This is a genomic window from Rickettsiales endosymbiont of Trichoplax sp. H2 (genome assembly GCF_009690945.1).
Lineage (GTDB): Bacteria > Pseudomonadota > Alphaproteobacteria > Rickettsiales > Midichloriaceae > Aquirickettsia > Aquirickettsia rohweri.
In genome coordinates this window covers 1-57,671 of record NZ_NPHZ01000002.1, presented here as the reverse complement: position 1 = coordinate 57,671, position 57,671 = coordinate 1, and the positions used below count along the sequence as shown (strand labels likewise).

The 57,671-nt window shown below is 26.9% G+C and carries 57 protein-coding genes and 3 tRNA genes (1 of these 60 running past the window's edge); 28 read left to right on the top strand and 32 right to left on the bottom strand.

Features of this window, described 5'->3' with window-relative positions; translation table 11 throughout:
- The 3 genes in view from rplM to h2es_RS02375 are tightly spaced (at most 56 nt apart) and all read right to left on the bottom strand, a layout consistent with a single transcriptional unit that may run on beyond the window.
- On the bottom strand, positions 1-304 hold the 5' portion of the coding sequence (gene rplM, locus h2es_RS02385; RefSeq protein ID WP_154511057.1) for a 50S ribosomal protein L13. 152 nt of this gene lie to the left of the window's left edge; 304 of the gene's 456 nt are visible here — the first part of the coding sequence; the start codon lies at positions 302-304; its stop codon lies beyond the left edge, outside the window.
- 56 nt (positions 305-360) lie between these two features.
- Positions 361-1,212: a pyridoxal kinase gene (gene pdxY / locus h2es_RS02380; RefSeq protein WP_154511055.1), complete on the bottom strand. Its 852-nt coding sequence runs from the start codon at positions 1,210-1,212 to the stop codon at positions 361-363.
- Positions 1,213-1,257: 45 nt separating this feature from the next.
- Positions 1,258-2,814, bottom strand: coding sequence for a lysine--tRNA ligase (locus tag h2es_RS02375; protein WP_154511053.1), 1,557 nt, complete (start codon positions 2,812-2,814; stop codon positions 1,258-1,260).
- A gap of 261 nt (positions 2,815-3,075) precedes the next feature.
- On the opposite strand from h2es_RS02375, the gene h2es_RS02370 reads away from it, so the two are divergent.
- From h2es_RS02370 to h2es_RS02350, 5 genes are all read left to right on the top strand, one after another.
- A tRNA-Ser gene (locus tag h2es_RS02370) sits at positions 3,076-3,165 on the top strand.
- A 9-nt stretch (positions 3,166-3,174) separates the two neighbouring features.
- The gene (gene priA / locus h2es_RS02365) at positions 3,175-5,184 is read left to right on the top strand and encodes a replication restart helicase PriA (RefSeq protein WP_154511051.1); all 2,010 of its coding nucleotides are present in this window, start codon (positions 3,175-3,177) and stop codon (positions 5,182-5,184) included.
- Between the two features lie 33 nt (positions 5,185-5,217).
- Positions 5,218-6,258 (top strand): hypothetical protein, encoded by a 1,041-nt coding sequence (locus tag h2es_RS02360; protein WP_154511049.1) that lies wholly within the window; start codon positions 5,218-5,220, stop codon positions 6,256-6,258.
- A 176-nt stretch (positions 6,259-6,434) separates the two neighbouring features.
- On the top strand, positions 6,435-6,941 hold the full coding sequence (locus h2es_RS02355; RefSeq protein ID WP_154511047.1) for a hypothetical protein: 507 nt from the start codon (positions 6,435-6,437) through the stop codon (positions 6,939-6,941).
- 30 nt (positions 6,942-6,971) lie between these two features.
- Positions 6,972-8,402 carry a hypothetical protein gene (locus h2es_RS02350; protein WP_154511045.1) on the top strand — a complete coding sequence of 477 codons (1,431 nt, stop codon included), beginning with the start codon at positions 6,972-6,974 and terminating at the stop codon, positions 8,400-8,402.
- A gap of 64 nt (positions 8,403-8,466) precedes the next feature.
- On the opposite strand, the gene htpG is transcribed toward h2es_RS02350, so the two are convergent.
- The 4 genes from htpG to h2es_RS02330 form a co-directional block, all read right to left on the bottom strand.
- Positions 8,467-10,353 carry a molecular chaperone HtpG gene (gene htpG, locus h2es_RS02345; protein ID WP_154511043.1) on the bottom strand — a complete coding sequence of 629 codons (1,887 nt, stop codon included), beginning with the start codon at positions 10,351-10,353 and terminating at the stop codon, positions 8,467-8,469.
- Positions 10,354-10,442: 89 nt separating this feature from the next.
- Positions 10,443-11,792 (bottom strand): diguanylate cyclase, encoded by a 1,350-nt coding sequence (locus h2es_RS02340; protein ID WP_154511041.1) that lies wholly within the window; start codon positions 11,790-11,792, stop codon positions 10,443-10,445.
- 68 nt (positions 11,793-11,860) lie between these two features.
- Positions 11,861-13,216, bottom strand: coding sequence for a ribosome biogenesis GTPase Der (gene der, locus h2es_RS02335; RefSeq protein WP_154511039.1), 1,356 nt, complete (start codon positions 13,214-13,216; stop codon positions 11,861-11,863).
- 9 nt (positions 13,217-13,225) lie between these two features.
- Positions 13,226-13,792, bottom strand: a complete 567-nt coding sequence (locus h2es_RS02330; protein ID WP_126044411.1) for a carboxymuconolactone decarboxylase family protein — start codon at positions 13,790-13,792, stop codon at positions 13,226-13,228.
- 324 nt (positions 13,793-14,116) lie between these two features.
- Here h2es_RS02330 and h2es_RS02325 point away from each other — a divergent pair, with 324 nt between their 5' ends.
- Positions 14,117-14,881 carry a hypothetical protein gene (locus h2es_RS02325; RefSeq protein WP_154511037.1) on the top strand — a complete coding sequence of 255 codons (765 nt, stop codon included), beginning with the start codon at positions 14,117-14,119 and terminating at the stop codon, positions 14,879-14,881.
- A 141-nt stretch (positions 14,882-15,022) separates the two neighbouring features.
- Here the strand turns inward: h2es_RS02325 and h2es_RS02320 are convergent, their stop codons facing one another.
- The 7 genes from h2es_RS02320 to h2es_RS02290 form a co-directional block, all read right to left on the bottom strand.
- Complete coding sequence (locus h2es_RS02320; protein WP_195909957.1) at positions 15,023-15,220, bottom strand: hypothetical protein; 198 nt, start codon at positions 15,218-15,220, stop codon at positions 15,023-15,025.
- A gap of 114 nt (positions 15,221-15,334) precedes the next feature.
- On the bottom strand, positions 15,335-15,808 hold the full coding sequence (locus tag h2es_RS02315) for a hypothetical protein (protein WP_154511033.1): 474 nt from the start codon (positions 15,806-15,808) through the stop codon (positions 15,335-15,337).
- The gene (locus h2es_RS02310) at positions 15,808-16,242 is read right to left on the bottom strand and encodes an ATP synthase subunit B family protein (protein WP_154511031.1); all 435 of its coding nucleotides are present in this window, start codon (positions 16,240-16,242) and stop codon (positions 15,808-15,810) included. The genes h2es_RS02315 and h2es_RS02310 overlap by 1 nt, the downstream gene beginning before the upstream one ends.
- 13 nt (positions 16,243-16,255) lie before the next feature.
- Positions 16,256-16,483, bottom strand: a complete 228-nt coding sequence (locus h2es_RS02305; RefSeq protein WP_126044416.1) for a F0F1 ATP synthase subunit C — start codon at positions 16,481-16,483, stop codon at positions 16,256-16,258.
- A gap of 30 nt (positions 16,484-16,513) precedes the next feature.
- Positions 16,514-17,236, bottom strand: coding sequence for a F0F1 ATP synthase subunit A (locus h2es_RS02300; RefSeq protein ID WP_126044417.1), 723 nt, complete (start codon positions 17,234-17,236; stop codon positions 16,514-16,516).
- A gap of 61 nt (positions 17,237-17,297) precedes the next feature.
- Complete coding sequence (tgt, locus tag h2es_RS02295; RefSeq protein ID WP_154511029.1) at positions 17,298-18,392, bottom strand: tRNA guanosine(34) transglycosylase Tgt; 1,095 nt, start codon at positions 18,390-18,392, stop codon at positions 17,298-17,300.
- Between the two features lie 21 nt (positions 18,393-18,413).
- Positions 18,414-19,112 (bottom strand): alpha/beta fold hydrolase, encoded by a 699-nt coding sequence (locus h2es_RS02290; RefSeq protein WP_154511027.1) that lies wholly within the window; start codon positions 19,110-19,112, stop codon positions 18,414-18,416.
- Between the two features lie 75 nt (positions 19,113-19,187).
- On the opposite strand from h2es_RS02290, the gene h2es_RS02285 reads away from it, so the two are divergent.
- Positions 19,188-20,282: a cysteine desulfurase family protein gene (locus tag h2es_RS02285; protein WP_154511025.1), complete on the top strand. Its 1,095-nt coding sequence runs from the start codon at positions 19,188-19,190 to the stop codon at positions 20,280-20,282.
- A gap of 46 nt (positions 20,283-20,328) precedes the next feature.
- On the opposite strand, the gene h2es_RS02280 is transcribed toward h2es_RS02285, so the two are convergent.
- Positions 20,329-20,895: a cell cycle transcriptional regulator TrcR gene (locus tag h2es_RS02280; protein WP_410519456.1), complete on the bottom strand. Its 567-nt coding sequence runs from the start codon at positions 20,893-20,895 to the stop codon at positions 20,329-20,331.
- Between the two features lie 78 nt (positions 20,896-20,973).
- A protein-coding gene (prfB, locus tag h2es_RS02275; protein WP_154511023.1) for a peptide chain release factor 2 occupies positions 20,974-22,096 on the bottom strand; the annotation gives its coding sequence in 2 pieces (ribosomal slippage) (positions 20,974-22,026 and positions 22,028-22,096; 1,122 coding nt in all).
- A 17-nt stretch (positions 22,097-22,113) separates the two neighbouring features.
- On the opposite strand from prfB, the gene murB reads away from it, so the two are divergent.
- Complete coding sequence (murB, locus tag h2es_RS02270) at positions 22,114-23,007, top strand: UDP-N-acetylmuramate dehydrogenase (RefSeq protein ID WP_154511021.1); 894 nt, start codon at positions 22,114-22,116, stop codon at positions 23,005-23,007.
- Positions 23,008-23,427: 420 nt separating this feature from the next.
- On the opposite strand, the gene h2es_RS02265 is transcribed toward murB, so the two are convergent.
- Entirely contained in the window at positions 23,428-23,643 is a 216-nt protein-coding gene (locus h2es_RS02265) for a hypothetical protein (RefSeq protein ID WP_154511019.1), read from the bottom strand.
- Positions 23,644-23,883: 240 nt separating this feature from the next.
- Between h2es_RS02265 and h2es_RS02260 the strand changes: the two genes are divergently transcribed.
- On the top strand, positions 23,884-25,572 hold the full coding sequence (locus h2es_RS02260; RefSeq protein ID WP_195909956.1) for an ABC transporter ATP-binding protein: 1,689 nt from the start codon (positions 23,884-23,886) through the stop codon (positions 25,570-25,572).
- Between the two features lie 271 nt (positions 25,573-25,843).
- Entirely contained in the window at positions 25,844-26,575 is a 732-nt protein-coding gene (locus h2es_RS02255) for a hypothetical protein (protein ID WP_154511015.1), read from the top strand.
- 82 nt (positions 26,576-26,657) lie between these two features.
- Here h2es_RS02255 and h2es_RS02250 read toward each other — a convergent pair whose 3' ends face one another.
- The 6 genes from h2es_RS02250 to h2es_RS02225 are packed head-to-tail and all read right to left on the bottom strand — an operon-like array spanning position 26,658 to position 32,042.
- Positions 26,658-27,050 carry an iron-sulfur cluster assembly protein gene (locus h2es_RS02250; protein ID WP_154511013.1) on the bottom strand — a complete coding sequence of 131 codons (393 nt, stop codon included), beginning with the start codon at positions 27,048-27,050 and terminating at the stop codon, positions 26,658-26,660.
- 4 nt (positions 27,051-27,054) lie between these two features.
- Positions 27,055-28,251 carry an aminotransferase class V-fold PLP-dependent enzyme gene (locus h2es_RS02245; protein WP_154511011.1) on the bottom strand — a complete coding sequence of 399 codons (1,197 nt, stop codon included), beginning with the start codon at positions 28,249-28,251 and terminating at the stop codon, positions 27,055-27,057.
- A complete protein-coding gene (locus h2es_RS02240) occupies positions 28,251-29,393 on the bottom strand; it encodes a SufD family Fe-S cluster assembly protein (RefSeq protein WP_195909955.1) in 1,143 nt (380 codons plus the stop codon). The genes h2es_RS02245 and h2es_RS02240 overlap by 1 nt, the downstream gene beginning before the upstream one ends.
- Position 29,394: 1 nt before the next feature.
- On the bottom strand, positions 29,395-30,135 hold the full coding sequence (sufC, locus tag h2es_RS02235; RefSeq protein WP_154511007.1) for a Fe-S cluster assembly ATPase SufC: 741 nt from the start codon (positions 30,133-30,135) through the stop codon (positions 29,395-29,397).
- Positions 30,136-30,159: 24 nt separating this feature from the next.
- Positions 30,160-31,605 (bottom strand): Fe-S cluster assembly protein SufB, encoded by a 1,446-nt coding sequence (gene sufB, locus h2es_RS02230; protein WP_154511005.1) that lies wholly within the window; start codon positions 31,603-31,605, stop codon positions 30,160-30,162.
- 2 nt (positions 31,606-31,607) lie between these two features.
- Positions 31,608-32,042, bottom strand: coding sequence for an SUF system Fe-S cluster assembly regulator (locus tag h2es_RS02225; protein ID WP_154511003.1), 435 nt, complete (start codon positions 32,040-32,042; stop codon positions 31,608-31,610).
- Positions 32,043-32,121: 79 nt separating this feature from the next.
- On the opposite strand from h2es_RS02225, the gene h2es_RS02220 reads away from it, so the two are divergent.
- Positions 32,122-32,520 (top strand): SufE family protein, encoded by a 399-nt coding sequence (locus h2es_RS02220; RefSeq protein ID WP_154511001.1) that lies wholly within the window; start codon positions 32,122-32,124, stop codon positions 32,518-32,520.
- Between the two features lie 102 nt (positions 32,521-32,622).
- On the top strand, positions 32,623-33,432 hold the full coding sequence (locus h2es_RS02215) for a hypothetical protein (RefSeq protein WP_154510999.1): 810 nt from the start codon (positions 32,623-32,625) through the stop codon (positions 33,430-33,432).
- 24 nt (positions 33,433-33,456) lie between these two features.
- Here h2es_RS02215 and h2es_RS02210 read toward each other — a convergent pair whose 3' ends face one another.
- Positions 33,457-35,076 carry an NAD+ synthase gene (locus h2es_RS02210; protein ID WP_154510997.1) on the bottom strand — a complete coding sequence of 540 codons (1,620 nt, stop codon included), beginning with the start codon at positions 35,074-35,076 and terminating at the stop codon, positions 33,457-33,459.
- Between the two features lie 126 nt (positions 35,077-35,202).
- Between h2es_RS02210 and h2es_RS02205 the strand changes: the two genes are divergently transcribed.
- The 3 genes from h2es_RS02205 to tpiA are packed head-to-tail and all read left to right on the top strand — an operon-like array spanning position 35,203 to position 36,915.
- On the top strand, positions 35,203-35,835 hold the full coding sequence (locus h2es_RS02205) for a dioxygenase family protein (protein ID WP_154510995.1): 633 nt from the start codon (positions 35,203-35,205) through the stop codon (positions 35,833-35,835).
- Between the two features lie 20 nt (positions 35,836-35,855).
- Entirely contained in the window at positions 35,856-36,194 is a 339-nt protein-coding gene (locus h2es_RS02200) for a hypothetical protein (RefSeq protein ID WP_126044730.1), read from the top strand.
- The gene (gene tpiA / locus h2es_RS02195; protein WP_154510993.1) at positions 36,166-36,915 is read left to right on the top strand and encodes a triose-phosphate isomerase; all 750 of its coding nucleotides are present in this window, start codon (positions 36,166-36,168) and stop codon (positions 36,913-36,915) included. Before h2es_RS02200 ends, tpiA begins: the two co-directional genes overlap by 29 nt.
- A 114-nt stretch (positions 36,916-37,029) precedes the next feature.
- Here tpiA and bioD read toward each other — a convergent pair whose 3' ends face one another.
- The 4 genes from bioD to bioB are packed head-to-tail and all read right to left on the bottom strand — an operon-like array spanning position 37,030 to position 40,480.
- A complete protein-coding gene (gene bioD, locus h2es_RS02190; RefSeq protein ID WP_154510991.1) occupies positions 37,030-37,650 on the bottom strand; it encodes a dethiobiotin synthase in 621 nt (206 codons plus the stop codon).
- A complete protein-coding gene (locus h2es_RS02185) occupies positions 37,644-38,381 on the bottom strand; it encodes a methyltransferase (protein WP_154510989.1) in 738 nt (245 codons plus the stop codon). Before h2es_RS02185 ends, bioD begins: the two co-directional genes overlap by 7 nt.
- Positions 38,374-39,531, bottom strand: a complete 1,158-nt coding sequence (locus h2es_RS02180) for an aminotransferase class I/II-fold pyridoxal phosphate-dependent enzyme (RefSeq protein WP_154510987.1) — start codon at positions 39,529-39,531, stop codon at positions 38,374-38,376. The genes h2es_RS02185 and h2es_RS02180 overlap by 8 nt, the downstream gene beginning before the upstream one ends.
- Positions 39,521-40,480 (bottom strand): biotin synthase BioB, encoded by a 960-nt coding sequence (bioB, locus tag h2es_RS02175; RefSeq protein WP_154510985.1) that lies wholly within the window; start codon positions 40,478-40,480, stop codon positions 39,521-39,523. The genes h2es_RS02180 and bioB overlap by 11 nt, the downstream gene beginning before the upstream one ends.
- A gap of 82 nt (positions 40,481-40,562) precedes the next feature.
- On the opposite strand from bioB, the gene bioA reads away from it, so the two are divergent.
- The 11 genes from bioA to h2es_RS02120 all read left to right on the top strand — a co-directional run bounded on the left by bioA (position 40,563) and on the right by h2es_RS02120 (position 52,386).
- A complete protein-coding gene (gene bioA / locus h2es_RS02170) occupies positions 40,563-41,903 on the top strand; it encodes an adenosylmethionine--8-amino-7-oxononanoate transaminase (RefSeq protein ID WP_154510982.1) in 1,341 nt (446 codons plus the stop codon).
- A gap of 196 nt (positions 41,904-42,099) precedes the next feature.
- A complete protein-coding gene (locus h2es_RS02165) occupies positions 42,100-42,492 on the top strand; it encodes a response regulator (RefSeq protein ID WP_126044986.1) in 393 nt (130 codons plus the stop codon).
- 40 nt (positions 42,493-42,532) lie between these two features.
- Positions 42,533-45,262, top strand: coding sequence for a sodium:solute symporter family transporter (locus h2es_RS02160; protein ID WP_154510980.1), 2,730 nt, complete (start codon positions 42,533-42,535; stop codon positions 45,260-45,262).
- Between the two features lie 716 nt (positions 45,263-45,978).
- On the top strand, positions 45,979-47,016 hold the full coding sequence (locus tag h2es_RS02155) for a patatin-like phospholipase family protein (RefSeq protein ID WP_154510978.1): 1,038 nt from the start codon (positions 45,979-45,981) through the stop codon (positions 47,014-47,016).
- A gap of 59 nt (positions 47,017-47,075) precedes the next feature.
- Positions 47,076-47,147: transfer RNA gene (locus h2es_RS02150), tRNA-Cys, on the top strand.
- A 24-nt stretch (positions 47,148-47,171) separates the two neighbouring features.
- Positions 47,172-48,440, top strand: a complete 1,269-nt coding sequence (eno, locus tag h2es_RS02145; protein ID WP_326844996.1) for a phosphopyruvate hydratase — start codon at positions 47,172-47,174, stop codon at positions 48,438-48,440.
- A 42-nt stretch (positions 48,441-48,482) separates the two neighbouring features.
- Entirely contained in the window at positions 48,483-48,845 is a 363-nt protein-coding gene (locus h2es_RS02140) for an NADH-ubiquinone oxidoreductase subunit NDUFA12 family protein (RefSeq protein ID WP_154510976.1), read from the top strand.
- Positions 48,846-48,862: 17 nt separating this feature from the next.
- Complete coding sequence (gene mlaD, locus h2es_RS02135; RefSeq protein WP_126045219.1) at positions 48,863-49,414, top strand: outer membrane lipid asymmetry maintenance protein MlaD; 552 nt, start codon at positions 48,863-48,865, stop codon at positions 49,412-49,414.
- Positions 49,362-49,919 (top strand): DUF2155 domain-containing protein, encoded by a 558-nt coding sequence (locus h2es_RS02130; protein ID WP_195909954.1) that lies wholly within the window; start codon positions 49,362-49,364, stop codon positions 49,917-49,919. The genes mlaD and h2es_RS02130 overlap by 53 nt, the downstream gene beginning before the upstream one ends.
- Before the next feature lie 34 nt (positions 49,920-49,953).
- The gene (locus h2es_RS02125; RefSeq protein WP_195909953.1) at positions 49,954-50,655 is read left to right on the top strand and encodes an SDR family oxidoreductase; all 702 of its coding nucleotides are present in this window, start codon (positions 49,954-49,956) and stop codon (positions 50,653-50,655) included.
- A gap of 69 nt (positions 50,656-50,724) precedes the next feature.
- Entirely contained in the window at positions 50,725-52,386 is a 1,662-nt protein-coding gene (locus tag h2es_RS02120) for a hypothetical protein (protein ID WP_154510970.1), read from the top strand.
- 55 nt (positions 52,387-52,441) lie between these two features.
- On the opposite strand, the gene h2es_RS02115 is transcribed toward h2es_RS02120, so the two are convergent.
- From h2es_RS02115 to map, 4 genes are read right to left on the bottom strand one after another with little or no spacing between them, the layout of a single operon-like run.
- Entirely contained in the window at positions 52,442-53,815 is a 1,374-nt protein-coding gene (locus h2es_RS02115) for an aldehyde dehydrogenase family protein (RefSeq protein ID WP_154510968.1), read from the bottom strand.
- A gap of 5 nt (positions 53,816-53,820) precedes the next feature.
- Positions 53,821-54,909 carry a phospho-N-acetylmuramoyl-pentapeptide-transferase gene (mraY, locus tag h2es_RS02110; protein WP_154510966.1) on the bottom strand — a complete coding sequence of 363 codons (1,089 nt, stop codon included), beginning with the start codon at positions 54,907-54,909 and terminating at the stop codon, positions 53,821-53,823.
- 1 nt (position 54,910) lies between these two features.
- Complete coding sequence (gene holA / locus h2es_RS02105; protein ID WP_154510964.1) at positions 54,911-55,912, bottom strand: DNA polymerase III subunit delta; 1,002 nt, start codon at positions 55,910-55,912, stop codon at positions 54,911-54,913.
- Position 55,913: 1 nt separating this feature from the next.
- Positions 55,914-56,708 carry a type I methionyl aminopeptidase gene (gene map / locus h2es_RS02100; RefSeq protein ID WP_126045274.1) on the bottom strand — a complete coding sequence of 265 codons (795 nt, stop codon included), beginning with the start codon at positions 56,706-56,708 and terminating at the stop codon, positions 55,914-55,916.
- A gap of 43 nt (positions 56,709-56,751) precedes the next feature.
- Here map and h2es_RS02095 point away from each other — a divergent pair, with 43 nt between their 5' ends.
- Both h2es_RS02095 and h2es_RS02090 read left to right on the top strand, forming a co-directional pair.
- A complete protein-coding gene (locus tag h2es_RS02095; RefSeq protein WP_154510962.1) occupies positions 56,752-57,336 on the top strand; it encodes a COQ9 family protein in 585 nt (194 codons plus the stop codon).
- 165 nt (positions 57,337-57,501) lie between these two features.
- Positions 57,502-57,575 (top strand) — tRNA-Gly (locus h2es_RS02090).
- Positions 57,576-57,671 lie beyond the last annotated feature (96 nt).

Genomic DNA, 57,671 nt, shown 5'->3' with positions numbered 1-57,671 from the left:
ATTTTCCTGATAATAAATCAGCTGCTTTGACTTCTTTGATTCCGCCAGGATAACCAGTATGTCTATAATATGTTTTTTGTTGAAGCTTTTTACCAGTTAATTTTACTTTATCAGCATTAATAACAATTATATTATCTCCACAGTTTATATGGGGAGTATAATATGGCTTATGTTTCCCACGTAAAAGTTTGGCAATTTGCGCTGCAAGTCTGCCTAAAATTTGCTCTTTAGCATCAATTAGTAGCCATTTTTTTTCTACATCTTGGGGTTTTGCAAAAAAAGTACTTGATAGCTTAACACTCATAAAATATGTTTATCTCAAATTAAATAGTAATAGAATAATACATAAAACAAAAATTATTACAACTTATTAATTACAAAATTAGTTTCTGGGTTACTAATTTTTTCTTGTCCCTGTATAATTTCTAATTCCTTACTTTTTGTTTTATGATTTATTTCTAATATATTATTAATAGTAGCTATAGTATTTGAAAACGATTTTAAAATATTATTTGTATGCAAGTAATTTCCTAAGAATAATGCAGAAAGAAAATTGCCAAGCCCAGCAGGTTTTTGTTCAAAATTAATTAAAGGACTTTCTTGAATATAAAAATTATTACTATCAAATAATAATGTAGATATTGTTTTTGAATTAATTTTTAACCCTGAAATAATTATTATTCTAGATAATCCCATGTCAGCAAGTTTTTTAGCAACTAGTTTTGCATGGTTAATATTATTAATATTTTGCATAGTCAATATTTCAGCTTCAAAATGATTTACTACTAAGATATCTGATAATTTTAATGCGTAGTTCCTATAAAAATCAAGTAATTCTGGTTTAACATATAAGCCTCTTTCCTTATTTCCTAATTTTGCATTGCATAGATAAATTAAATCAGGAATATTATTTTTAATATTTTTGACAAAATTTAATGCCTCAAGACTAATTAATTCATTGCCCATATGACCTGTTAAAAAACCATTAATTTGATTATTAATTATATTGGTTTTTGAAAGGCCATTAATTACTTTTTTTACATGGCACACCTGAAAAATATCTACTAAAAATTCTTTGTATAAATTATGATTAGAAAATTGTGCTGTATTAATATTAATTACCTTATGTTTTAAACATTGTAATGCAAATGATGCAACTTTATTGCCAATGTATCCATGAGATACATGAAATTGAATTGATAAAATACTCATATTTACTTCCTATCTAATTTAATTGTTTAATTTATAAATTTTTAACTAACATATTTTTTCATAAATTAATTTTTCTATTTTTTTAACCCCATATAATTTTATAAATGTGCCAATTCTTGGGCCTTCTTTTGTTCCAAGAAGAATTTCATAAAGCGACTGAAACCATTCTTTTAAAGGAATATTATTATCTTTACTTATCTTATATACTGTATTTTGTATATCTTCTGCTGTATTATTAACTGTTTTTAAATTTTCAAGTAATAATTTCAGTAATTTAATTTCTTGTTCATTAGGTATTTTATATTTTTTCTTAGGTTTTATAAAATCTTGAAAGTAATTTATAGCATATCCTAGCATAGAATCTATATATTCATGTGTTTCTTTATTAATATTATCATGATCAATAAAATCTTTAATATACCCCCATAAAACATCTTTGTTGTCAGTATTACAAGCATTAACAAGATTTAATAATAAGCTGAAAGTAATTTTATCAAGATTAATATTAGGTATTTTATCTGTATGTATGTAGAATATGGGATTAGAAATTTTTTCTTTCTCGTCAGTAAGTTGATTAAATTTACTTAGATGATTTAAATATTCATCAAAAGTTTTAGGAATTATGCTAAAATACAATTTTTTAGCTTTTTTAGGTGATTGATACATAAAAAGCTTTAAACTTTCTTGGTTCCCATATTTTAACCAATCATCAATTGACAGGCCATTACCTTTAGATTTAGAAATTTTTTGACCATTTTCATCAAGAAATAGTTCATATGACATTTGTTGTGGTGGTGACTTTCCAAGCACTGTGCAAATTTTATCATAAATTTCTGCATTTGCTTGTATATCTTTGCCATAAATCTCATAATCTACATCAAGAGCTGCCCATCTCATTGCAAAGTCTGGTTTCCATTGTAGTTTACATTTACCATTTAAAATACTTGTTTCAACTTTATGTCCCGTATTGTCTAAATAAGTTATAGTTTTTGATTCAATATTTTTGTTTATTACTTTTGCCTGTAATACCTTGCCTGTTTTTTCACAAATAGGTAAAAAAGGACTGTAGCTTTCTCTTCTCTCTTTGCCAAGTGTTGGAATCAAGATATCAATTATGTTATCATATTTTTCTAAGACTTTGGTTAGGTAGTCATTAAATTTTCCAGATTTATAACACTTAGTTGCACTAATGAATTCATAGTCAAAATTAAAATGATCTAGGAATTCAATTAATTTAGAATTCATGTAATCACCATAATTTTGGTTTTTTCCAAAAGGATCTGGTATATTTGTTAAAGGTAAATCAATGTATTGGTAATAATTTTCTTTATTTGGAATATTATCAGGTACTTTCCTAAGACCATCCATATCATCTGACATACAAAATAATTTAGTAGGAATATCAGAAATATATTGAAAAGCTTTTCTGACCATGCTGGTCCTAACAATTTCACCAAATGTACCAATATGTGGTAATCCTGATGGGCCATATCCTGTTTCAAATAATACATAACCTTTTTTAGGAGTTTGATTATTAATTTTTTTTAATAATAAATTTGCTTCTTTAAAAGCCCATGAGTTAATATTATTTAAATCTAACATTAAAATACATTCATAAATTTGTAGAAGATATGGTATAGAAAATAAATGAAAACTCAAGCATCTCTTACAATTTAAGTAATTATCTTATATTATAATTTGTTAAATAAAGTTTATTTTTATAAATTAGTAGAGAATTTATTAATAATAGCGAAAGAAAAAAATCAATTATTATATTAATTTTAATTAGACTACAGTGTTTTATAAATACAATTTTTTATTGATATTTTGATTGAAAAAAACTAGATTATATCAAACCTCTTGGGAGAGGTGGCCGAGTGGCTGAAGGCGCTTCCCTGCTAAGGAAGTATACGATTATTCGTATCGAGGGTTCGAATCCCTCTCTCTCCGCCATTTTAATAAATGAAAATGCAAAAAAAATTAGAAGTTAAAATAGCTCATGTAATTTTAGCATTACCATTTAATCAAGAATTTTCTTATAAAATACCAGGCAATATCTATATAGAAATAGGTTCTATTGTAAAAGTTAATTTTAGAAAAAAAGTACAGATAGGAGTTGTTATAAATATCACCAATACTTGTAGTAATAGTTTAGATTTTGAGTTAAAAGATGTAATGGAGGCTTATAAGATCCCTACAATTCCTTTAAAATTATTAAATTTTGTAAAATGGGTTTCTCAATACAATAATACTTATTTAGGCAGTATTATAAAAATGATTTTATTAAGTAGGAGTAATATCGAATATAACGTTGTTAAATCTGAGTATAAAAAATTTAATATTAATCGTTATAATCATAATCCTGTTCAATTATCAGATCTTCAAAAACAAGTTGTTTTTGATATATGTAAATATGGCTTTAAAAAGTACTCATCTCATTTGATTTTAGGTGCAACAGGATCTGGAAAAACTGAAGTTTATTTGGAAATTGCTCAGCAAGTAATTAATAATAGTGAACAAGTCTTAATATTATTGCCAGAAATATTGCTTGCTACACAGCTTGTAGAAAGATTTAAGAAAAGATTGAAAAATTGCGTTATCGCTGAATGGAACTCATCTTTAACTCCTAAGAATAAAGCCATTATATGGCATGGAGTTATAAATGGGGAGATTAACGTGGTAGTAGGTGCAAGAAGTGCACTTTTTTTACCATTTCTAAAATTAAAGCTTGTAATTATAGATGAAGAACATGATGGTTCTTTTAAGCAAGAAGAAGGAATTGTTTATAATGCTAGAGATATGGCTATTGTTAAGGCAAATATTGAGAGATTTCCAATTTTACTATCAACTGCTACTCCATCTGTAGAAACATATTACAATACAAATCTTGATAAATGTATATTACACAGATTGCCTAATCGTTATACCGGTGTTTTATTGCCTAAAGTTGAGGTGGTAGATTTAAAACAAGAAAAATTATCTAATAGTAAATGGATATCTGAATCTCTGCAAAATGAAATAATTAACTGTCTTGCGAGAAAAAAGTTATCAATGATTTTTTTAAATAGAAGGGGATATGCTCCACTTACTATTTGTAATAGCTGTGGAGAGAAATTTTCTTGTCCTAATTGCCAATTCTTTTTGGTAGAACATAGAAAGAAAAATCAAATGTTATGTCATTATTGTGGTTACCTTGAGGATAAGTTAATAAAATGTGCGAAATGTGATTCTGATGAAAAATTAGTTGCTCTAGGAGCTGGTATTGAAAAAATAGAAGAAGAAATTTGTTCTTTGTTTCCCGCTGCGAAAGTAATTTCTATAACAAGTGATACAATATCTAATTTTAAAAAAGCATCAAAAATAATAGAAGAAATAGAAAATAAAAAATATGATATAATTATAGGAACTCAGATGCTTGCAAAAGGTTTGAATTTTCCAGATTTGCATTTAGTTGGTGTAATTGATTCAGATATATCATTTGCAGGTTGTGATTTGAAGATTTTAGAAAGGACATTTCAACTATTATATCAAGTAGCAGGACGAGCAGGTAGGCAAAAAGAGAAAGGTATTGTTATAATACAAACTTATTTTGCAGATAATCCTATATTACAGTATATTAAAAATTGGGAATATGAATCATTTATTAAAGCTGAGTTAATAAATAGGCAGGATTCATTTATGCCTCCTTTTTCAAAATTAGTCATGCTTAAAGGAAGTAGTTTTAATGAAGAAAGTTTAAATGCATTTATGCAGTATATTGTTACAAAAGCTCCTATAAATCAAAAAATTGAAATTTTAGGACCAGCACCTGCACCAATTTATAAAATTAGAAATAAATTTCGCTATAGAATTATTCTTAGAAGCTCAAAACAAATTAATATTCAGAAATATATTGAAACTTGGTTTAATGAATTTAGTATCCCTCATACAATTAAAATAAAAATTGATATTGACCCTTATAATTTTTCATAACAGCTTATTTTGATTAATTAAGTATTTTGAAGAATGGGTAATGTTGAAACTATAAGGATGAGTTATGATGAAGGTTATAACTTAGGAGGTAGTGGTGATAAAATATTTGATTCAGTGCCTCAAGCAGTCAATGAGCTTAAAGAAAAATTTACTTCAAGATCAAGAAGGGAAGCTGAAGAAGATGCTCAACAAGATTTAAACAGAGAAGGATTACATATTAGTAAAAATGGAGAAGAAGTTGAGGTTATTAAAAATGTTGAGCAAATAAAAAGTTTAGATTATCTAACTGGAGAGCAGAAAGATTTTATACTTATGCATTTTCAACTTTTTGAAGCATCTTTTATATCTAATTTAAGAAATAGTTGTAGTGAATCACAAAATTTTAATCTTAGTAAAGCAATTGGTAATAATGGCAGTCATAATTATTTAGATATTGAAACAGATGAAAATGGTAAGGTTAAAAAAATTACCTATAGTAAAAGAAGAATATATGGGTATGGAATAGATGAAAAAATAATGGAGGCACAAGTTGAAGGTAAGGTTTTGGATCAAATGTATTTATCTATGGATACAGATATTACATCACTTAGAGGTGAGAAAGTTGATCAAGACACAGTTTTACCAAAATTTCAACTTACAATTACCTCAATCGATCACACAAAATCAAGTAATTCTGCAATGATTTTTCCCAAAAAAGTTCCTGAAAAAGGTTTGGTTGATAATCAGCATGATTCTTTGAAATTCTTTCTAATTGATTCTTTTATAGAGAAGATTAGAAACAATGATGAAAATAAGTCTATATCAGATTTATTTTTAGAGACTTTTTCAGTTTTAGCTACTAATGAAAAGTCTATGAATGAACTAAAAAGAGAAGCATTAAAAATGGAAAGAGAAATTTTACTAAATAATGGTGAGCTAAAGGCCTTAGAGAAAATAAAATATTATCTTAATAAATTATTGGATATGATTTTTGCTAAAGAACAATTTTTAGATTCTACTCAAAATTCTAGAGTAAATTCTTTTTCTAAAAGATTGCTTCAAGATAATAGTCCAAGTAAAATAAAGGGCAGATAATTTAAATAGTTTATATGTCGCAAATTACTTGTAGTATCTTTGATAATTAAAAAAGCATAGGGTAATTATAGTGATTTAATATAATTTTTTTCTAATGCTTTTAGAAAAGTATTTTGAGATTTTGAATAAGGGATATAGTATAAATCTATGTTTAGTTTTGTAATTAGAGGATGGGGGTGCCAGAAAATTTCCTTAGCAATTTTAAAAAAAGTTTTCCTGAAGTCATACCTGATATAAATGAGAATTTAGTAAAAAAATATTTAAAAGAAGAAATTTATGATTTTGAAGATCCTGTTTATGAAGATGATAATCAATCCGAAATACAAATGCAAAAATTGATTAGAAAAGCTGAGGGATTAGGTTTAGGTAATTTTAGCTCATTATTAGGTTTTTCAAAAAATAAAAAAATAAAAGAATGTGCTGAGGTTATAATCTACAGTTTAAAAATTAATAATATAGATAGCTCACTTTACAGAGATAAAGTTTTTGCATGTGGAGAAGGTACACTCACTAATTTGCAAAATATTTTACTTGATATATATGGTTTTAGATCTTTTAAAGCTATTATTAGTAGGTTAAAAAAAGAAATGCTTGAGAATTTTGCTGGTGAAATATTAAGTGGTGCAAAAACACATGATAATCAGCTTGTGCTGCAAAAATTTAGACCTAGGGGTGATTTATAGCATATTCATGATATATCAGTAATATTAAATGTGTTGGCAAATGAATGGAAGTTAATAAAAAAAAGAAAAATTGAGGATAAATATTTGGATGTAATTGATAATATATTTGATATTAGAAGGATTAATACTTACATAAATTATAAAGTACAAAATTTATTAGAAAATTATGAAGAATTAGTAGATTTGATTCTGTATAAATTAGAATCAGATTTGCCTAAATTTAATATATTAAGCACCCTTGATGCAGGTTATATAAAACATTTTTCTGATAGATTAGATGAGTGGATAGAACAAAAAAGCGAAGATTTTAAATTTTTAGGAGGCAGTGCTTATAATAATTTATTTTGTGCACAAGCATTAAAACAAAATACAGATAAAATTGAGTTATTTAGGTATAAAGATCATTATAAAAAAATCCTTAGAATTTATATAATTTTATTTTTAGATAATAGTTCTATTATTCTATTAAACTCAGAGAAGAGACAAAAACTTATAGATAAATTGCTTATAAATTGTGGACTACCTTTAAATATAGAGATTATACCTGATGATTTGTTAGAGTATGCAATAGATAATGATTTATTTATTATCAATAATAAAAATCATATTATTGATCCTGTTAAATTATATTTAAATAGTAATAAAAGGGAATATGCTTTAGCGCATCTAAAGCAAAATTGTATTAAATATGGTGGTAACCTAAGAGAAATTTTAATTATTTTAAATAATCCATTCAAGTCTGATTTGACATATTCAGATATTATTTCAGAAATGAAATTTCAAAAACAATGTTTTGATATATTTCGTGAAGCTATTATAAATAAGCAAGAATCTTTAGTACAAGAATTATTTAAATCTGCAATGAGTTTAGGTGTTTTAGAGGAGTTATTAATAAAAAATGATAATTCTGGCTCTTTATTTGATTATGCTTTTAGAAACAAGAATAATTGGTTAGTTAATCAAATACTGGATATTGCAATCTATAATGTTGAAATATTTCAACAAATTTCTAGTAGAGATATTACAACTATGAATTTATATAAATATCCAGATATGTCTTTAGTAATAAACAATTATTCTAATGCAAGAAATGAGATAATTAATGAAATTAAAGATCAGATTATACCTGCTAAATGGAGCTATTATATGCCAAACTTTGTTTCAAATTTCACAGATAGGTTTAATTATAATGAAGAAAGAAATGCATTGATTTCACAAATAGTAGATGAGTATTTAAAAAAAGAGAAATATAGTTTGCAAGATATATGTGATAATAAAGAAATTATTAAATCTGAGTTGAAGTATATTATCAAAGATAGGAAGCAAGAAATTAATGAATTTTTAAATAGAGAAGGAAATTATAATTTATACAAAGATGTTCATCATAAAAGAAATTTATATGATACAAGCTTTGTAAGTAAAGTTGTTAGTGAAGGTATATCGAGAATCACTAGAATATAATGGTATATAGATTGCAAGAGCATAGAATGCTCTGCAATACATATTGAATTAAAAGTGAGTAAATTTATATTTTTTCAAGTAATGAATTTAGTTTATGAGCAAATTCACTAGGGTTATCTAATGAATCACCTTCTATAAGACATGCTTGTCCATACACAACCTCAATTAGATTTTTATTTAGTTCTGTATCTTTATTATTATTTAATAGTGAGCTCACAATTTTTTTAAAGATTGGATGATTAGGGTTAATTTCAAGTACTTTAGCTGATTTAGAGTGAAGCTGATTTTGTTCTATCAAAAATTTCTCCATACGTAAGTTCATACCCCCTTCTGCTGTTGAAATGCAAGCTGGGCTACTAACTAGTTTTGAAGAAATTATAACATCTTTTATCTTGTTTTTTAAAATTTCTTTTACAAAATTAATTAATTTTGTATTTTTTTCAGAATCTTTATCTATATTTTCTGTTTTATTTTCATCATCTATTTTTTTTATTTTATTTAAATCAATTTTTTCATTTGTAATAGATTTGAAATTTTTATCTTTATATTGATGTACAACGTTAATCCAGAAGTTGTCAACATAATCAGTTAGAAGTAATACTTCAATTCCCCTTTTCTTAAATCCTTCTAATTGAGGGTGAGTTCTTAAAGCATCAATATTATTGCCATTTAAAAAGTATATTTCATTTTGATTTGAACCCATTCGCTCAATATATTGGTCGAGGCTTATTAAATCATTATTCCCTGATAAAGTGGAGTTGAATTTACATATCTCTAATAATAATTTCTTTTCTTCAATAGTGCTTTCACATAATCCTTCTTTTAAAACTTCACTAAAATTTTTCCAAAAATTTAAATATTCTTTAGGTTCTTTTTCAGCTTTAGTTTTTAAATTGCTTAATATTTTTTTTATTATAGAAGTTTTAATTTTTTGTACTATTTTATTATGTTGTAAAGTTTCTCTACTTATATTTAAAGGAAGATCTTCGGAATCGACTACACCTCTTAAAAATCTTAGGTATGATGGAATTAGTTCGTTACCTTCTTCAGAAATAAAAACTCTTTTTATATAAAGTTTTACTCGTGTTTTTCTATCGGGGTGAAATAAGTCAAATGGCTTAGAATCTGGTATGAAGAGTAAATTAGTATATTCTACAGTCCCTTCGACTTTATTATGCAGTGTCATCCATGGTTTTCCAGGAAAATGAGAAACATGATTGAAAAATTCTTCATATTCTTTTTCAGTTATATCAGAAGCGTTTCTAGTCCAAATAGCAGAAGCCTTATTTATTATCTCTTCTTTGCCATCTTCTTGAATAAGTTCTATTGGAAATGCGACATGATCAGAATATGTGTTTATTATATGTCTTATTCTATGTGATTCTAAAAATTCAGATTCGGAATCTTTTATTTTTAATATTATTTTGGTGCCTCTTTTTAATTCTTCATTTGAATCTTCAATTGAGTACTCACCTTTGCCATCAGATATCCATTCATATACTTCTTTTTCACCTGCTTTTGATGTAATAACTTTAATTTTATCAGATACCATAAAAGCAGAATAAAATCCTACTCCAAATTGCCCAATTAGATTTAAATCAGGTTTTTTACTACTTAATTGCTCAATAAATTTCTGAGTTCCTGAATTTGCAATAGTACCTAGATTATTGATTAAATCTTTTTTATTCATTCCTATTCCATTATCTGAAATAATCAGTTCTTTTGTTTTGGAATCAATTTTTATTTTGATTTTAAATTCATTATCACTTTTATCAAGCAATTTTGGTTTATCTAATGATTCGTATCTTAATTTATCACATGCGTCAGACGCATTAGAAATAAGCTCTCTAAGAAATATTTCTTTATTAGTATATATGGAATTAATCATGAGGCTTAAAACTTTACCTACTTCGGCATCGAATTTTTTTATTTGTTTAGAAGATTTTGTCATAAATGAGCAAATTTTTAATTTAATTTTATAAAGATATATAATTATGAAATTGCTAAAATCAATGTCACTTTCATGATAATTTTAAAAATTTAGATAATAACTGTATTTTTGCCAGAAGATTTAGCTTTATATAAATTTTTATCAGCTCTATTTATAGCTTCTGCTAAAGTATCCTCTGGATTTATATCAGCAATTCCTGCGCTAATTGTGCATTTTACGGTCTTAATTTTAGAATAATCTGAAAATTTAGTTTCTAATATATTTTTACTTAACTTTTCAATAACTGATTTTGCCTCTAGTTTTGTTAAATGATGCAAAATTATAATAAATTCTTCTCCCCCAATACGTGCTATAAAATCTGAGCTTCTAATATTATTTTTTAATATACTTGCAATAGATTTTAAAATTTTATCTCCAGTAATATGACCCCATGTATCATTTAATTGTTTGAAGTTGTCAATATCAATAATGCAAATTATAGAAATTTTTTCGTTATTTTGGAGTTGTTTAATTAAACTCTTAAAGTATATTTCTAAATACCTTCTATTATATACTTGTGTTAATTCATCTATATTAGCATCTTTTAGATATGTTGATTTTAAATTTTGTATATAATGAAATTTTTTAACTTGTGCTATTGATTTTACTATTAATTCACGAATTTCTCCTGGAGTTATAAAATAGTCATTAATCCCTATTTCTAAATTTTTTATTAAAGTATCTTCATCATATTCATCTATTATCATTAAAATAGGTATATGCTTTAACTTCACCTGATTTCTAATTTTTACTGCTATATCTATAGCATTACAATCAACAATTTCAGAATTAATAATAATTAAGCTATAATTATTTTTTAAACATTTCTGCACAGCTTGATCAGGATTTTTGCAAATATCAACTATTATATTTTTTCTTTCTAATTTATCATATATTGAATGTATTAATTCACTATCGTCTACAAGTAAGATTTTTGAATTAGCTATTTCCACGTCTAATAGAGGTGCACATAATAAATTTTGCAAATTTTCACCTATTCCAGCTCTAAGAATGATCTCATCTATTGAAGATTTCATTCTTATTAATGATTTTATCCGTAATTTTAATAAAGAATAGTTTATAGGTTTATTCATGTAATCATCTGCGCCATAAACAAAACTATTAACTTTATCTTCTATAGATGATAAAGCTGTGACTATTATAATGGGTATATAAGAAATTTCAGGAGTTTTTCTTATAGCTTTAGTAGCGCCAAACCCATCCATTATAGGCATCATAATATCCATTAGTATAATGTCAGGTCTAATGCTTATAGCCTTAGATATAGCGTCCTGACCATTGTAAGCTCTATGTATTTCATAAAACTCTACTTGTAATTTTTCTTCTAATAGGTCTATATTAAATTTTAAGTCATCTACAATTAATATTTTAGCCGTCATTTATTCAAAATATAGTTAAAATTACAAATTTGTTTCAATGGCGTTTCGCATAATAATATAAGTATATATTATACTCTATAGTCAATATTTTTTTGTAAAATATATGGATTTTTACTTTCAACGAAGTAAATATTAATAGGTATTCCACTTAACATAAATTTAGTTCTTAATGAATTGGTTAAAAATCTCTCAAAATTTTTATTTATATGCATTTTATTAGTAATATTGACAAAAAACACAAAAGTTGGTGGGCAAATTAAATGTTGTTTTACGTACTTTATTTTAAGTTTAATATTATTTTTTATAATTGGCATACTATATGCCTCAAGCGTTTTATTTAGCCAGTCATTAAGTTTAGATGTTGGAATTCTAGTGTTATATAAATTCCATAAAGCAATTACCTTTTTAAACAGATTTTTTTTATTAATTTTTTTATTTGCACTGATAAAAATTGTTAAAATATCCTTAATTTGAGGTAATTTTTTTTTAATTAAATATCTAACTTCATCTTTAAATTCGTCAATATTTTGTATTAAATCTTGTTTATTGATTACAGGAATTATTAATTTATTATGGTTCAAAGCTAAATTAGCTAATATTAAATCTTGCTTTTCAAATGCATTTTCAGAATCCATAATTAGTAAAACAATATTAGATGCTTTAATGGCAGATATAGTTTTTTTGATAGATAATTCTTCAATTTTTTCATTAATCTTAGATTTTTTTCTCACTCCTGCAGTGTCAATTAAGTTTATTTTTGTCCCTAGCTCAGTTATTTTATAAATTAAATAATCTCTTGTTGTACCTGCAATATCAGATACCAAACTTCTTTCAAACCCTAAGATTGAATTAAATAATGTAGATTTTCCTACATTTGGTCTTCCAATTATAGCAATGGATAAACTTTCATCATTTTTATTTGATATGTTACTATCTTTATCTATATCATCTTTAATTAGTTGATAAATTTGATCAAATCCTAATTTATGTTCTGCAGAGATAAAAATTCCTAATCCTAATCCTAGTTTTTTTAAATCATTTTGAGATAAAAACACATTTGATTCTGATTTGTTTGCGAGTAGAATGATTTTTTTATGTAATTTATTAGCTGACCTAGCAAGAGTTAAATCTTCTTCTGAGAGAGATGATTTAGCATCTACAACAAAAAATATAATATCAACTTCATCAATTGCAATTTTAGTATTTTCTCTAACGTTAGGTATAACTTTTTTGTTCTTATTTAAATACCATCCTGCTGTATCAATAAGTTCAAACTCTGTATCAAATAATTTTCCTATATGTTTTATATAATCTCGAGTTACTCCTGGTTGATTATTGACAATTGATAATTCTTTTTGACAAAGTTTATTGAATAAAGTTGATTTACCAACATTCTCTCTACCTATAATTGCTATTTTTTTCACAGCAAATATTTAAAAGCTTTCTTCTCTAACAACAAAATCATAATTTCTCATTCTTTCAATTTCTAATACATCTCCAGCGGCTTTGATTACAGAAACTATCCTAGCTATATCACGTATTATTTCAGAAGAACAATTATGCTTTCTTAACTTGCTAATATGAACGTCCATGCAGTATTTACACCCGTTTATTATCGCTGAAACTAGACAATACATAGAAAAATCTTTTTGATCTATATTATGGCTCTTTAGATTACTTAGAGATAGCATAGATGGCAGTTGTTTTATTTTTTCATCATTGATTTGGTGCTTAAAATTATGATACATACTAGTCATAGATATGGTGCTAGCTGCAATTTTACAAGCATTAGCTTCATTATTATCAAGATACCTTTTTGCTTCAGGTCTAATGTAATTTAGTAAGCATTCATGCTTAAGTGCATAACCTGCCGTAAGAACTATACCAAAAATTTGGTACTTTTCTAAAGTTTGTAAATCTTGAAAAAATATCTCTCTAATGCTTTTGTCAATATCGTACGCATATTGAGGGAGCTGATTTAATATGCTCTGAATGCTCATTTGTTTTTGGCCCCAAAAATAGAATTTAATATTAATTTATCATAATTTTTGGCAATTTACCAAAAAATAGTGAAGAAGGGAAGAATATTTTATTAAATAAACGATTAATTATTATTTATTACTGGATTGCTGCACTTCATTTGCATTTCTCTCGCAATGAATATGGCATAAATGGAGTATCAATATTTTATTTTGCATTGTAACAACTAAATATAGCAATAAATAGAAATTTTTCTATTTATAGTTGCATATTGTTTTGATTATGCTACGCTTAAGTCATAGATTAAATAAGTAATTAATTAACAATAAAATTAGGAGGAGATTATGTTTGGAGCATTATTTGGTTATGGTGATGAAGAAGTTGGAGTGAATGCTGTAGTTGAAGCATTACCAGTAGTACAAGAAGCAGCAAGTGAATTTGATACTATAAATAGTACATTAGAAGTAGAAATTGCTAAATTATCAGCACAAAATCAACAGCAAACTGAAATGATGACAGAGATGATGGAAAGAATTGCTAAATTAGAAGAGCAAGTTAATAAAGGTGCATGGGATAAGTTTAAAGAAGGGCTTCAAGATTTTGGAAAAAAATTGCAAGAATTTGGTCAGGCAATTAAAAACTCAGCATTAGTACAATGGGTTTATGAAGGGCTATGTCAAATTGGATGTAAAATAGAAAGGGCGGTGGCAAATGTACAAGAGAAAGTTGCAGAATGGTCTAGAGGAAAAGAAATGGCATCTTTAGATAAAGCTTTTGAAAAAGCTGGAAATGCTATTGACAAGGTTGCAAATAAACGTGACTTAGATTTAGGTGGTGAAGCGCACGATGGTCTTGGTTCAGATCTTGCAGCTGCAAAAGCTGAACTTGAAGCAAGGCATGAGCAACAAAGAAGGGCGGCTCAAGAAAAATTAACGGAGATTAATAAAAGGCATGATGCTCATAAAGCAACAAGGCAAGAGCATGGAACTAAAATGCAAGTTGCAGTAAGGGAAGCTGGAAGAGCTGTACAAGCAAAGGCTGGGAGTTTTGTAGAAAAAGTGCAAAATGCAAGAAGTTCAGGGCAAGGTCAGAGCCAAGGAAGAGTATAATTAATAATAACCTCTCTCGTTATTACGAGGGAGGGATGCCAGTCCCGACTGTGGTGATCCAGTGGTGTTGCTATTATTTACGTTTTGTGGCTATTTCTCTGGATTGCCACAAGCACCTTTTGCTCTCACAATGATTTTTAATTAGTTATTAATTTCTTTAATTGTATCAAGTATAAATTTTTCTTTAAGAGATAATGATTTATATAAATCAAAATTCATAATTTTTTTAGAAAGCAATTTAAACTTTTGATATCTTAATTCCTTAAGCATGTTATTTAATTTTAGGTTCTTATTTTTTTCCAAAATTATACATAAATATTTTTTTGAACTAATTAACATATATTATAGATTTTATAAAGTTAATAAAAATCTAAATTTTTCTAATCATTGAGATTATAGTAAAATTATATATGGTAATTTAGAGAATATTTAATTTAAATTAAAAAAAAGAGTCTAATTTTTCATTTTAATTTCATCTAATTCACTTAAAGATTTATTCAAAAAAGAACTACTTTTTTTATTGCTATTTATCTCTTTTAATATTTTTTTTATATTTTTTGAGAGAAATTTAAGGGTTATCTCTTTCTTTACAGCTTCTTCATCTTTTTTTCTTTGTATCTCAGCAATTTCTAATTGCTTTTTAATTTCTTGTTCAATTTCTTTTTCGCTCTGTAATTTTATTGAATTCATAAGGTGTTTGCTTTGAGCTAGCTTTTCTGCATTTAATTTGTTCTGTTCTGTAATTTCAATTTCTAATTTTTGTAAATATTTTTGAGCTTCATCATGAGTTTTCTTCGCCTCATTAATAAGCTTTTGTGTATTAGATATATGGTTATCTGTAAATTTCTTTAAACGAATTTTAATGGGCTTGTAACTAAAAATTAAAACAATAAAAAAAGAGATAGTAAGCCAAATAATTTCATTCATTATTTTTCGAGTAAATATAAATTTATTTTTTCTTTAATATCATCTGAGTATTGATTGAAATCTTGAGCTAAATTTTCTTTTAGTTTATTTAAAAAAATTTTATGAGCTAAATTTTTGTTTTCAATATCCTTTTTTAAAGTAATCAATCTCTCATTTTTGATATTAAATATTTTTTTTCTTAAATTTTTTTCTTGCTCTTGTATATCATTAGATAATATTTTCTTTGATTTTTCTATCTGCTCTTCAATATATTTAGCCTTCTCTAAGATTTCTTTTGATTTATCAATATAATCATTAATTAAATCTTTTCTATTTTTTAATGTTTTAGTGTATATTAAAAAAAACTGCTTGCCTGCAGTAAAATAAACAAGCAAAAATATAAAAATACACCAAAAGCATTGATTTAAAAAATATGTTAAATCTAAGTGAGGCATATTTTATGTAAATTTAGACAAAAAAGAGTAATAATAGTGCTATTAAGAAAGCAAATAAACCCATTGCTTCAGCAAGACCTGCTCCTATGAAAGCTCCTTTCATTAATTTCTCTTCAGCTGAAGGATTTCTTGCAATACCATTGAGTAATGCTGAAAAAATATTACCTATCCCAACAGCAGCACCAAACATAGCTATAGAACTTAATCCAACTCCGATGTACTTTAAAGCTTCTAATTCCATTTTTTTCTCCTTATAATAATTAGTTATAGATTAATGTAAATTTAATGCATCACTTAAGTATGCACAAGTTAAAACTGAAAAAATATAAGCCTGCAAAATTGAAATAAATATCTCAAAACCAGTCAATATTGTCAACAAAATAAAAGGCATGACACCTAATAAACCTGATAAAACAACAAATGTTGCAAGAACTTTTAGAACTACATGACCTGCGGTCATATTAGCTGCCAGACGTATTGATAGGCTTACAGGGCGTGCAAGATAAGCAAATAATTCAATTAGAATAATTAGTGGTGCTAGAAAAATTGGTGTTCCTTTTGGTAATAACAGTGAAAAATAAGAGAATCCATTTTTAATAAAACCAACTATGGTTATTGTTATAAATACAAAAATAGCTAAAGTAAATGTTACAAATATATGACTTGTTGTAGTAAATCCAAAAGGTATCATTCCAATACTATTGCTGACTAAAATAAACATAAATAGTGAAAATATTAATGTGAAAAATTTTTGAGACTGTTTACCTGCAGTTGAAATAAGCATATTATCAATTAAAAGAAAAAGTGCTTCTCCGCATGCTTGAATTTTATTAGGAATTAATGATGAGTTCCTACATGCTATTTTTGTTAAAAGTAAAATAATTATATATGTTACAAAAAATGCTAATGTTGAATTAGTAAATGAAACAGTATGACTAAAAACTGTAAACGATACTATGGGTTTAACCAGAAATTGTTCTAATGGGTTTAACATTTATACAACTATTAACTTTATATTCTTAACGCTAAAGTAATATCATCAATTTATTGAAAATTCAAATAAGCTCTTCATTTTTATACTGATAAAGTGTATCATTATTTATTAATTTTCTTAATTTTCTCATTAAATTTTGATAGTAAGAAATATTATGCCATGTCATAAGTACAGAGCCTAATATTTCTTTGCTTCTTATTAAATGATTTAGATATGCCTTGCTGTAATTTTTGCATGTATAACAATTGCAATTTTTATCCAACGGAGAATTATCAGAGATAAATTGGTTATTTTTTATGTTTAAAGTGCCGCCTGTAATAAAGGCCTGGCCATTTCTACCTGATCTTGTTGGTAAAACGCAATCAAACATATCAATTCCTTTTTTTACAGATGCTACTATATCTATTGGTTTGCCAACACCCATTAAATATCTTGGTTTGTTATTTGGTGTATGTGGGATAGTAAAATCTAAAACTTTGAGCATTTCGTCATGCCCTTCTCCAACGGCGAGTCCTCCAATAGCATATCCATCAAATTCAATGTCTTTTAGCTTTGTTGTACTTTCTTTTCTTAAATCTTCAAATATACTTCCTTGAATAATTCCAAATATTCCATATCCTTCCCTATCTATGAAATTGTCCTTAGATTCTCTTGCCCATTTTAGTGATAGATGCATAGATTCTTTTGCATATTCATAATTCACTGGGTATGGAGTGCATTCATCAAATATCATTGTTATATTACTATCAAGTTTGTGTTGTATTTCTATAGACTTTTTTGGAGATAGAAAATACTTCTTACCATCTATATGTGAACGAAACTCAACTCCGTCATCAGAAATTTTTCTAAGTTTGGCTAATGACATAACTTGAAAGCCACCTGAATCAGTTAATATTGGTTTTTGCCAATTCATAAATTGATGAAGGCCACCTAAATTTGATATTACATCTTCTCCTGGGCGTAACATTAAATGATAAGTGTTTCCTAGTATTATATCAGCACCTGTTTTAATCAAAGACTCAGGAAGCATAGATTTAACTGTTGCTAAAGTTCCAACTGGCATGAAAGCAGGGGTATTAATTTGTCCATTAGCAGTATAAATAATTCCAGTTCTTGAATCATTGCAAGAATCTAATATTTTAAATTTGATGGACATATATAAAGAAAATTAGATATGCTAAATTTCAGAGACTTTTCTTTTTCTATCTCTTCTAATTTTTTTTGGCTGTGTGGGTCTAGTAGACCTAGGTTTAATATAAGTATCTATAGTATTTGTTAATTTATCCATATGATTAGTAAAGAAATGATTAGCTCCATCTATTGCAACATACTCAATTTCATTGTTTCTTTGTTTTGATAATTTTTCATATAAGGTATATGTATCTTCTTCTTTAGATATGTCATCCTCAGTACCTTGGATTATAAGTCCTGGAGCAGGACATGGTGATAAAAAATTAAAATCATAAGATGTAGTAGGAGGTGCAATTGTAATGAAACTATCTATTTCAGGTCTTCTCATTAATAATTGCATTGCAATCCATGCTCCAAAAGAGAATCCTATAACCCAGTAACTTGATGCTTCGGGATTTTTTGATTGCAACCAATCCATTGCAGTTGCTGTATCTATTAATTCACCATTTCCTTGATCAAAACTACCGAGAGATTTACCAACTCCTCTGAAATTAAATCTTAAAACGGAGAAATTATTTTTTACAAAAGTATGAAAAGTGTGATAAACAACTTTATTGTTCATTGTGCCACCATGGAGAGGATGAGGGTGTAATATAAGCGCAGCTGGAGCAAATTTTTCTTCACTTTGGCTATATTTACCTTCTAGCCTGCCAGCTTCACCATTAAAAATAACTTCTTTTATCATTTAAAAAATACTATTAATTGTTTTATAATTAAGTTAAATACTATGAAACTATAAAAAATCAAAATAAAAATAATAATGAAACAGATTTATTTTGATCATAATGCAACTTCTCCAATTAATGATAAAGTTTGGTTGGCTATTTCTGATATTTGTAAAATACCATTAAACCCCTCATCTTTACATAAAAATGGACGGATTGCTAGAAAATTTCTTGAAGAGTCTAGAGAAATAATAAAAGCGTGTCTTAATTTAAATAATAGTCATGAGTTAATTTTTACAAGTGGATGTACTGAGGCAAATAATATTGTACTGAAAAATTTTCCTGAACATAAAAAGATTTGTAGTTGTATTGAGCATCCTGCAGTATTAAATGTTATTGGAGAGGGTGTTATTCCTGTAGATATTCAAGGTATTGTTGATTTAAAATTTCTTAAAAATTATCTTGATAAAAATAAAGATAAAAAAATACTTTTATCTATAATGTATGCTAACAATGAAATTGGTACTATTCAACCTATTCAAGATATTGTAAATCTTATACAGCAGTATGATGTTACATTTCATTGCGATATTACGCAAGCTATTGGAAGAGTAGATGTTAATTTAGAGGGTATAGATTTAATAACATTTAGTTCACATAAATTTGGAGGTCCAGTTGGAGCAGGGGCATTAATTTATAATAAAAACCTAAGTTTAGCTCCAATATTTTTTGGGGGAGGTCAAGAATTTAGATTAAGATCAGGAACACAAAATTTATTTGCAATTTATGGTATGGCAACAGCATTTAAATCTTTAGACAAAATTAAAGAAGAATTTAGCCAAACTATTACATTAAGGAAATTTTTAGAAAAATCTTTAAAAGATATTTCAAATGATATAATTGTTTTTGGTGATGGAGCAAAGAGATTGCCAAATACATCTTCAATATATATGCCGAATGTAAATTCTGAAACACAATTAATTTATTTTGACTTAAATGGGATTTCAGTAAGTGCAGGTTCTGCTTGTTCTTCAGGTAAAATAGAATTGCCTAGGGTTCAATTATCAATGAGTTATCCTGATTATATAGCAAAAAATTCTATAAGGGTAAGTTTGGGACCATGTAACAACATGGAGGAAATTGAGAGGTTTTGTTGCTTATGGAAAGATCTATATAAACAGAATAATTAGCTCAAACTTAAATTAATAACAAATAACATTGAGAGTAACTGAGTGTTTAATTTTTTTCCTTTTTAAGTGCAGCTTTTTGTTTAGCAATTTCAGTAATATAGTTAAGATCAGCTTGAGTACATAGACCTAATAAAACTGGGTCTTTAGCACGTAAATTTGTATAATTCCAATGCGTTTTATTCTTAATTAAATTAATTGTATTTTTTGTTGTACCAATTAATTTTGATATCTGGGCATCAGTTAATTCAGGGCAATTTTTTAATAACCATAATATTGCATTTGGCTTGTCTTGTCTTCTAGCAACAGGAACATACTTACCTTTTTTATTACTAATTTCTTGTTCTTTCATTAATTTTATTGCAGAAGCTGAAAGAGTTAATTGAGCGTTTGAATCATCTTCACACTTGTGTAGTTCTTGAGACGTAATTTGACCGTGTGTAATAGGATCAACTCCTTTGATACCTTTAGCAACTTCTCCATCGGCTATACCCTGCACTTCAAGTACATGTAGTCCACAAAAATTAGCTATCTGATCAAAAGTAAGGCTTGTGTTTTCTACTAGCCATACTGCTGTAGCCTTAGGCATTAAAGGGTAATCCATCTTAATTTTTATAAAAAAATTTTAATTTACTAATAACAGAATAGGCAATTTTCTTCAAGTAATCATTTTTAAATTTATCAAAATCTATATTTAACCTTTGATTTTCATTCCTTGTCCAATTGTAGATGTGATTAATGCTTCATAAATAAATTGGTCGATGTTGCCATCAAGAACTGCTGTTGTATTTGAAGTCTGGAATTGAGTACGCAGATCCTTGACCATTTTATATGGATGCAGAACATATGAACGAATTTGATTACCCCATCCTATTTGAGTTTTTTCAGAGTCTTTTTTGTCATCTTTGGCTTCAATTTTTTTCAATTCTAATTCATATAATTTTGATTTAAGCATAGACATGCATTCTTCTTTGTTTTTATGTTGAGATCTGTTATTTTGGCATTGAACAACCGTTTTAGAAGGTATATGAGTGATTCTTACAGCACTATCTGTTGTATTGACGTGTTGCCCACCAGCACCAGATGAACGATATGTATCAATTCTTAAATCAGATTCATTAATATCTACAGATACATCATTATCTATTTTAGGATACACCCATACACTTGCAAAGCTAGTATGTCTTTTCCCAGCACTATTAAAAGGAGATATTCTAACAAGTCTATGTACTCCCCTTTCTGTTTTTAACCAGCCAAAAGCATTTTTACCTTGAATTTTAAAAGTTACTGATTTGATACCAGCTTCATCGCCAATTAAACTATCAACAATTTCATAATGAAACTTATGTCTCTCTATCCATCTTTGATACATTCTCATTAGCATAGATGCCCAATCATCACTTTCAGTTCCACCGGCACCAGAATGAATTTCAAGAAAGCAACCATTTTCATCTAGTTCATCACTTAATAAGCATTCTATTTCTTGATTTTTAACTGATTCACTTAATTTTTTAAGTTGCTCTAATGTTTCTTTAAATATTTCTTCATCACCCTCTATTTCTGCAAGTTCTATCATTTCAATATATGATTTTAGATCTTCTTCTATAGATATTATTTTTTCAATATTAGTTTCTAAGTATGTTTTTTCTTTTAGTATTGCTTTTGCTTTTGTTTGATTTGACCATAAATCAGGATCTTCAACTTCTATTGATAATTTTTTTAATCTTTCTTTTGCAACATTTAGGTCAAAGATAACCTCTTAGTAGCTCTAATGACTTTTCTATGCTATTCTTTATTTGTAAAATTTCCGTATCCATAGTTTATATAAATAATTATGTCTCATACTGACACATTACCAAAAATTAAAGGAAAGTACAGAGAAAATGCAGATATAGGAAAGATGTGTTGGTTTAAAACCAGTGGTATTGTTGATATTCTTTTTATACCAAAAGATATTGATGATTTAAGATATTTTTTATCTAATAGGCCGAATAATTTGTCTATCTATGTAATGGGTATAGGTTCTAATATGTTAATACGTGATGGAGGTGTGAGAGGTGTAATGATTAGGCTTGGAGCAGGGTTTAATTATATTAATCACAAAGAAAATATTATTACAGCAGGATGTGCAGTTTTGGATTTAAATGTAGCAAATTATGCTGCAAAAAATTCAATAGCAGGGCTTGAATTCTTTGCTGGTATTCCTGGTAGCATTGGTGGGGCTCTTGCTATGAATGCTGGTGCATATGGAAATGATACATCAAGCGTTTTAATTGAAGCAAAGGCAATTAATATGTTTACATCTGAAATAAAGACTTTTTTAACTTCTGAAATTGGTTATTATTATCGTGGAAAAAAGTTAAGTGCGGAATGGCTATTTTTTGAAGCAAAATTCAAAGGTTATTTTGGTGATAAAAACAAAATTCAAAAAGCAATTGATAATATTCAAGAGGCACGTTCTTCTACTCAACCTATAAAATCAAAAACAGGAGGGTCAACCTTTAAAAACCCACATAATCAAAAAGCCTGGCAATTAATTGATAAATGTGGGTTAAGAGGTGAAAAAATAGGTGGTGCAAAATTTTCAGAATTGCATTGTAATTTTCTCATAAATGAAGGAGGTGCAAAATCCTCAGATTTAGAAGATTTGATTATATTAGCGCGTCAGAAAGTTAAAGAAAAATTCAATATTAATTTAGAGGAAGAAATAAAGATTCTAGGTCATTAATTACTATCACAAGAGCATGGTTCAAAAAAGCTATCATTTTTTGAATAATTGTTATGAATTAAATTATTAATATTAACTCGATCTGGAGATAAGAATTGCTTTCTAAGAGGTAAGAAATATTGCATAAGACAACTTGAACACACGTTTAGTTAGCAATATAGTTATTGCGAGAGCATTTTATTGCTCGCGTCAATCCACAAAGGTTATCAACAAATGTAAATACGGCAACAATTCTGGATCACTATAGCTAAATTATAAGGAATTAGCTATACAGTATGAATTACATTACTAATTCGTGATGAATGATGAGAAATACTTCTCATCATTACCACAATATCTGGTATAAATTTCTAACTTCTTATATCCAATTCAGATTAGCATTAAATATTAAATAATTGAAGTTATAAGTTTTAGTTAATACTAACAACATGAATTAAAGAGCCAATTAAGAAAATAAGATTCAAAGTAAGAAACATGATTCTCATTAAAGGGATCATTGATATTATTAATATCCTCATTAGAGTGGCAGTATTTATCATTGTTGCAATCTACTTTATAATTCTTTTTATTTCGAAGTTTTTCAAAGTGATATATATCATTGTTATTATTAGTACAGTTATCAATTTCTTCTTGCATTGCCTTACAATCCTTAATAAAGTTGCTTTCCTTTTTCTTAATAGTTGCAGTACTAATTTGTTGGTTTATTGTTGTTTTTTTCTTCCTTCATTGTTAATTTTATTCACTTATGTACTTAAAAGTATATGATATAACCTACACACATTCAATAAAAACAAATTTATGTAAATGATAAATAATCATAAGCTATTCAATTTCTTTTGGGAATGTATAAAGCCATATTGGGGTTATTATTTACTTATGATGCTTGCTCCAATTTTAGGTGGTTTTTATATTAGTCTTAATAGTTATGTTGTTAAGATGTTAATAGATGAAATGGTGTCATATACAAGTTTGAACTTATATACAATAATAGCTCCAATAACTCTTTTTATATTTACACAAGCGTATATTGATGTAATTTGGAGGATATCTAATTGGGCTGAATGGAGAGCTGAACCATATGTGAGAAAAGAGATTCTTACTAAATCTTTTGCATATGTTCAAAAACACTCATATTCATATTTTCAAAATAATCATATTGGTGCAATCACAAGTAAAATAAAAGGTATTTTATCAGGTTATGATGACATATCAGGAACAATTCATCATAAATTATTAAGTCCTTTTGCCTCATTTATAATAACAACTTTTGCGTTGTCTATTGTGAATATTTGGCTTGGTATTTTCATATTTATTTGGTCTATATTTTTTATAATTTCTATGTATAAACTGACCGATAAACTTTCAGAATATTCTAATAAAGTAAGTGAATCTAAACATAATTTATTTGGCCTTATTGCAGATAATATATCAAATATTGTTACAACTAAAATATTTAATATAAGAAATAAAGAGCTAAGAAAATTAAAAACTGAATTAGATAAAGATACAATTCCAAAAGAAGTATCAATGTATAAATATGACTTTAAGGTTCAAATTATTGCTAGTTTATTTTATTGGGTTTTGCTTGCGTCAATTTTATGGGCAATGATTTATTTAAAAAATCAGGGATTGATAACAATTGGCGATTTTGCTTTTGTATTTGGTATTATTTTTGCTGCAAGTAATGAATTATGGCATGCAATTTTGAATTTTCGTGATTTACATGCATCTATTGGAGATTTAAAGCAATCTTTTACGATCCTAGAGGAAAAACATGATTTAATTAATAAATTGAGTTCTAAAAAAATTGCTATTAGAAATGGGAAGATTGAATTTAATAATGTTAAATTTGGATATATAAGAGAAAAATTGATTTTAAATAATTTTAATCTCATTATACAGTCAGGAGAAAAAGTTGGGTTGGTTGGAGTATCTGGAGTAGGCAAATCTACAATTGTGAATCTGCTACTAAGATTTTTTAAAGTTAATTCAGGTAAAATATTAATAGATGGACAAAATATAAATGATATTACAGAAGAGTGTTTATATGATTACATGTCTATTGTTCCACAAGATATAATGCTTTTTCATCGAAGTATTAAAGATAATATTATGCAAGGTAATAAAAAAGCAGCTGTGCAAGATATGATAATAGCAGCAAAACAGGCTAATGCAGATGAATTTATTCAAAATTTACCAAATAAATATGATACTATTATTGGAGAAAGAGGAATAAAAATTTCTGTTGGGCAAAGGCAAAGAATTGCAATTACACGGGCACTTTTAAAAGCTTCACCAATTTTAATTTTTGATGAAGCAACTTCAGCGCTTGATAGTATAATAGAAAAATGCATACAAGAAACAACACAAAATATAATTAAAAAATCTGATAAAACTTTAATAGTAATTGCACATCGCCTTTCAACTCTTAAAAATCTTGATAGAATTTTAGTAATTGATAATGGAAAAATTGTTGAAGAAGGTAGCCATAAAGATCTAATGTTAAAAGAAAATGGAAAGTATAGAAAATTATGGAATTTGCAAAGTGATTTTTTGATTTTTTAATGCTGTTGTAGTGATGTAGATATCTTTGGGTAATTTGCAATAACTAATGCCGCTTAATATATCTAATCATAACTTCTTCTGTAAAATGTCGATTCTTGAAACCTGTTACTAAATCTATAAACTTTGCTTCTTATATATTTTTTCCATTGTTGTTTTGCTTTATACTGTGTATTTAAGCTGGTTGCAACAAAGCCATGAATAAGTATATATAAATATATTGACTTTTTTCTCTTTCAAAGTATGATCACTACTTTGATTTTTAGTGTGAGCCATGGGAATAGCCGAAATTAATAAATGTGAAATTAGTTATGAGATAGTAAAAAAATATAACAATAATAATAAATTTGGTGTTGCGCCTATACAGTTTTCTTCAGATGATAATTTGTATGTGGAACAACTTTTAGTAATGAAGGATACTGTTTTAGATTTTTACTTCTCAGATATTAATGGTACAAATTTTGATAATTTTATAGGTTGTAGATTATTAACAGATAAAAATGAATGTACTAATAAATTTAAATTTCTTATTGAATATGCAATTAAATCTGTAATAGAACCATTAGGATTTTATGATGCATTTGTAGAGTTAATTGTAGAAAATAAAGTGGTTAGGAATAATGCTGATTCAGAATGGCATACAGATGGAAATGAAGTTATAAGAAAATGTTTAAGTGGAAAAATACCTAAGGATTTATGTGGTAAAGCAAGCGATCAGAGGTTTGTAGTCCCATTAATTGGAAATGGTACTATGATATATGGAGAAGTTATTAGTGATATTGAGCAAGCTGATAATTGGGATAGAGTCATTGAAGATAAGGATGGGATTGATTCTTTTGATAGAAAGAATATTGTTATTCCACATTATGGGCAGATAGGATATTTTTTTCTAGATAATAATCTAAAGGAGGGTATGTTTCACAGGGCACCTGATCTGCAAGGAGATAGAATTTTATTAAGCATAACACCTATTGATATTGAGCTCAAAGATTTAGTAGAAATGTAATAACTATCAAAAAGAAATTTTTGCTTGATACTTTTTATTATATTGCTTTATTAGTATGAGCTATATGTATATTTAGATGAAATTAAAATAAATCTAAAATAAATTTTGCCTCTTCAGTCATCATTGACTTATCCCATTTTGGCTTCCAAACAAGTTCTACATTTACTTCTTTAGCTTCGGTAATTATTGATTTAATTTTAGTTTTAATTTCTTGAGGTATAGCATCAGCGACAGGGCAGGTAGGTGATGTTAATGTCATTTTTATGTTTATGATATTTTTTTTAGAAATATCGATATTATAAATTAAACCTAGATCCCAAATGTTTACAGATATTTCAGGGTCATAAATTAGTTTAAGAATAGCTATAACTTTATCTCGTATATTATCTATTTTATTGATTGATGAGATTTGTTCTTTAGTAAAATCCTTAAATATTTCTCCTGAATTTTGTGGTATAAAATCTTTTAAATCCATAGCATTATGAAAACAGTTTATTGAATTTATTTAAAGCTGTAATTAACGTTTCAGCATCTTCATAATTATTATATATTCCTAATGATATTCTTGCTGTACCAGGAATTTTAAGATAATCCATAAGTGGTTTTGCACAGTGATGACCAGTTCGAATTGCAACATTACATTTGTTAAGAATTTCTCCTATATCTGAGTGATGCGCTTTTTTATGAGTTATAGAAATTATACTTGTATCTTGGTTAGCTTCAAAAATATTAAAATTGTCTAATTTCTTTATTTCTGTTTTTATATATTTTGCAATCTCTTCTTCTTCTTTCCAGTATTTTTCTAGGTTAATAGAGTTAAGATAGTCAATAGCCTCGCCAAAAGCTATAACTTCTGCAATTTGTGGAGTTCCTGCTTCAAATTTATGTGGAGATTTTAAAAATGTGGTTTTTTCAAATGATACATCTTCTATCATTGAACCACCTGTTTGATAAACATCCATATAATCTAATAAATCATATTTTCCATATAAAATCCCAACACCAGTTGGCCCATATAATTTATGAGAAGAAAAAACTAAAAAATCACAATCTAAATCTGTCACATCTATTTTCATATGTGCTATTGACTGACAAGCATCTATCAAAACCTTTGCTCCATATTTTTTAGCAATTTTTACTACCTTTTTAATATCAACAACTGAGCCAAAAACATTTGACATTTGTGTAACAGCAATAATTTTAACTTTTGTGGAAATGATTTTTTCAAGTTCAATGAAATCTAGATCGCCAGTTTTTTTTATTGGAATAACAGTTAGTTTAGCTTTTTTTTCTTTACACAATTGTTGCCAAGGAACAATATTGGAATGATGTTCCATAGTAGAAATTAGGATTTCATCTCCCTTATTAATGAATTTTTTACCAAATGAGTGTGCAACAAGATTAATTCCCTCGGTTGCACTTTTTGTAAATACTATTTTTTTATCTGAGCTAGAGTTGATGAATTTGGCAACATTTGTTCTTACTTTTTCAAAATTTTCTGTAGCTTTTGAACTTAAGTTATATATTCCTCTGTGAATATTGGCATAATTATATGAGTAAAATTCTAAGAGTTTATCAATAACACATTTTGGTTTTTGGCTACTTGCAGCAGAATCTAGAAAAGTTATGCAATCTTTTTGATTAAAAAAGGGAAAATCTTTACGAATAATGTTCATTAGCTAATTAACTTAATTGAATTATAAACTTGCGAGTATAAATCATCAATTTCAGATTCTTTTAAATTGCTATTAGAAAAAACAGACTTGAGTAATCCTATAATAATTAATTGTTTAGCATATAGAAGTTTAATTCCTCTTGTTGCAAGATAGTTGAGTGCTTCCTCATCTATATTACCAGTTGTTGAGCCATGTGAGCAAATAACATCATCAGAGTGTATATCAAGCATTGGTCTTGAGTAAGCTTTAGATTTTTCATCTAATATTAGGTTTTTATTTAATTGATGAGCTTCAAGATTATTTAAAGATTTTGCTATATAAACATTGCTATAAAAAGAGCCAGATGAATTATAATTTAATACTTGATTGTAATGTTGATTGCTCAAAGTATCTGAAGCATTGTGTTTGATATCTACTACAATATCATATATTTGATTGTTACTTGCTATATTAACACCATAAAAATTTGCCTGTGCCTTTTCACCATTTAGATGTGCTTCAGATTCAAATCTATAAGATTTGTCAATTGCATTCACCGAATAATTTTCATAAATAGAATTAGAATCACAAGCAAGTTCAGTAGTGTTAATGAACCTAACTTCTCCCTCGAAATTTTTCTGAATAAAGTGTTTGCAACTTGCATAATCACTCAAACTGATTCTTGTGACATTATTTATAAAATTGTTATGTTTTCCTTGTTGAATAAAATTTTCATAAAATTTTACATTACAATTTTTTTCTATATTTATGAAAGTTGTAAAAAAAGTAGAATTCGATGAAGTTAACTTTATTAATTTTATTGGTTTATCGATATTTTCGGTAATGTTAATAAAAACAATATCATCATTATTATCTAAATTTTGTAATACTTGATATTTATCCTCAAATTTTAATCCCTTATTAAAGTTGGTAATATCATCTTTTGAGCATGATATTTCTATCCCTTCTTTAGGTAAGATTGATTTTTCTTTGGAAAACTTGCCTTCCAAAATCACAATATAGTAAAACCCTTTATCTTGAGTAAAAAAATGGTCTTTTTTTATTAATTCACTATCTTTATAATCAGGTATCTCTAATAAATTTAAATCTGAATACCTCCATTTTTCATTTTTTCTTGATGGAAGATTTAGCTTTTTAGACATATTATTTGAAGCTATCATAGCCTTTCATTTCTATTTCTTTTGCTAATTTTTTATCACCAGATTTAATAATTGTTCCACTGGAAAAAATATGAACAAAATCTGGAACGACATAATCTAAAAGTCTATTATAATGTGTTATAACTATAATAGAAGTATCTTTGTTTTTGTATTCATTTATGTTTTTGGAAATCACTTTAAGTGCATCAACATCAAGCCCTGAATCAATCTCATCTAATATAATAAGTTTAGGTTTTAACATAAGCATTTGTAAGATTTCAAATTTCTTTTTTTCACCCCCTGAAAACCCATAATTAACATCTCTTTTTAGTAATTTAAAATCAATATCAAGCAAATTTGCTTTTTCTTTTAACTCTTTTAAAAAATCAACAGGGTTTATATCATCTTTGCCTTGATCTTTTCTAATTGAATTTATAGATGCCTTCAAAAAACTATTCCAGCTCACCCCAGGTATTTCTATTGGATGTTGAAAAGACATAAATATACCCATTCTAGCTCTTTCATCTGAAGGAATTTGAGATAAATCTTTGGAAGATAGCTTTATGCTTCCATTAGTTATATCATAACCATCTTTTCCTGAAATGACATTTGCAAGAGTACTTTTGCCAGTGCCATTAGGCCCCATTATAGCATGCACTTCTCCCTTCTTAATACTTAAATTTAAATTATTAAGAATTTTTTTATTATCTGCACTAGCGCTTAAATTTGATATTTCAAGTAACATTTCTATATATAATAATTATTAATTTTATCCAACAGCTCCTTCAAGATTAACACTAAGCAATGCTTTTGCTTCTACTGCAAATTCCATAGGTAATTCTTTTAGAACATTTTTGCAAAAACCATTTACAATTAATGATATTGCACTTTCATTGCTAATTCCTCTAAGCTTGCAATATTGTAATTGATCTTCATTTACCTTCGAGGTAGTTGCTTCATGCTCTATAGTTGATGAATTATCTTTTGCTTCAATATAGGGAACAGTTGATGCTGAGCAATTTTTACCAATCAACAATGAATCACATTGAGTATAATTTCGTGAATGCTTGGCTGATGGTAAAATATTAACTAAACCTCTGTATACATTACTACTTTTTCCTGCTGATATTCCTTTTGAAATTATAGTACTAGATGTGTTTTTACCAATGTGTATCATTTTGGTACCAGTATCGGCTTGTTGATGATTATTTGTAAGTGCAACAGAATAAAATTCTCCTACTGAATTATTTCCTTTTAGTATACAACTTGGGTATTTCCAAGTAATAGAAGAACCTGTTTCAAGTTGTGTCCAAGAAATTTTGGAACCACTACCTTTGCATAGCCCTCTTTTTGTTACAAAGTTATATATACCACCTTTTCCATTTTTATCTCCAGGATACCAATTTTGTACAGTTGAATATTTTATTGTTGCATCTTTAAGAGCTATAAGTTCTACTACTGCTGCATGCAATTGGTTTTCATCTCTTTGTGGAGCTGTGCAGCCTTCAAGATAGCTTACTTCACTTCCTTCATCAGCGATAATTAAGGTTCGTTCAAATTGTCCTGTTTTTGCTTCATTAATTCTAAAATATGTAGATAACTCCATAGGGCATTTTGTATTTTTAGGAATATATACAAAAGTTCCATCACTAAAAACAGCAGAATTTAATGCTACAAAAAAGTTATCTGAATGTGGAACAACTGACCCAAAATATTTTTTTACTAACTCAGGATGTTCTCTGATAGCTTCAGAGATGGAGCAAAATATTACTCCATGCTTTTGCAGTTCATCCTTGTATGTGGTGGCTACAGAAACGCTATCAAAAACAGCATCTACAGCAACGCCTGCCAGTGCTTTTTGCTCATGAATTGGAATTCCTAATTTTTGATATGTTTTTAAAATATCTGGATCAACCTCATCCAAGCTATTTAACTTCTTTTTAATCTTTGGTTCTGAATAATAATATATATCTTGAAAATCAATCTTTGGATGCTTTATCATTGCCCAATTTGGTTCTTTCATATTCATCCATATTTTATAAGCCAGCAACCTTTTTTCAAGCATCCACTTTGGCTCTTCCTTTTTATTTGAAATATATTCAATTACATCTTTATTTAGCCCTTTTTGAGATTTTATAGATTCAATATTAGTTATAAAACCATGTTTATAATCCTGATTTAAAAATTCTTCATGTACAGTTGTATTATTGCTCATTTTTAACTAATTTTTTTAAGTTCAAAATATGTGCTATCATTGATAAAATCTTTTATTGTAAAGCTTTGAAGTGCAAGCATAAATAAGTTATTAATTTTATTCCACCCATGTTTGACTTTACAATCAGTATTATATTCGCAAGTTTCTAAACTATTTTTGCCACATAAAGTTAGAGATATATCTCCTTCAATTGCCTCTACAACATTTAGAATATTAATTTCATCAATTTTCTTTATTAATTCATATCCGCCTGAAATTCCCCTATGAGATGCTAATAGTCCTTTTTTGCAGAGCATTTTTAACAATTTTATTACTGTAGCTTCACTTATTTTAGTTTTTTCACTAAGTGATTTAGCACTAATAATACTATTTTTATCTTCTGCCATTTCACAAATTATCAATGTCGCATAGTCGGTTAATCTATTAACTTTTATCATAACTTTATTGCAATTAATTTAAAATAGTACTATTTTTGTCCCAATTATATATGTTGCTTAATAACTGGTCAATAGCAAAATGAATGATGAAATAAATCAGCTAATAGAAGAATTTGAATTATTTGATGATTGGGAAGAAAAATATTCATATATTATTGAACTAGGAAAAAAATTACCAAAATTAGATGAAGCTGAAAAAGTTGAGTCAAATAAAGTAAATGGCTGTGTGAGTCAAGTTTGGTTGGTTATAAAGCAAAATCACGAAAAGTTATATTTTTATGCAGATAGTGATGCAATGATTGTAAAAGGTTTGCTTGCAATTGTGCTTCGTATTTATTCTGGTAAGACTAAAGATCAGATTAATAAGATTAATTTTGAACAGGTGTTTAATAAACTTGATTTGAAAAATCACTTAAGTCCAAGCAGAAGCAATGGTTTATTTTCTGTTATAAGGAAAGTTCAAGAAATTTCAAATTAACACTAGACTTAAATCCTGATTTTATATATACTACTGTCCTGTTAAAAAGTTATTTTTATCAAGTCAATACAGTTATATAACAGTTTTTAGTAATATTAAGTTATGTCTTTTGGACAAGAAAAATTTGGAGTATTTGCTGGAACTATTGCTTCATGGGTTATGGTTCCATTTATTGGACCAAATATAGAAACTAAAATAAATAATGAGTTTGGTAATAATAGTATCATATCTAAACTTAATCCTACTTATTTAACATCTAAACTTAATCCTATTTATTTCACTTTTACAGTATTTTTTATTGATTTCTTATTTGTTTATAAATATTGGGTAATACATTTGCCTTTAGATATTATCTCTAAACTTATGTCTTTTGGTTTTAATACCTATAATTTTGATAATAATGATATATTTAATTTTGTTAAGTTGCATGGAGAAAGCGTTGTAGATATTCTTAAAGAAGGAGGTGCAGATTTTTCAGATTTACCTATTAAAATGGTAGTAGAACTATTATGCAAAGTTGGACCACAGCTAATTAAGCCTCTAATTAAAGCAGAGACAGATTTTTCAAAAATAACTTATCATCAGATGAGTAATATAATTAAGTGTAATGAAAAAACAGCGTTGCAAACATTCGAAGAACTTAATTTAGATTTTTCTAACTTACAGCCTTTATATGTAACTTTTTTTGTTAAGTTACATGGAGTGAGAATTATAGAATTTCTAAAAGAATTGAATGTAAATTTCTCCAATTTTAATTATGATAGCTCTTATTCATATGAATTAATTCAAGAATTTGGAGAAGAAATTGTTCAACCATTAAAAGAAGTTAATGTAGATTTTTCTTTACTAGATGAAACAACATTATATTTATTAATAGCTGGAGACACTAATATAATATTGAATGAAATATAATTTCTGGCCTAGAATCTAAAATACTTAATAACTAACAGGATAAATTCTATCGTAGTTAAAGCTTTTGGTTGAGATTTTTGGTCCAACAGGAGCTTGACTACGTTTATATTCACTATTCTTAATCATATTCGCTACAGATTTTACTAAATCTAAGTCAACATTATTTTTTTCTGAAACTTTTTTCTGGGGTAAGTCTAACTCAATCAAGTTATATAAAATTTTATCAAGAATTTCATAGGGTGGAAGTTGATCTGAATCTTTTTGATTGTGGCTGAGTTCTGCAGAAGGTTCTCTTTCAATAATGAAATTTGGTATTATATTTAATTTTGAGCATAAACTACCTGTTGGGACATTTTTGTTTCGACACTTTGCAAGTTTATAAACTTGAGTTTTATATACATCCTTAATAGGTGCAAATCCACCACACATATCTCCATAAATTGTTGTATAACCCACAGCTGATTCTGATTTATTAGAGGTTGCAAGTAACAGTGAATTTTCTTCATTTGAAATACCCATCAGTAACACAGCTCTAATTCTTGCTTGTAGATTTTGAACAGTTATTTCTTTTAAGTTTTTAGAGTTGAATGAAATTTTTACAGCATTGGTGAAATTATTAAAAATATTATCAATTGGTATAGTCAATTTTTCACAACCTATATTCTTTATTAATTCTAAAGCGTATTTCATACTTTCTTCAGAATTAAATTTAGATGGTAGAATAACACATTTCAAATTACCTGGACCTAGTGCATCTGCACAGATGCTTGCAATTGATGCAGAATCTATGCCTCCAGAAAGTCCAATAACTGCTTTTGTAAAATTGTTCTTTTTAAAATAATCTCTTACAGATAAAACTAAAGCTTGATAGATATTTTCTTCTTCAGAAATAGGTTTTATATTTGAGCAAGGAGTATTATTGGAGGTATTTAACCTTATTACACCTTCTTTCCAAAAATATGGTTCATTGATAAAATACTCCTCTTTATCAACTATAAAACTTCCTCCATCAAATACTAATTCATCATATCCACCAAAAGTATTTAAATATGCCACAGGCTTGTTATATTTTTTTGCTATATTATTTGCAATTTCCATTCTATTTTTATGCTTACCAAGGTCGTATGGCGAAGCATTAACGATAATAAAAAGTGTTGCTCCTTTTTTTGCTAAAACATTTGGTATATGATCGTGCCAGGCATCTTCACAAATTAAAATTCCTATCTTCTCTCCTTTGAATTCAAATACCCTAGACTCCTTTTCTGACTCTGAAAAATTTCTTGGTTCATTAAAAACTTCATAATTTGGTAAAATATGTTTGTCTACACTGAATATTTCCTCTCCATCATATGCTATAATTACCGAATTAAATATTTTATCATTCTTTAAAATTGGACATCCAAATAGCAGGGCACATTTTTTTTCTTTTGTAAATTCAACTACTTTTGCTTTAAATTTTAAAACTTCATTTAAAAAATCATGATTTTTAACCAAATCCTTTAGTAGGTATCCTGTTAAAGATAGCTCTGGGAAGGCAACTATATCAGAATAAGGTTGTTCTTTTTCAAAATAATTTTTTATTTTTTGAAAATTATATTTTAAATTTCCATTTTCTAAATTAATCTGGCATAATGAAATTTTCATAAATAATAAAAATATTTTATGAATTAAAGATTATTGAGAAATAATATAACTTTTATTTATAATCTAGTTTTAAATTTATGTTCGTGAATATATACTACGTCAATATAGTTATGTATAAATCTTTAGATGATTAAAAAATTTATAGTTTTTACAGTTATTGTTGCATTTATATTAGGTGAAAGTTTAGCAGGTGAGACTATGTCGTGTCCTGTAACTCCTGAGTTGTGGAGTGTAGGTGTGTTGCCTCAAGCTAAAAATTCCAATGATTTAACTAAAAATTATAATTCTTTTGAAGTAGCTAAAGGAAAAAAAATAATAATTAAAGGCAAGGTTTTAGATAAAGATTGTGTTCCAATTTCAGGTGCTAAAGTGAGTATTTGGCAATCAAATTTTATGGGATATTATCAATTTAATTATGATAAATATAGCGAACATTATGATGAAAATTTTGCAGGATCAGGAAATATTATTAGCAATAATTTAGGAGAATTTGAGTTTATTACAGTGTATCCAGGTAAAGTGAATTCTGTAAATCCAAATGTTATATTTAAGATAGAACATCAGAGTTTTCAACCAATGGAGACAAAGATGTTTTTTCCAGAAAATAATAATGTTAAAGATATTAAAATTTTAGCTCCATATTTAATTAAAGAACAAATTCCTCTTATAACTGCAAAAATGAATGGAAAAATTGATGACAAAGTAATATATTATTTTACAATTACTTTAGATCAACTAAATTTATACAAAGAATATTAAACAATTAAAGGTATAGAAATATGAATAAACATTTAAGAAGTCTACTTATATCATCAAGTTTATGTTTAACACTTATTGTTACTTCTATTGCTTGTGATAAACATAATTCCAGCAATTTAGAAAATCATAAAAAATCTGCAGACAATCATAAGAATAAAAAATTTGATTATAGTAAGGTAACCAAGAATTTATCAGAATCAGTAAAAAAAGAAGTTGATGATTATTACTCTAAAATTGATTCAGAATATGATAAGTTAAGTGGCGAAGCAAAAAAAGCTGTTGCAAAAATTTCGCAATATAAGAAAAATACTTTTGCTAAAAAAGGTAAAAATGCAAAAAAGAAAAATTCTAATAGCTAATTGGAAAACATATATAAAGAATTTTTCGGATGTAAATAAAAAGATTGATGAAATAAAGGATCAAGTTTTTCTAAAAGATTTAGATATAGTTATTTGCCCATCATATATACATCTTCAAAGCGTTGCTAACAAATTAAAGGATTTTGAGGTCTCTATTGGATCTCAAAATCTCTGTTCATCTGAATCTAATGCAAATACTGGCGAAGTTTTAGCTTCAATGCTTACAGATGTTGGTTGTCAGTATTGTATTTTAGGTCATTCAGAGGTTAGAGAAAGAAATAATGAATCTAGCAATATAGTTGCATCTAAAGTTCAAATTGCTTTAAAAAATAGTATTATTCCTATTGTATGTGTAGGAGAGACATTAGAGTTAAGAGAGAAATCTGACTATATTAAATTTTTAATAAACCAAACCATAGAATCACTACCACAAGTAAATGGTATAGAAGATAAAGATATAATTATAGCCTATGAACCTATTTGGTCGATAGGAAGTGGTAAAGTGCCATCTATAGAACAAATTGAAGAGGTTCTCAGCGCATTAAAATCAATACCTGGATTAAGTTCTGCTAAATTTGTTTATGGTGGCTCTGTTAATGAAAAAAATATAGATGAAATATGTAAGGTAAAGTCTTTAGATGGTGTATTAGTAGGTGGAGCAAGCACTGATGTTGCTAAGCTAAAAATTATATCTCAAGCTCTTCAAGATAATTGTATATAGCTTATTAGCATTATTGCTTGTCCTTTTATTATGCTTAAATAATTAATAAAATAAATAAACATAATAATTAACATTAAAATAGATAAAATATATAACTCAGCCAAAAATTTTAAATTATATAATATCTAATAGTTTAAATTTAAGTTTACTTTTTAGTGTATTAATATTTTCGTTTATCTCAAACTCATCTTTGGAAATGCGATTTGCAATCCATCCTATAGCAGTAACATTATCATTCATAATAGCTTTTGATGTAAGTATAGCATGGTTTAGGCATCCTAATTTAATTGAAATGACTAAAATTACAGGTATATTTAGTTTTTTTACTAAATCTGACATATTTTCATTTGAGTTAATAGGTACATCCCAGCCACCAACCCCTTCAATTATTTGTATGTCAGAATTATATTTATCAAGCTTATTTAATTCTTGAATAATTTTTTCTACACTTAAATCTACATTTTCTTTTTTAGCTGCAATATTTGGAGATATTGGCTCTTTAAATGAAAATGGATTAACTTCATTTATTGGAATTTTAATACTAGAAGCGTCATAAAGCTTTTTTGCATCATCATTAATTTTGCTTTTTGTATCATAGCCTGTTGAAATAGGTTTAACTCCAATTGTTGAGAAACCTTTTGCATTAAATTCTCTTAGTAACTTTACACTGTAATAAGTTTTGCCAACATTTGTATCTGTACCAGTGATGAATATTTTTTTATATTTATCTAACATTTTTGTAAAATAAAAAATCCTATATTGTAATTTAAAGTAAATTTATTTTTAGCTAATTTCTTATTGAAAAAATTATTTTTATTAGAGTTTATTAATATGTTTGCTCCAGTGTTTTTTATTGATCTAATAGCATCAATGAAAGATGGGAATTGTTGTTCATAGTTTATATCTTTTATAAAAATTATCTTATATCCAATATTTTGAATTAATTTTTTCAAATACTCTAAATTATAAAAATTATTTTTAGATTGGCTTGGTATATTTTGGAATGTACCTTTTATAGGCATTGAAAAACTCAAAATGCCATAGTATTTTAAATTTGTATATATTAGTTTTAATAAATGTTTAATATCTAAACACCATTGAAATGACATATTGGAAAAAACTAAATCATATTTTAAATTCTTATTTAAAATAATATAGTAGTCAGAGTTTAATATTTTTGTAGAAAATTTTTTTAATCTATTTTGAGCAAGATTTAATAAATTAGGTGCAAAGTCACAAGCATATGATTTATTAAATTTTATTTTTTCAAATAACATACTTGTTGTAATGCCTGTTCCACAACCTAAATCTATAACATTTTGATACTCTTTTTTATAAAAAATTAATAAGTTTTTTATTAATTCTTTGCCACATAATTTTTGCACTTTCGAACGATCATCATATGTAGAATGTACTAAATCAAACGAATCTTTTATCTCTCTTTTAATTCTGCAAAAATTATTCATTCATTGCCTCAGTTAAAGTATTTATTAAGAAGTTAATTTGTTCTTCAGTATGATTTGAATTAAGGGATATTCTTACTCTTTCTTTATTTTTTGGGACAGTAGGATATCTTATTGCAGAAACTAAGATTCCTTTTTTGTATAAAAAATCTTTGATATTTAATAATTGTTTTACTTTATTAATGAGTATTGATTTTATAGGTGTTAAATCATGTGAGATTAATGGGATTTTTTTTTCAATTGCTTTTGCAATAAAATATTCGATTATATTTGATAGTTTATGGAAGCTTATTTGATCACTTACAATTTTATTTAAGTTCTGTAATGCAAAATAGGTAATAATAGGAGGAATGTTTGTAGTGTAAATATAGCTTCTAGCAAATTGATTTAATATGTTGCACACGAGTTTTTTTGCCAATACTATTGCTCCCATACTTGCGCATGATTTTCCAAGAGGTATTATTACACAATCTATACCACTTGGATTTTTGGCATAATCAAGTATTCCCATTCCATTTTTACCAATTGTCCCAAATCCATGAGCATCATCAATTATTAGGAATGCTCCATATTTTTTAGCTAATGCTGTTATTTTATCGATTTGACATATATCTCCTTCCATGCTGAATACACTTTCTGTAATAACTATTTTTTCTCCAGAGCTCTTTAAAAGACAATTTTCTAAAGATTGCATATTATTATGTTCATAACGTAAGTGTTTTGCTCTAGAAATGATTATTCCATCTATAATAGATGCATGGCAAAGTTTATCAGATATTATTGTTGTATCTCTGTTAGCCATCGTTGAAATAACACCAATATTAGCGTTATAACCAGAATTAAAAAATAATGAAGATTCCTTATTATAAATTTGACAAAATTTATTTTCTAAATCCCTATGTATGTCAAAATACCCTGAAATATGAGCTGATGAAACGCTTCCTGATCCATAATTATTAATACAATTATTTATTTCTAACCCTGATTTTATATCATGTGAAAGAGATAAATAATCATTACTTGTAAAAGACAATAATTGTTTATTTTTAATATGTAATAAATTATTATCCTTTTTATTAATTACTTTTTTCTCTCTTAGTAATTCTAGTGATTTATATTTAGTTAATTTTTCGGATAATCTATTAGTTAGCATTTTTATTTTGTAAATCAGTATTGATTCCTAATTTTTTCATAAAATCTAAATCTTGATTGACGTCATTATTATTGGTTGTTAGAAGTTTATCTCCATAAAAAATTGAATTAGCTCCTACAAAAAAGCATAGAGCTTGCATTTCTTCTGACATACTCTCTCTTCCAGCTGATAATCTAATTCTTGATTTTTCAAAAAATACCCTTGTTGTAGCAATCATTTTAACAAATTCTATGGTGTCAATTTTTTTGACGTGTTCAAGAGGAATGCCTTTAATAGGAACTAACATGTTAATAGGGATGCTTTTTGGTGGATTTTTTAGATTTAACAGAGTTAATATAAAATTAATCCTATCTTCTCTATTTTCTCCCATTCCAACTATTCCTCCACAACAAACATTTATTCCTATATTGTCGACTATTTCTAATGTGTCCAGTCTATTTTGAAATGTTCGTGTAGTTATTATTTGTTTATAATAATTTTCTGAAGTATCTATATTATGATTGTAGTAATCTAGGCCTGCTTCTTTCAATCTCATTGCTTGATCTTTATCTAACATTCCAAGTGTTGCACATGCCTCTAAACCATTATTTTTAATTACTTTTACCATTTCTAAAATTCTTTCAAAATGCTTCTTTGGTGGATTTCTCCATCCTGCACCAATACAAAATCTTTTTGATCCTTTTTGTTTTGCAATTTTACAATTTTTTTCTACCTCATCAGTTGTCATCAATTTTTCTATTTTGATATCTGTATTATGTTTTGAGCTTTGGGAGCAATATCCGCAATCTTCGGGGCAAGCACCAGTTTTAACACTTAGTAATGTGCATAATTCAATATCACTCACTTTAAAATTTTTTCTATGCGTGAGATGAGCTTGATAAAGTAAGTCCAAAAAAGGCATCTCAAAAACCTTTGCTATATCTTGAAAGTCCAATTTATTTTTTTTCATTATAAGATATTTTATTTGACTAAATTTGATAGATACAATAATGATATTTAATCGTCAACTAAAAAATTAAAATTAGTTAACCATGAGTATCCAAAAGAAATATAAACATATATTGCAAAAAGATTTAAACCATATATGGCATCCTTGTTCTCAGATGAAAGATTATGAAGATATGGATGCACTGTTGATAAAAAAAGCAAGTGGTAGTTATATTGAGATGCAAAGTGGTAAAAAAATTATAGATGCAATTTCAAGCTGGTGGTGTAAATTACTTGGACATAATCATCCATATATAAAAGCAAAAGTGATTGAACAAATTAATAGATTTGAACATGTGATTTTTGCTGGTACTACGAATGAAAAAATTGTGGAGTTATCTGAGAGATTAGCTGGTAAGACCAAAAATTTGCAAAAGATATTTTATGTAGGTGATGGTTCTTGTGCAGTAGAAGTTGCACTGAAAATGAGCTTACATTCAAGGAAAATTAAGAAGCAATATAAAAAAAATAAATTTGTAGCACTGAAAAATGGCTATCATGGTGAAACAGTTGGTGCCCTTAGTATAAGTGATTTAGGCATTTATAAGAAGCCATATAGTGATTTATTATTTGATGTATATTTCATTTCAGATATCCCATATATAAATTCAAAAAAAGATTTGTTATGGGATGATTGCACTACTCATTGGCATAAAGTTCAAGAAAAATTAGAAAAAATTAAAAATGAAGTTACGGCTATTATTTTTGAACCTATCGTTCAAGGAGCTGAAGGAATGAAAATCTATAGCAAAGATTTTTTAGTTAAATTAAGAAAATGGGCATCTGAAAATGATATACATTTAATTGCTGATGAAATTATGACTGGAATTTGTAGAACAGGAAAATTTTTTGCTTGTGAATACGCAGATATGGAGCCTGATTTTATGTGTTTATCTAAAGGTTTAACATCTGGGTGGGTACCATTTAGTGCTGTTATGATTAAAAATGAAATATATGAGCTTTTTTACAATGATTATTCTCCAGAAAACTCCTTCTTACATTCTCATACTTATAGTGGCAATCCTATCGCAGTAAGTGCAGCATTAGCAACATTAGATGTGATTGAAAATGAAAATATTTTAGCTAAAGTTAGTACTTTAGAAATAAAAATGCTAAATTTGATGAAAAGTATAGCAGTTAAAACTGGTATATTGAAAAATGTAAGAGGTATAGGCGGTATTGTAGCAGCTGATATAATTCTTGATAATAGTGATAAATATAGAAGGATAGGTTTGGAAATATATAAAATTGCAATTAAAAATGGAGCTTTTTTAAGACCTTTAGATAATACTATATATTGGCTGCCACCAGTCAATATATCAGAACTCACTCTCAAAGAATTAGCTCAAATAACGGAACATTCAATCATTACTTATTTTAAATGAAATAAATTTAACATAGTCTAAATATTTGGGTAGTTATGAGTTATATTTGATTACTAATAAACTTAAAATAAATTATCTTTATCAAGATATTTATGAGTTTAACTCAGTAAATTCTTTCATTTGAAAATTACTATATATTGGAATGTTTTTATGCTATCTTAAAATTTAAAAATTGCAGTATTTAATAATTATTTTTATGGAATTTATTAATAAGAAAAGAGTTCTATTAGTAGATGATAATCCGTATATACTAAAGATATTATCTATGATGTTAGAATTAGAGAATTTAGAAATTGAAACTGCTAATGATGGAACTGAGGCTTTAAATTTAATAGTCAATGAATCAAAAGGAAAATTTGATATTATAATAACAGATTTTCAAATGCCTATAATGGATGGTCAAGAGCTTGCAGAAACTCTGAAAAAATATGATGAATACAAAAATCTCCCAGTAATTTTAGTTACTCAAGCAAATCATATAAGCTACGAGAATGATGAGAAATATAGAATATTTGATAAAATATTATATAAACCTGTAACAAAGGAGTCTATAATAGAAATTAAAAATTTACTTTTAGAAACGGGGTGATTATAGGTAGGCGGAATAATAACCATACTAATAATTATAAATGCAAAAATACTTAAATGATCTTACTATACTTGATATAACAATAGTTATATTTCATTTGGCAATTTGTATAGGCATAGGTTTTTATCATTTAAAGAGCATAAAAACAGCTCATGATTTCTGCACAATAAAAGCAAGCAAAATTTTACCTTCAATTTTAGTATGCACAATTTTTGCAACATCAATAAGTGGTGGAACTATTATAGGCTTAATTAATGAAATTTATAGTAATCCTATAGTTTTACTTTACGTAATAACTCAGCCTTTTTATTGGATTATCACAAGTAAGATAATAACATCCAGCCTTTATAAATTTAAAGATTGTACAACTCTAACTCAAGTATTATACCAGATATGGGGCGGTCTTGGTAAATACGTTGGCATTTATACTGTAATAATTGACAGTATAGCATTTATTACTATCCAGTTATTAGCATTTGCATCAATATGCAGTTACTTCTTTGAGATAGATTACATAACTAGTTTAGTTATAGGGATAGTAGTGATTAATGCCTATTCTATTATGGGGGGGTTCAGAGGGATTATAGCAATAGATGTGTTTCAATTTTTAATATTTTTTGTGATAATACCCGTTTCTTATGTTGTCACAATTCAAACTGTTAGTTTTACTGGCAATTTTGTAAATTCTATTTCACTATCAAATTATAATATAGAGTTTAGTTTGCCAATAGCTATAGGACTTATCACAGCGTCTCTATTACCTGAAATAGCAGCTCCTTTCATGCAAAGGTATTTAATGTTAGCTGATAATACAAAAGCACTCAAACTGGTTTTTAAAAAGTTATTTATAGTAGCTATACCTTTCATGCTTTCTATTTGCCTAATAGGATATTTAATTATAGTTAAATCACCAAATAAATCTCTGGTATCTGATATTATTTTCAATTATATAGATTGGTTGCCACTAGGTGTTAAAGGTATGATGATATCCGGGCTTTTTGCCATTATAATGTCAACTGCAGATTCCCACATGAATTCTGCTAGTGTTATTATATCAAATGATTTTTTTAAAGTATATTGCCCTAAAATAGGAGAAAAAAGGCTGTTAGTGATTATAAAGGGTGTTATATTAGTATTATCACTTTTTCCATTTATTCTACTGATTTATAAAGATACTTTGTTTCAGCTAATGGCTATATTAAGAACTTTTGGCACTAATATACTAGTTGTGCCATTATCAGTTTCTTTTTTAGGATATAACATAAGTAAAAAACAGTTTTTGTATAGTTTTTTAGTGAGCATATTGTTTACTATCTTAACTATTTTAATATTTGACAATTATTCTTTATTAATCGCTTTCTCTGGTGTTTTAGGAAGTGTGGTAGTATTAGTTTATAGTAAAAATTCATATATAACTCTTGTTAGGAGAATAAAAAGATTATATCCTTTGATTTTTGATATTGCTAAAAATTTGCTCCTAAAGCTTCAGAAATTAAAATATCTGCATATTAAGGTTAATAATATTATTGAAACTAAATCAACTACATTAAATAATTTTAGTTTATTTATTTTTTCTTATTACTTTGTTTTCTCTCTCTATCTTGATGGTAATAAAAGTCTTTTACCATACTTAATAATAATAGGGTATATTTCAGTTCTTATATTCATGCTACGAGATATATTATTTCCAGAAAGATTAGTGAAAAAATACTCTAATCTATATTACTTTATTTGTTTGACTTTTTGTTTGCCTTTAATATCAAGCTACCTATTGCTCTATTATACATCTTCATTGCATAGTAGCTATTTATGGGTTATCAACTCCTTGCTTACTACATTTTTATTATATCAATTTCTCAATTCTACTGAATTTTTAATAAGTATGACTATAGGATTTATATTGGGATGTATTTTATATATGCTAGAAACTAGGAGCATTAATTTAGGATATTCTTTCCACCTAGTTTTTTATATATATTTATCATTACTTTTTATATCACAGATTATTGCAAGGGAAAAAGAAAAAAAATCTATCCAAAAAGATAAAATGCAAGAGGAGAAGCTTAATAATATACAAGTGTTTGGTGAAATGATAGCGCATGAAATAAAAACACCCATGTCTATAGCAAATATGCAATCTGGTTTATTTAAGAGTGTTCTTGAAAATATAGAAAAAGATAAACAAAATGCAGAAAAGTATACAAAAGAAGACTTTATAATGAAAAAAGAGAATTATGAGGCGTTTAAGAATGCAACTTATATGTTAGTAGATGCAAGTCAACATGGTGTTAACACAGTTGATAACCTTTTAACATCTTTAAGAGGCTCAGTACAAAATGAGAAGAGAGAAATTATACTAATCAAAAATATAGTAGAAGAATCAATTAAAGAATATGCTTTATATATTCCTGAATTAAAAAAAATAAAGGTAGAGATAATTGAGAATTTTAAGGTGGAATGCTCTTACAATAGCATAAAACATGTTATAATAAATCTTATAAAGAATGCTTGTGCACATAATGGAGTGAATGTAAAAATAGAAGTGACGGCAGAAAATAATAAATTATGTTTTAAAGATTATGGAAGAGGGATAGAAGAAGAAGTAATAAAAAAGATATTTGATAAGTTTTTTACTCAGAGCAAAAGTGGCACAGGGATTGGCCTTTCATTTTGCAAACTAATTATGGAAGATATTGGTGGATCAATTGAATGTGAGTCAGTAGTAGGGAAATATACAAAATTTATACTAAAATTTCCTAAAAAAGAATAAAAAAAGCTTGACAGCTATAATTGGTGGGTGATAATAAGAGTATGATGCTATATTTGAATATATAGCAATAAAGAATAAGGAGGTCGTCATGAACAAGTTATTTACAGTTGCTTCTTTGGCTATATCATTTTTTGCTGTACTTTCTGCTTTTGCTAATGGTACTTAAGAAGTTTTAATATTAAAATCCCCAATAGTATAGCTATACTTTTGGTGGATTTTAATATTATACCCAACTAAGAGAGAGCATGTTGAAGTTTACTTAAATAAAGCAACTTTAATATATATGTAGTACCTGAGTTACAGTAAGCTTTATTTCTATTTTATAAGTAATATTAGAGTATTAAGTGCATTTTAGCTAAATCTTGTTGCTTAGGCACTTTAACATAATTTTTGTATTAATAAGCAGCAAGTTTTATGAAGAGTGTATAGTAATTAATAGTCAGCTATTATAAATACAAGTAATGGCCTTCCAAAGCTTGCACAACTTTTCAATAAAGTATTGTATACTTAATTTCTAAATACTGCTGAAACCAAACTAGCTTTATCAACAACTTTTTTGTTATTTGCTCAGTGAAATTTTTCATTTAAGAATCACTATATTTTACGCTCTTTAGCAATTTGCAATATTACACTATTAATATATATCTTTTGCCTTGATACAATCATTGGTTGTATAATAAATTATTATAATAGATAAATATTTTTAGGTATAAATTATGTATAATGTATTAGTTGTTGATGGCAGAGGTGCGTCACAAGCTATAATTGCTGCCAAAATTATTCAAATTATTAATGAAAGGCTACAAGAAAATTCAAATAAAGATATTGCAAAGCATTTTGATTATGTTGTTGCTTCTTCAACATCTTCTTTGCCTGCTGCATTATTAGCAAGTGGAAAAAATCCAGAAAAGGTTTTTAGTGAAGTAAAAGATAAGTTTTATGATTCATTTTCTCATAATAAAAAAAAAGGATCTTATTATGTTTGCAGCTTTGTAGATAAAAATTGGAATAAAATAACAAATTATTTAAAAAGTTTTATTTGGGATTTAGATAAGATAAAACCTTATACACAACGAGAATTTAATGAGTTATTTAAAGATTTTCCTGATCTAAAAATTAAAGATACTCAAATTCCATTAACTTTATTAGCGGCGAAAAATAATGGTAAAATTATAAGCCATTGTTTTTCTAATAAAGAAACAAAACTCAGTGATGCAGTGAAGTCAAGTGTTGCAGAGAAGTATTATTTTCCTCATCATGAAATTAATAAGCATGGTTATTTTGATTATTCTTTTATATCTAAATCTTCCTTAGAACAGGGGCTGTATTGTTTGAAAAAGAGTGAGAATTTAACTGATCAATTATTTAATGTTGTTCAAATTAGTTTTGATAATTTAAATTTAGAAGACTATCTAAAAGGTAAAAAATTATCTGCTGAAAAGTATTATGATATTAAGGCATCAATAAATAATGATTATTCTTCAGGCAAATTTTTGGAAGGAGCTTTTTGGAAAATATTGGTTACTGAAGGTAATGGAATATCAAAAGATCTTCATAAGTTTGATAAAATATTAAATGAACAAGAAATTATAAATATTATAGAAGCTTCTACAATTTGTTATAATTTAGATGGGGAATATAATTGCAAGCCATTTTTTGAGGGCCTTGATGAGTTAATTAATAATGGATTAATGAATAATAAAGCACATGAGTATATAATTGATTCAATTCTAGATACGTTAAATGCTTGTTAAAATAAGTTGTGATAATTCTTGACCAAAGTTGGTAATTAGAATAGGGTTATCTTTGCTTTGGCCGAGTAGCAAAGTGGTAATGCAGTGGATTGCAAATCCACTAGGCGCCAGTTCGATTCTGGCCTCGGCCTCATAACTTATTATTAATATAGTTAGTGAAGATAACCTATTTAAAGTCTCGTCAAATATTTGACAGTAGAGGGAATCCTACTGTAGAAACAGATTTAATTATAAATGATAAATTTTTTGGCAGAGCATCAGTGCCAAGTGGAGCTTCTAAAGGTATATTTGAAGCTATTGAATTAAGGGATAAAAGCAAAGATTATAATGGAGAGGGAGTTTTAATTTCTGTAGAGAAGATTAATAATGAAATTAAAAGAAAGATCTTGGATGTAAAATTTAATTCCCAAGAGGATTTAGATAATTTTTTGATAAAATTAGATGGAACAGCAAATAAATCTAATTTAGGTGCAAATACTATTTTATCAATATCCATTGCTTTTGCAAAAGCAATGGCTAATCTTGAGAATAAGCAATTATTTGAAGTAATAACAAACTCTAGCAATTACTCTTTACCTAAGCCAATGTTAAATATCATAAATGGAGGAGCACATGCAGATAATGGTTTGGATATTCAAGAATTTATGATTGTGCCAGTAAAATACGATAGTATTTCTAAGAATTTAAAAATAGCATGTGAAATTTTTCACTCACTGAAAAAAGTCCTTAAAAAAAATCATTTTAAAGTAAATACTGGTGATGAAGGTGGTTTTGCACCCGATATTAAGACTACTAATCAAGCATTGAATCTTATAGTAGAAGCAATACAATATGCTGGATATAAGCTTGGAACAGAAGTTTGTTTAGCACTAGATATTGCTGCTAATGAATTATATATTAATGGTAAATATAATTTTAACGGTGAAAAAAATACATTAACAAATATTGAGTTAGTGGAATATTATAAAAAATTATGTAATGAATATCCTATAATTTCTATTGAAGATCCATTTTTTGAGCAAGATTATGAGGGATGGAAATTACTGAATCAGAAAATTGGAGATAAAATTAGGATTATTGGGGATGATTTGTTTGTTACAAATCCTACAAAATTAAAGCAAGGTATTGATCAAAAATTAGCAAATTCAATTCTAATAAAAATGAATCAAATAGGAACGTTAACTGAGACATTAGAGAGTATTAATATTGCTAAAAAATATAATTTTACTCATATTATTTCCCATCGATCTGGTGAAACAGAAGATACTACTATAGCCCATATGGCTGTTGCAACAAAAAGTCCTTTCATTAAAACTGGCTCTATATCAAGGACTGATAGAGTATGCAAATATAATGAATTAATAAGAATTGAAGAGCAAATTTTTAATCCTTTTGCAAATATTAATATTGAAAGAAATAAATAAATAACTTAAAATTATGCATATGTTTATTGTTAAAAATAACAAATGGAATTAGCAAATAAATTTTTTAGTAAGCTTTTTGGTAAAAAAGTTGGAGAAGACGAATTTGGCAATGTATTTTATAAATCAAATAGGTTTTCAAGGTATTTTAGTAGAGATATGAGATGGGTTATTTATAACGGTATTCCTGAAGCAACTAAAATCAGTTCTAATTGGTATAGTTGGTTACATCATCAAGATGATAAGTTGCCTATAAAAAATGCAAAAACATTATATAAATGGATAAAGCCTAGGACGCTTAATTTATCTGGGTCTCAATTGTCTTATTATCCATCCGGACATTTTTTTTCTAATGATAAGGTTAGATTAGAATCAACTGGAGATTATGTTGCATGGAAACCAAAATAAATTAGTGTAGCTTACTTATGAAGAATATATTTGAAATTGTAGTGGGGTTTTTAGTTTTATTTATAGCAATCACATTTAGTTATATTGTTTACCAGAGTTCAGATCATCAATTAGATAAAAATGATCAATATATAATTAATGCTATATTTGATAATATTGATGGTATTAAATTAGGTAGTGAAGTAAAAGTAAGTGGCGTAGTTATTGGAAAAGTTATTTCTCAACGTTTAGATTATGATACTTATTCAGCTGAAGTTCAAATGCTCATTAATAAAAAAATTAAATTACCAGAAGATAGTTCAGCTCAAATAGTAAGTTCAAGTATTTTAGGTGATAAATATATATCTATTGCACCAGGTACAGAAGAAAAATCTCTTGTCGAAGGTGACACAATTGAATTCACACAATCATCTATTAATCTTGAAGGATTGATAAGTAAATTTATTTTTGGACTAAAAGGTAGTAATAATCAAATGCAAATAGATGAAAATGCTTTTTCAAATTATAATAAATCGGATGAGCAAAACTATATATTCAATGATTCTAGTGCAGAAAACTCAATTAGTTAAATACACAATTATAATATTTATTTGCTTAACTTTTATATTTAATTGTAATCAATACATTAGTGCATTTGATGAAATAGAGAATGAGAATACAGAATCTGCATTTAGTGTTCTTGATGAAGATATTTATAAATCAACTAACTCTGATTTAGATATTACTAAGCAATCGATAATTCAAGGAGAATTAGAATCTTTTAATTTAGCAAAAATTAGAATTTTAGACTATAATACTGGTCATAGCTCTAATAAAGAATTAAAATTAGAAGAGAATTTAGAATTGACAGAAGGATCATTTATCAATCTTAAAGAGTGTAAAAAAGATATAAAAGATACTTTAAATCCAGTTAGCATGGCTTTTATTTCTGTTACAAATCATGGTCAAATTATTTATGAAGGGTGGATATTTTCTAAAAATACTTCTATTGCATTACCAAAGATTGATGATGGACTTATATATTTAACTGGTTGTGATAATCAAGTTATTAATAAGGAAGAAGTTAATAAATAATTTTAAGTTATATCATATAATAATGGAGGAGCTAATGTTAGAGAATATTCTTATAGTAGGTGCAAATAGAGGGATAGGTCTAGGTTTAATAAAGGAAATATTAAATAAAAATAGTACAGCAAATATTTTTGCAACGTATAGAGATAAAAATAAAAGTACTGAATTAATTAATCTTTCAAAGAAGCATCAAAATTTAAAATTATTAACTTTAGAAATTAGTAATCAAGATAGTATAAATAATTTAAAAAATGTACTTAAAGATGTGCAAATAGATTATTTAATAATTAATTCAGGAATATTAATTGATATAAATAGCTCGATTGAATCAGTTAAGGAATATGAGTTAAAAGAAACTTTTTCAAAAAATACTGTTGGTCCAATTATGGTTTTACAATCGTTGTTAGAAAATGTGCTACTTAGTAATAAAAAAGTTGTAATGGTTATGTCTTCAATTAGTGGGAGTATTGGATCTTATAAAACTAGTAGTGGCTATGGTTATAGAATGAGTAAAGCAGCGCTAAATGCTTCAATGAGATTGGCATCAATAGAGTTATTAAGTGAGGGAGTAAAGATTTTAATGATGCATCCTGGATGGGTGAAAACAGATATGGGCGGTAAGAACGCTCAAATTGAAATTCATGAGAGTGTAAAGGGAATAATATCTGTACTTGAAGATTCAGATCACTACGATACAGGAAGTTTTATTGATTATATGGGTGAAAAATTACCTTGGTGAATTAATATGGTTGACATATTAATACTTTGAGTGTAAACAGGATTCATATTTATTAATGGGGGTGCTACAATGAGTGAATTTATAAGTGATTTATATAATCAATCAGAAATCGAAAGTCTAGATTTGATAACCTTTAATGGCAGAATAAAAAGTCCAAAAGCATCATTAAAAAAAATTCTCAAAGATACAAACGTTTATAAAATTATAGCTTCAACAGCCAGTTGTTATGAATTATCAAAGGATCTTTTTCCACAAAGAGAAAAAGTTGAACTAAATAAAGAAGAATTTAGAAATAGCTTTTTTGTTTCATCTGTTGAAAGGGTTGCTAAATATCACAGTTCTTTAAAAGATTCTTATCCAGAACAAACAGATTCTATCTTGGAAAAATTTGCTGAAGATTTTTTTCAATTTGTTAAAAAATTAGCTACTGCAAGCAGTGAAGATGACATAGAAATTCAGTATGGTGTAAAATTAATTATAGATCTTAGAAAGTATACTACAAATTTAATTGAAGACTTAATTAGTGATAATAAAGAACTTGGAAAAAAATTAAGCAATGGAGAATTTTTTTATTTATTTGATTATCCTAATCAAGATGATTTAAATATATATTTAAGATTTCAAAAACAAATTAATTTAGTAATTAAAGCTATAAATGAAATTGAAGGCAATGATTATGAACCAGCAAAATTTAAAGCATCTATCTCAGGTATATTTACAAGTATTGAATATGTATTTAATGAATTTTGTACCCACAGTAAGGATTTTGTAGAGAAAGTTTTAGAGAAAGATGCTCTTGACATTGACATACTAATAAATGACCCAGAGCTGGTGAATAAAGTTTTGGCTTCTATTGGGAAAATGATTGAAGGGGCGAATAAATGCTATGACTTAACTCATGCATTGGAAAATGATGAAAAATATACTGAAGCAGCAGTAAAAAGTAGATATGATAAAAGCATGAACCTTGAAATAGTTAAATTAATCTCAGGAGGCTATCGGTCAGTAATATCACAAGATGAAGCTGAGAGATTAAAGAAATATTTTGAAAATAACGGTGAAAATAACGGCATAGTTTTATATGGTGCACCAAGTGCTGAAAATAACGACATAGTTTTATATGATAGTACATCAAGTGCTGTAGCTTTAAGTGATATTGCATTAAGTGCTGATAATAAGAATTCTATTTTGTTAGAATCAATTAATTATGCTTATGCAAAACATCTTAAGGAAAATGAAACTACTAACATGAAAGATGGTATTAAAGTTCCAAATGTGGATTTTACTGAATTTTATGATCAACCTTACGATGCGGAACATGCGAGATTTATAGACCTAAGCGTGCCAAATTTAATGAAATTTCTTCAAGATTATAAAAGTGCAATTGATAAAAATGGTAGTTTGGTTAGATTGAATGATTTTTCTGATGTAGTGAGTCAATTTTGTCATAATCAGGTTGAAACTGTTGAACAAATTCAGAAAAATATAGAAGCAGAAAAAAAGGAAGAAGAACAAAAGAAAGCTTGGGAAAAAGATAATACAAAACTTTGCTCAAATATCGTTACTGATTTTAGTGATCTTGAAAAATATCCTCATAATACAGATGAGTATCAAAAACTGTGCGATGCATTTGATAGGTTTGACTGTAAACAACATTATGAATCAGATCAAGCTTCATTAGAATTGGTTCATCAAACATGTGATAAATATACTAGTCAGACGGATCTATAATTTATTAAAAGTATTTAATCTAATTGTTTATATACAGTTTGCTAATTTTAAATTTTTACTTAGTAACATTTATAGTTTTAAGATTAGCAAATTCTTTAAGACCAATTTCAGATAATTCTCTGCCAAATCCAGAATTTTTAACGCCTCCAAATGGCAATCTAGGATCAGATGACACCATTTTATTTAGATTGCAAGTTCCAAAATTCAAATCATTTAAACAAATATTTTCTCCTTTTTCTATATTTTCAGTAAATAATACTGCTGATAATCCATACTCGCTCATATTAGCATATTGGATAGCCTGTTGAGTATCATCAACATAAGTAATAGAAAATACTGGTCCAAATAATTCTTCCTTAAAAGCTACATTATTTTTGTCTACATCAGTGAGAATAGTAACAGGGTAATAGTAACCTTTGCCATCAGGTATACTATTTTTATATATACATTTAGCTCCATTTTTTAAACTATTTTCTACTTGGTTAGATATAGATTTTTTTAAATCTTTTCTTGCTATAGGTCCTAGCTTTGAATTAGGTAAAGTAGGATTTGAATATTGGAATTTTTTTACATATTCAATTAACTTTTTTTCAAATTCACTTTTAAGTGATTTACAAATAATAATTCTTTTGGCTGCAATGCAGACTTGACCAGTATTAAGAAGTCTAGAATTAACACATTCTCTAACTGCTAAATCAATATCTGCATCTTCTAATATAATATAAGGATCATTGCCTCCCAGTTCTAATACACATTTTTTAATATTAGCTCCTGATAACATTGCGACACTTGCTCCTGCTTTTTTACTACCAGTTATTGTTACTCCAGAAATTTTACTGTCTTTTATCACGCTTTCAGCCATATTTACTTCTATAAGTAAGCTTTTAAATAAATTTTTAGGTAATGCATTGCTAAAAAGTTGTTCAAGCTTTAAGGACATTTCTGTGGTATTAGGTGAATGTTTTAACAAAATAGCATTTCCTATTATTAAATTTGGTATAGCAAATCTCATGACTTGCCAAACTGGAAAATTCCATGGCATTATTCCAAATATAATACCTGATGATGTGTATGTATAATAGCTTTTAGGAAATTCGTTGCTAATTATGGAAGGTTTTAAAAATTTTTCTGAGTTATTTATATAATATTCACAAAGTATAATACATTTTTCAATTTCAGAAATTGATTGAGAAATTGGCTTTCCCATCTCATTTGTTATGCATGTGGCTAAATCTTGTTTGTTTTCATTTAAAGCTTGTGATAATTTTTTGATAGAATTAATACGTAATTTTAAATTTTGCTTTTTCCATTTATCTTGTTCTAGAGCAACTGAGTCTATAATATTTCTAACTTGGCTAATGGTATAGTACTCATACTCTTTTATTATTTCTTCTGTAGTAGGATTTATAGTTTTAATAATGTTATGCATATTGATTACCTAATTTTTAAGCTAAAAAGTCCAATTAGAGCAAAAATTATAGCTAAAATCCAAAACCTAATAACTATAGTTGGTTCCGACCATCCTATTTTTTCAAAATGATGATGAATAGGTGCCATTTTAAATATTCTTTTGCCTCGTAATTTATAAGAGCTAACTTGTAGTATTACAGATATAGCTTCAAATGCAAATACAAAACCAGTTATAAATAAAATTATTTCGTTTTTAGTTATTACACTTATAGTACCAATTACAGCTCCAAGTGCTAAACTTCCAGTATCACCCATGAACACCTTTGCTGGAGGTGCATTATACCATAAGAATCCGAGTCCGGCTCCTATCATTGCAGAGCAGAATACAGATATTTCACCTGAATTTTGCACATACACTAATTTTAGATAATTAGAAAAAACTACATTGCCAACTAAATATGATATTATTGCAAAGAATGCTGATGATATTATAATAGGTCCAATAGCTAACCCATCTAATCCATCTGTTAGATTTACTGCATTTGATGAACCAGTGATTACACAAACACCAAATATAAAATAAAAATATCCTAAATCAATTACTAAATTTTTAAAAAATGGAAACACTAAAGTTGTTGAATGATTATTGGTGCTAATGTAGCTAATTATTAAAACAGATAATGCGCTTAATAAAAATTGGAGAGTAAATTTTAATTTTGCAGAAATTCCCTTGGAACTGTTAAGTTTTAATTTATTATAATCATCAACCCCACCTAAAAATCCAAAAGATACTAATACAAAGCTTAGCAAAAGTATATATGCATTTTTTAAATTTGCCCAAAAAATAATAGAAATTATAATAGAAATTATAATTAAAACTCCTCCCATGCAAGGAGTTCCTTTTTTTGTTAAAAAATGGCTTTCTGGTCCATCATTTCTGATTGGTTGTCCATTTTTTTGAAATGAGGATAAATACTGTATAAATCTATTACCATAAATTAACATAATAAAAAATGAGGTAAATAATGCAGCACAACTTCTAAAAGTTATGTACTTGAAAATATTAAAAAATGAAAAATATTTTACTAAAAATTCTGCTAAAAATTGAAACATATTATATGTGTATTTTTTGAATGAAATATTGATTTAGTATAAGATTATTATTAATAACTTTAGAATTTTTTATTTTTAGTTCTAATTCAAGTAGTTCTTCCATGAAATTTAATGCCTCATTAAAGCTAATTTTTTTACATATATCAAAAAAAATACTTTTCTCTTTGAAAAAAATAGGTGGTCTAAGATTATCAATTAAATTACGAAGGTTATGATTTTCAAATCTTTCTTTATTTTTTACTAATAACACTTTACTTAAATAATTTTGAATAATTCTAATAGAATTAAATAAATTCATCCCTTCAAATTTGTTTAACTGAGTGATTAAATTTTTATTATTTTTAAAAATAACAGAATGTAATAGATTTATATATGATAAATTCTTTATTCCAGATATAATTTTTTCTATTATTTCAATTGATAAATCTTTTCTTTTTCCTAAAAATTTTACTAATTTCTCTAGTTCATTCTTTATTAATAATATGTTATCAGGAAGAGAGTTAGCTATCATAAATGTCATTTCAGAATTAAAATTTATGTTCTTTTTTTTTAAAAAATCTTCGATAAAGATTTGAGTTCCATTTAAATCTAGTTTATAGCAATTTATAAAACAATAATTCTTAATAGATTCCAAACATTTATATGTTTTGGATGTTTTTTTCAGATTTTCTGCTTGAAAAATTATCAAGTAGCTGCTTGTATTACTTTTTAGTATTTCTAAAATATCATTTTTGATTATATCTCCAACATTTTGTATAATAATAGCTTTTTTTAGAGAAAATAATTGTTGAGATTGAAGTTTATTTGCTAATAACGAAGGCTCTTTTTGTAAATCAGAGAATTCAATTTTTTCTATATTTTTTTCTTCGCTAAGAAAATATTTATTTGTTAATTTATGTGTTGTATAAAATATTTGCCCAAAATCATCTCCAATAAGAAAAAAATTTAAACCCAAGTTATGATTTTTTAATTGATAATCAATTTGTCTAAAATTTATATTCATTTTAACTATATGGAGGATTATCTAAGTTTTTAGGTGATTGAGTAAAAATTTCATGTCCACTATCAGTGACCCCTATGGTATGTTCAAATTGTGCTGAAAGAGAATTATCTTTTGTTACTACTGTCCATCCATCATTGAGTAATTTAGTTTTCCATATTCCAGTATTTATCATTGGTTCAATAGTGAAAAACATACCTTTCTTTAATTCAATATCATTTCTCTTATCATAATAGTGTAAAACACTAGGGGAAGTATGAAAATCTCGACCAATACCATGGCCACAATATTCTCTAACAGAAGAATAGTTAAAATTTTTTATATAGCCTTCAATTACTCTGCCTATTTCAAAAAGCGGGACTCCAGGCTTAACAATTTCTATTGCTCTCATCATAGCTTCATAAGTTACTTCAACAAGACGTTTAGCTTTAATGGGAATTTTTTTTCCAACATAATACATCCTACTGGTGTCACCATGCCATCCATCTAAAATAACAGTTACATCAATGTTAACTATATCTCCTTCATTTAATTTTTTTTCACTAGGTATGCCATGGCATACTACATGGTTTACAGATGTGCATATTGATTTTGGAAATCCCTTATAGTTTAAGGGAGCAGGGATAGCATTATTTTCTATTATCTTATTATGACAAAGAGTATTCAATTCATCTGTAGTAATTCCTGGTTTAACAAATTCTGTGATGAAATCAAGTATAGATGCCGCTAATTTGCCAGCATTTCTCATAGAAACAAAATCTTCTTCATTATGAATTATTATACTTGGATTATTTTTCATTATTATTATATATTAAAACTTATTTAATTAAAGATAAATATTTATGACAGAAAACATTGAAGATCTTAAGAAGAAAATATTATTTTCTGTTCTTGAAATATTACCTTATGAAACATTTGATGGCAATATAATTTCAAAAGCTTGTAAAAACATAAATATACAAAAAGAATATTCAAATTTATTATTTCCAAATGGTAGAATTGAAGTTCTTGAATTTTTTAGAGATTATATAGATGAGATAATGCTGAGAAGAATAAATAAAGAATTAGTAAATATCAAGAGTATCACTGCTAAAATTTACGAATCTATTAAGATTAGACTTGAAATTTTAGATATACACAGAATGATTATACCTAAGATTATTTCATTTTATTCAATGCCATGGAATCATTTTAAATTATATCCTTATACTTGGAAGAGCATGAACTTGATTTGGCGAATTGCAGGGGGTGATAAATCAACAGATTTTAATTACTACACTAAAAGGGGATTACTTACAGGTGTTTATTGGTCTACAATTGTTTATTGGCTTCAAGATGAATCATTAAATTATCAAAGTACTCATGATTTCTTACAAAGAGAATTAAATTTAATTGTTAAAATTGGAAGAAAATTAGCTAATAAATAAAATTAGCCAGTAGTATAAAAATTTATAATTTAGGATTTACATTATTATTTAAATCACCACATTAAACTTCTTGAGTATATGAGTAACATATAATCCCAAAATTATTGACATTACGTGAAACTAGATGTAAGACTTTTTTATAAAAAAAGGTTCATAGCTTTTTTAGCGGATGTAGCTCAATGGTAGAGTCCTAGCCTTCCAAGCTAGTTATGTGGGTTCGATTCCCGTCATCCGCTCCATTTAAAAGTTTTTATCAACCAAGAAAAATAAAAAAGGAGAAAGGAAAAATGGCAGAAGGAAAATTTGAAAGAAACAAGCCGCATGTAAACACAGGG

Bases quoted from the DNA above. Each gene is read 5' to 3' on its own strand.
- mlaD (WP_126045219.1), top strand. From the start codon at position 48,863: ATGAAGAATATATTTGAAATTGTAGTGGGGTTTTTAGTTTTATTTATA.
- mraY (WP_154510966.1), bottom strand. From the start codon at position 54,909: ATGTTTCAATTTTTAGCAGAATTTTTAGTAAAATATTTTTCATTTTTT.
- holA (WP_154510964.1), bottom strand. From the start codon at position 55,912: ATGAATATAAATTTTAGACAAATTGATTATCAATTAAAAAATCATAAC.
- h2es_RS02310 (WP_154511031.1), bottom strand. From the start codon at position 16,242: ATGCCTCACTTAGATTTAACATATTTTTTAAATCAATGCTTTTGGTGT.
- bioB (WP_154510985.1), bottom strand. From the start codon at position 40,480: ATGAAAAAAAATAAATTGGACTTTCAAGATATAGCAAAGGTTTTTGAG.
- bioA (WP_154510982.1), top strand. From the start codon at position 40,563: ATGAGTATCCAAAAGAAATATAAACATATATTGCAAAAAGATTTAAAC.
- h2es_RS02325 (WP_154511037.1), top strand. From the start codon at position 14,117: ATGTTTGGAGCATTATTTGGTTATGGTGATGAAGAAGTTGGAGTGAAT.
- h2es_RS02210 (WP_154510997.1), bottom strand. From the start codon at position 35,076: ATGAAAATTTCATTATGCCAGATTAATTTAGAAAATGGAAATTTAAAA.
- h2es_RS02255 (WP_154511015.1), top strand. From the start codon at position 25,844: ATGGGAATAGCCGAAATTAATAAATGTGAAATTAGTTATGAGATAGTA.
- h2es_RS02360 (WP_154511049.1), top strand. From the start codon at position 5,218: ATGGGTAATGTTGAAACTATAAGGATGAGTTATGATGAAGGTTATAAC.
- map (WP_126045274.1), bottom strand. From the start codon at position 56,708: ATGAAAAATAATCCAAGTATAATAATTCATAATGAAGAAGATTTTGTT.
- bioD (WP_154510991.1), bottom strand. From the start codon at position 37,650: ATGTTAGATAAATATAAAAAAATATTCATCACTGGTACAGATACAAAT.
- h2es_RS02340 (WP_154511041.1), bottom strand. From the start codon at position 11,792: ATGACGGCTAAAATATTAATTGTAGATGACTTAAAATTTAATATAGAC.
- htpG (WP_154511043.1), bottom strand. From the start codon at position 10,353: ATGACAAAATCTTCTAAACAAATAAAAAAATTCGATGCCGAAGTAGGT.
- h2es_RS02315 (WP_154511033.1), bottom strand. From the start codon at position 15,808: ATGAATGAAATTATTTGGCTTACTATCTCTTTTTTTATTGTTTTAATT.
- h2es_RS02155 (WP_154510978.1), top strand. From the start codon at position 45,979: ATGTATAATGTATTAGTTGTTGATGGCAGAGGTGCGTCACAAGCTATA.
- h2es_RS02245 (WP_154511011.1), bottom strand. From the start codon at position 28,251: ATGAACATTATTCGTAAAGATTTTCCCTTTTTTAATCAAAAAGATTGC.
- h2es_RS02180 (WP_154510987.1), bottom strand. From the start codon at position 39,531: ATGCTAACTAATAGATTATCCGAAAAATTAACTAAATATAAATCACTA.
- h2es_RS02095 (WP_154510962.1), top strand. From the start codon at position 56,752: ATGACAGAAAACATTGAAGATCTTAAGAAGAAAATATTATTTTCTGTT.
- h2es_RS02260 (WP_195909956.1), top strand. From the start codon at position 23,884: ATGATGCTTGCTCCAATTTTAGGTGGTTTTTATATTAGTCTTAATAGT.
- h2es_RS02305 (WP_126044416.1), bottom strand. From the start codon at position 16,483: ATGGAATTAGAAGCTTTAAAGTACATCGGAGTTGGATTAAGTTCTATA.
- h2es_RS02300 (WP_126044417.1), bottom strand. From the start codon at position 17,236: ATGTTAAACCCATTAGAACAATTTCTGGTTAAACCCATAGTATCGTTT.
- h2es_RS02330 (WP_126044411.1), bottom strand. From the start codon at position 13,792: ATGAGCATTCAGAGCATATTAAATCAGCTCCCTCAATATGCGTACGAT.
- h2es_RS02125 (WP_195909953.1), top strand. From the start codon at position 49,954: ATGTTAGAGAATATTCTTATAGTAGGTGCAAATAGAGGGATAGGTCTA.
- h2es_RS02375 (WP_154511053.1), bottom strand. From the start codon at position 2,814: ATGTTAGATTTAAATAATATTAACTCATGGGCTTTTAAAGAAGCAAAT.
- h2es_RS02220 (WP_154511001.1), top strand. From the start codon at position 32,122: ATGAATGATGAAATAAATCAGCTAATAGAAGAATTTGAATTATTTGAT.
- h2es_RS02165 (WP_126044986.1), top strand. From the start codon at position 42,100: ATGGAATTTATTAATAAGAAAAGAGTTCTATTAGTAGATGATAATCCG.
- h2es_RS02160 (WP_154510980.1), top strand. From the start codon at position 42,533: ATGCAAAAATACTTAAATGATCTTACTATACTTGATATAACAATAGTT.
- h2es_RS02115 (WP_154510968.1), bottom strand. From the start codon at position 53,815: ATGCATAACATTATTAAAACTATAAATCCTACTACAGAAGAAATAATA.
- murB (WP_154511021.1), top strand. From the start codon at position 22,114: ATGTCTCATACTGACACATTACCAAAAATTAAAGGAAAGTACAGAGAA.
- h2es_RS02240 (WP_195909955.1), bottom strand. From the start codon at position 29,393: ATGTCTAAAAAGCTAAATCTTCCATCAAGAAAAAATGAAAAATGGAGG.
- sufB (WP_154511005.1), bottom strand. From the start codon at position 31,605: ATGAGCAATAATACAACTGTACATGAAGAATTTTTAAATCAGGATTAT.
- h2es_RS02265 (WP_154511019.1), bottom strand. From the start codon at position 23,643: ATGCAAGAAGAAATTGATAACTGTACTAATAATAACAATGATATATAT.
- h2es_RS02320 (WP_195909957.1), bottom strand. From the start codon at position 15,220: ATGTTAATTAGTTCAAAAAAATATTTATGTATAATTTTGGAAAAAAAT.
- tpiA (WP_154510993.1), top strand. From the start codon at position 36,166: ATGCAAAAAAGAAAAATTCTAATAGCTAATTGGAAAACATATATAAAG.
- h2es_RS02250 (WP_154511013.1), bottom strand. From the start codon at position 27,050: ATGGATTTAAAAGATTTTATACCACAAAATTCAGGAGAAATATTTAAG.
- pdxY (WP_154511055.1), bottom strand. From the start codon at position 1,212: ATGAGTATTTTATCAATTCAATTTCATGTATCTCATGGATACATTGGC.
- h2es_RS02200 (WP_126044730.1), top strand. From the start codon at position 35,856: ATGAATAAACATTTAAGAAGTCTACTTATATCATCAAGTTTATGTTTA.
- h2es_RS02130 (WP_195909954.1), top strand. From the start codon at position 49,362: ATGAGCAAAACTATATATTCAATGATTCTAGTGCAGAAAACTCAATTA.
- h2es_RS02285 (WP_154511025.1), top strand. From the start codon at position 19,188: ATGAAACAGATTTATTTTGATCATAATGCAACTTCTCCAATTAATGAT.
- h2es_RS02140 (WP_154510976.1), top strand. From the start codon at position 48,483: ATGGAATTAGCAAATAAATTTTTTAGTAAGCTTTTTGGTAAAAAAGTT.
- h2es_RS02215 (WP_154510999.1), top strand. From the start codon at position 32,623: ATGTCTTTTGGACAAGAAAAATTTGGAGTATTTGCTGGAACTATTGCT.
- h2es_RS02225 (WP_154511003.1), bottom strand. From the start codon at position 32,042: ATGATAAAAGTTAATAGATTAACCGACTATGCGACATTGATAATTTGT.
- sufC (WP_154511007.1), bottom strand. From the start codon at position 30,135: ATGTTACTTGAAATATCAAATTTAAGCGCTAGTGCAGATAATAAAAAA.
- h2es_RS02120 (WP_154510970.1), top strand. From the start codon at position 50,725: ATGAGTGAATTTATAAGTGATTTATATAATCAATCAGAAATCGAAAGT.
- priA (WP_154511051.1), top strand. From the start codon at position 3,175: ATGAAAATGCAAAAAAAATTAGAAGTTAAAATAGCTCATGTAATTTTA.
- tgt (WP_154511029.1), bottom strand. From the start codon at position 18,392: ATGTCCATCAAATTTAAAATATTAGATTCTTGCAATGATTCAAGAACT.
- h2es_RS02290 (WP_154511027.1), bottom strand. From the start codon at position 19,112: ATGATAAAAGAAGTTATTTTTAATGGTGAAGCTGGCAGGCTAGAAGGT.
- h2es_RS02185 (WP_154510989.1), bottom strand. From the start codon at position 38,381: ATGAATAATTTTTGCAGAATTAAAAGAGAGATAAAAGATTCGTTTGAT.
- h2es_RS02205 (WP_154510995.1), top strand. From the start codon at position 35,203: ATGATTAAAAAATTTATAGTTTTTACAGTTATTGTTGCATTTATATTA.